Consider the following 57,671-nt stretch of genomic DNA (forward strand, 5'->3'; position numbering starts at 1 on the left):
TACACAAAAAAACAAACGGCATAGGTTTTTTTCCATGCCGTTTTGCATTCCATTTTTATTCCCAGTCCTTCTTTGAGCCTAACTTAATGACATTGTCCCAAGGGAGCCTCTTTGCTTTTACTTTCTTAGAATAACAATGTTCACGCGGCGGTTCGCTTGTCTGTGCTCAGCCGTATCGTTGGGGTATACCGGGTGATATTCCCCATAGCCGGTAAACTGCAGTCGTTCAGGAGAAATTCCTTTTTTCTCGAAGTGGTGAAGAACCGCAAGAGCTCTTGCCGAAGACAATTCCCAGTTGGAAGGAAATTGGCCGGAACGAATGGGCCGATTGTCTGTATGTCCTTCAATATTAATAGGATTGTCCACGACACTTAACAAGCCAATAATATCATCCAGAGTGTGTAGAAAGTCTGGTTTAAGATTGGCTTGACCGAGATCGAATAAAATCACGTCTTTAAGCGTTAGCTGCACGCCTTTTGGATTTTCTGTTAAATCGATCACGAGATTCAGATCATGTTCATTCACATATTCTTGCAGTTTTTGCTTTAATCCCTGTAAGGCAGCCTCGCTAGGAGAGGGCTTGGTAGGCATGGTAGAGGGGACAGGAGCCTCCATCGACATTTTCTCCGTTGTCGGCTCCTTGCCACCGCTTGTCGTATCGAAAACAGAAACATGATTAAACGCATTATACATAGATTCAATTAGCGAATCTGCTTTCTCCTTTTCGATATTACTCATCGAATACAGCACGATGAAAAACACCATTAGTAAGGTGATCATATCTGCATAGGTGATCAACCAACGCTCGCTGCCCTCATCATGCTGTTCCTCACGACGCCTTCTTCTCATTTGATCCACCTTGTCCCCCGTTTTGTTCTTCCAGCAAAAATTCTTGGCGCGCTTGATTTGGTAGGAAGGCCATTAGCTTTTCCTTAACAATATTCGGATTTTCACCAGATTGAATGGAAAGCAGACCTTCGGTTTCCATTTCCCTGATAATGATTTCATCCCGACTGCGCAGCTTTAACTTGTTGGCAATCGGTAAATAGACCACGTTGGCACTCATGACACCATAGAGCGTAGCGATAAAGGCAAGCGCAATCGAGTGACCCAGTGTGTCGGGTTGGCTTAGGTTACTAAGCACATGTACCAACCCCATCACGGTTCCAATGATTCCCATGGTTGGCGCAAAACCGCCAGCTGCTTCGAAAACTTTGGCCCCTAATTTATGACGTTCTTCAATATTGGCAATCTCCAACTGCAAGATATCACGGATCATTTCCGGTTCAGCACTGTCAATGACCAACTGTAGTCCTTTTTGTAAAAAAAGGTTGTCTTTCAACTGGTCGATATACTCTTCTAAGGCTAATAATCCTTCACGACGTGAAACCGTAGCCATCTTTGTCATGACTCTGATTGTCTCAATATGGTTCTGCTTTTTCTGTACAAAGGCAATTTTGACTAGGGGAATGACAGATTTTATTTGCTCGATTCCAAAACTTGCAATGACAGCACCAAAGGTACCTCCAAATACAATGATCGCTGCGCCAATTTGTAGGAGGGCACTGACTTCCCCGCCTTCTAGGAGGAATCCACCTATTAATGAAAGTAATCCTAGCGCAATTCCTATGGTAGTAGCTAAATCCACGGCGACACCTTCCTTTTTAATTCCGTAACCAAGGGAATGATTCTTTTAATTTTGTAGTCTAATATGTTAGAATACACCAGAGAATCCATCTTTAGGCCTATAGTTGTATATATCGGTAGAGATCGAGGTTCTGTTTAGTGTTTTTCGAGGAGAATGATGAAAATGGATAGCGATTGAAAGTCAAACCATAAACAGTCGATTAGAAATTCATGAAAAGGGGTGTGGAGAATGAAATTATATCTGAAATCATTTATCATTTTAATTGGCATTTCTGTCCTTATTATCGGAGCATTTGCCTTATGGGAATCGTGGACTGCAGAGCCTGCCGCAAAAGGGGAAAATCAGTCGGAAGTTTCCGCCGCAGAGCTGGTGGAGCGGACTGTAGAGACGGCCGTGATTACGACCAATCTGTATGATGAAGGCTGGATTAAGACGAAATTTGCGATTCAGACAGACTCTCCAGAAACCAAGGAACATGTAGAGAAAACGATGTTTCAGACGGAAAGTTTGATCATTAAGACCCTGTCACAACTTTCCAAGGATAAGTTGGCAGGCGCAGAGGGCTTGGCATTGGTGGAGAATTCCATTCAAAAGAAATTAAATCAAATGCTCGGAGGCGACGGTGATCAGATCGTCAAAGTCTATACCACAGATCGTGTGATCCAATAGGATCTGATACTGATTGAAGTAGGTGAATTCCATTCATGCAAGATGATCTCTTTTTTTACCTTATCGTATTAGGTCTCATTCTCGTTGGGGTGTCGTTCCTTCGATCCGGAAGAAATAAACCAGATTTGAACGCCACCCCCCGGCAGCAGATTAATGACCCGCAGTATCGTGAGTATCTGCATTTCATGTCTGAACTCAAAAAGGAAATGGAGCGGAGGAATGCAGAAATCTCCTATTCGGTACAAGAGCTGCGAAAAGAACTGACAGAAATCCAATCTCGCCTGGATACAAAGAATGGATCAACGGTCGATGGTCAGGGGGCCATGCGGCTTGATCACCGCTATGCTGAAATATTCGCCCTCAAGCAACAAGGGAAATCCATGGAGACGATTGCCAAACAATTGGATATGGGGGTTGGAGAGGTTGAACTCATACTCCAGTTGCATGCTGTATCTTCAGTATCCCCAGGGCAACGATGAAGGGGGAGGAAACCAATGATGGATAAACAATCGCTCTTACTTGGTGCTGGTTTAGGGATGATCCTGTCCGCCGTAGTGCTACACTATATTCCACCTTTGTTTGGACCCGCGACTGATCCCTCTGTTTCTCCGCCGCCTAAGTCAGCTCCATTGACGGTCGAGCAAGGGGAGAAGTGGATGAGCGAGCATGGGTACGTGGTCATGAAGCAAAAGCAATGGAACGAATATGAAAAAAAACGAAAAGAATTGGAAGCGAACCCTCCGAAGTCAACGATTACAATATACATCCAGCCCGGGTCGAATGTGGAAGGAATCGAGAGGATGTTAGTAGGGGCCGGCTTGCTCCCGCAGCAGAACCAATTTATTCGGCTGATGAAAGAAAAAGATCTTACTCGGCGGGTTCGAACAGGGGCCTACACCTTTGAAGGAAAGGTCAACGAAGAATTGATCATTGAAGAAATTACGCGCCAACGTTAAAATAAAAAGAAAAAAGGTGATACATATGCTCCGTGGAATTCAATCAGCTGTATCGGGTATGGTCGCGCAACAACGAAAACAGGATGCCCTTACGCAAAATTTGGCAAATCTGAATACACCAGGTTACAAGAATGACCAAGCCGTCATGCGGGCTTTCCCGGATATGCTGTTAGCACGCATTCGGGATCACCAGGATCTGCCACAGGTAATGAATGCCCCATCGATTCCGGGTCAACAGCAATACCTCGGCGTTCTTCAAAATGGTGTTTATACGCAGGAGTTAATTCCTGACTTTTCGTTAGGGACACTCATAGAAACTGGGAATGAATATGATGTGGCGATTGCGGACCAAGATCTCCCCCCTATCACTGTAGATGGACAAGCTGTTAAACCAGCCATCTTTTTTGCCGTGCAAAATGAGCAGGGAGAAGTCCGCTACACACGCAACGGCAAGTTTACCGTGGATGCATCTGGACAGTTGACAACCTCAGATGGTCTGCTGGTGCTCGACTCGCTGGGCTTACCGATTGAGATGGATGAAACAGGAAAGCTCCCGCTGACTGACCTTGGCTTGGTCCAGGTGGACAACCCGCATCAGTTGGTACGTGAAGGAAACAACACCTATCGCTATACAGGAGCGAATCAACCCCAGCTGTCAGCACCTGCTGATCTAACCGGGTTTTCCTTACAGCAAGGTTTTATTGAAGGGTCTAACGTGGATCCTGCGAAAACGATGACGGAAATGATGATGACGATGCGTTCCTTTGAAGCGGGTCAAAAGGTGATCCAGGCTTATGACCGTACACTGGAGCAATTGAATACGATCGGTAAACTCGGATAGGAGGTGAATAGAAGTGAATCTATCCATGTACATATCTCGTAGTGCATTGCATAGTTACCAACAAAAATTAGATACCGGGGCGCAGAATGTAGCGAATGCCAATACGGTCGGCTATAAGAAACGAGATGCTGTTTTCTCCGAAAATCTGGCCACTGAGATAAAGAATCAATTCGAAGATGAGAAGGAGATCGGTCGCTTAACCCCTAATGGCATCCGCACCGGATTTGGTGTCCATCTCGGCCAAACGGCGATCAATATGCAGCAAGGCAATGTCCAGGAAACGGATAATCCTTTTGATTTTATGATTGAAGGAAGAGGATTCTTTCAAGTGAGCCATCCGTCTGGACCGGATAAGGACGGACCAAGCGAAATTCGTTATACCCGTGACGGATCATTCAAGCTGACCCCATCTTTCTGGGGGGACACCAACTACCTGGTCAACAGTCAAGGAGACTATTTGTTGGATGATTTCGGGGATCGTATTGAAGTTCCAACGGGTTATGATGTGAAAATTAGCGGGAACGGTGAAATTTATTTTTACAATCAAAACAATCCTGACGATTTCTATACAAACTATACACAAATCGGGGTCGTTGATATTGCCAACCCGCAACTGTTGCAAAACGTTGGCGGCAATCAATATGTGCTGCGGGAAGATCTTTTGGGTCAAGGCGTCACCGTGAATGATCTGGTGCAAACTATGGATCTTAGCGCAGAAGGCAGTCCGAAAATCCGCCAGGGTGCTCTAGAAACCTCGAACGTCGACTTAGCGAAAGAAATGACCGAAATGATGATTGCCCAGAAAGGCTTTCAATTGAACTCTCGAGCGATCTCCTATGCAGATCAGATGATGGGAATTGCCAATGGGATTTTCAGAGGGTAATCAAATAACGGAAATCAAGGGATGAAGGGATCAACGAAGATGAAAATATCCACATTACTGTTCGGAGAGATCGAAATAAACAAAGAGCAAATCATAGATTTTCCTTCGGGCATCCCCGGATTCCCAAAAGAAAATCAATTTGTCTTTTTACCCATACCAGACACCCCATTCACCAGCATGCAATCTGTTTCCAGCGAAGTCCACTTTTTTGTGATCAACCCCTTTGAGTATTTCAAGGACTATGAGTTTGACATCCCTGATCCAGTGATTGAAATGCTAGGGATTGATGGGCCTGAGACCGTGGCCACTTGGTCGATCCTATCGTTAAAAGAGAACCTAGCCGATTCCACCGTCAACATGCAAGCACCTGTGATCGTGAATACAGGGTCCCGTAAGGGAAAACAATTGGTATTAAACCAATACCAGATCCGCCAACCTATTTTCATGCCAACGCCAGTGGCGTTACAGGGATAGGGGGGACCGAACGATGCTTGTATTAACACGCAGAAAACATCAATCGATTATGATTGGCGATGATATTGAGATCACGATTGCCGCGGTCGAAGGGGATCAAGTGAAACTAGGAATTAATGCACCCAAACACGTGGAGATTCATCGCAAGGAAGTGTATTTGGCGATTGAAGAGGCGAATCGGGAAGCGGTGAGCGATGTGGCGAGGGTGGATTTGAAGAGGATTATGGGGCAGTTGGGCGGAAGTGAATAAGTAGGATGAGGGATAGGGCCTTTCCGGTGGGGAGGGCTTATTTTTTGTACTTCTAAAATAAAATAAAAAAATAATAGAGAAGCTATAAACAAATTGCATATATCTTCCGATATATGAAGTGTAAGGAAAATCAATAGGAATTCGGTCGCGCGACGATGTTCTTATTGTTTTTACCTAAAACTAACCACATGGATGTGGGGAATATTTCAAGGAGGAATTTAAAATGAGAATTAATCACAACATTGCTGCGTTAAACACGTATCGTCAGTTGACTACCAACAACGCTGCACAAGGAAAGTCTATCGAAAAGTTATCTTCTGGACTTCGTATTAACCGTGCTGGAGATGATGCGGCTGGTCTAGCAATCTCTGAAAAGATGAGAGGGCAGATTCGAGGATTGGATCAAGCAACTAGAAACTCTCAAGATGCGATTTCAATGATTCAAACTGCTGAAGGTGCATTGAATGAAACTCACTCTATTTTACAACGTATGCGTGAATTAGCAGTTCAATCATCGACTGATACGAATACACTTTCTGACCGAGAGGAAATCCAAAAGGAAATTAACCAATTAACTTCTGAAATTAACCGAATTGGTAACACTACAGATTTTAATACAAAGAAATTATTAAATGGTGATCTTGAAAATACTTTTACATCAGAAGTAACAGGTATGAACTTTGTTGGTGGTACCGCTACAAGCACAAATGTTTCTTCAACCGGGCTTGATGTAACATTATTAAGTGGTACAAATGCATTAGAAGCTGGGGAACATACACTGGAAATAACTTCTACTCGTAATACAAGAGATCCTCAAGTGTTAACAGCTACTTTCAATGATTTTGATGCATCAAGTACTGGTAATGGAAAAGGTGTAACATTTGATGGAAACCAAATTACAGCAGATAATACTACTGCAGCAGAAAATTGGACGTTAACATACGTTGCAGCAGATGATGCATTTACTGTTACAAATGCTGCTGGTACTTTTTCTGATACAGTAAAAGTAGGGGAACAATACGATGCACATGGTGTCTCCTTTAAGATTACTGATGCTGGAACGATTGGTGATGGAGAAACCTTAGTATTCGCAACAACTGCTGGTGCTGACACGATTGGAACTGAGCAAACTGGTTGGACAACGGTTAATTCACAGGATGCAGTAATTGGTGATATTACTCTTACTGATGATGGCACTAATGAAATCTCTCAATATGCTGGTGGTAAACTAACTATTACTGTTAATGGTTCAGCAGGTAATTATAATGTTCTTTTAGAAGATAAAGATGGAAACACTGTAATTAATGATACTGTTACTGGAACAGGAACTTTTAATGATCATGGTATCAATTTTAATCTTTCGAATCTTGGTACTACGGATGGAAATGTAATAGAATTAGATTTGACTGAAGATACGTATACTGTTCAAGCATCGTTAGATGGTGGGGCTGCTCAAACACTGACTTCTACTTATGATGGCGTATCAACTTCAGAAGTTACTGATTTTACTGGATTAGCTGGTATTGAATTAGATAGTAGTGCTGTTCTAGCTGCGGGTACTCACACTTTTGATGTTGAACAAACTGTTGTTGAAAATGGTACAGATGAATCAGCAACTTTCCAAATTGGTGCAAATCAAAACCAGTCAATGTCATTAAGTTTTTCTGATATGCGTGCTTCTGCACTTGGAATCACTGGAACCGGAACAGGGTTTTCTTCATCAAACAATGTAACTGATGGAACTAATAATGCTAATGTTGAAAAAGCATTGGATGTCACTACAACTACAAATGCATCAAATGCAATTACGGTAATTGATGATGCAATAAAGTCTGTTTCCGCAGAGCGTTCTAAACTTGGAGCATCACAAAATCGTTTGGAGCATACAATAAATAACTTAGGAACATCATCTGAAAACTTAACTGCAGCGGAATCTCGTATCCGTGACGTAGACATGGCTAAGGAAATGATGGAGCAGACTAAGAACTCTATCCTTGCTCAAGCCGCCCAAGCAATGCTTGCACAGGCTAACCAACAACCTCAAGGGGTACTTCAGTTACTTCGTTAATCTTAACTTAATACACGGGAACTCTAGAGTCACTAGGGTTCCCTTTTTACTAACATCATGGAAATGAGGGGAAACAGCATGGAAAAGTACATAGATGTGATGAAAAGAACGATAGAGTTGTCCGTAACCTGCTTAGAAGGTTTGGAGCATATTAAAGTGAAGTTAAATGAAGGTCGATTTGAAGAAACCATCCAACTAATGAATGACGTAGTCACAGCCTTCTCCAAGATGGAAAGCTCCATTCAACCTATTTTCCATACATTGCCTTCCAATGAAATTCAACCTCTGACGCATTCCCTTATAAACGCATTTGAAAATGCCGTAACGGCTTACGAACAAGGACAAGCTGGAAAAGTGAAGGAGATCTTCCAATTCACGCTTTTACCAGCCTACAAGAAGTGGAAGGTTGAGGTGGAAAAAGTCTTTCATCCATACCTAATCTCATAGAGAAACCTTGGTAGAAGGAGGTGAAAGACGATGGACATTGCTGCTTTATCGATCTCGTTAAGTCAAGCAAAGATCATGCAAGAAGCTAGTACATCCGTCATGAAGATGGCGATGGATACGGCTAAAACGAATGCAGCCAATTTAACGGATATGTTAGGTCAGACTAAGGCTGTGGAGCAGGCTATGCAGCCACATCTAGGTTCACAGCTTGATGTTAGGCTTTAGCTGATTGCTGAAATCAAGGAAGTCCCAAGATTAATTTTAAGATAGGGTCTTCCTTGAGTAATTTGAGGAGGGTATATTGACATGAGTGACTTTGGCGTTATTTTTTGTGGTGAATGTAACAGTCTGCAAGTTGATAGTGGCTATGATACAACTTCAACTCTTAGATGCTCAGGTTGCGGCAATGAGAAAGAGTTCAAAGTTGGAAAAGTGACAATTTCTTCTGATGCTAGGGTTAACCTAGATGAAATAATTACACAAGCTAGAACAGAAGCTCGGATCTTAGCATAAAAAGTTTAGAGACCGATCTGGGGAGAATGAGTAGCCAATGGGCTGCTCCTTTTTTCTTTTTTGGGGCAATTGGGGAAAGTGGAGTGTGCCCCGAAAGCCCACTTGCTACTACCATGGTCCGAAATAGAACCATTGTAAACTGGAATGAAAGAATATTCGTACATATATTATAAATTGGAATATATACTCAAAGTAATAGAACGCATGGGGACTTCTTTTCGGAGAAGTCCTTTTTGCTGTGATTGAAAAGTGAGGAGGAAAGGTATGAAAATCATCAAAGGATTTGTTGACCATGTGCTGTTGAAAGAGGAACAATCATTCCCTTGGACATTTCTTGAGTTCCTTGAAACGGAGTGGATGAAACTGTACGAAGCCTATTCAAATGGTGAGCCACTAGAAGAATTCACCCTGGAGATGTACGGGGTGCAGATAGTGTTGGAGTCAGGTGACAGCCTACCCAAAGGCAATAGGTAAAACCATCTTTCCAGAATACGTGGAGAGGATTTCCCTAGATGATGTGGAGATCTATCGCATGTACGTGATGGAAGGGGAGGACTACGGCAAGCTGTACTATTCCATAGTCGGTATGCTAGATGAAAACGCAGAGAAATTCTTAGAAAAGTACGCTGAATTGAATGAAAGATAAATGCCCCGATCTCACAAGGAGATTGGGGTTATTTTTATTTAGAGGGAGGAAAAGAAATGTACATCGAAAATACTGATTTCAAAATAGCAGGCAACAAACAAGCCAAGCGGGTGAACATTGTGAGCCTAAAGATGGTAAGGGAGTCGAGTATCCTGTACAAAGAAAGAAGCGTTAGATCCCCAGAGGATGCTTACAAACTAGTAAAGGAATTTCTAGCCGATGCCGATCGGGAAGTCTTTGTGGTTACTTGTCTGGATACCAAAAACCAGCCAACAGCAATTAATATTTGCCATGTTGGAAGCCTGAACAGCAGTATAGTGCATCCGAGGGAGGTGATGAAGGCTGCCATCCTATCCAATAGTGCCTCCATCTTAGTGGCACACAACCATCCATCATCTGATCCTACCCCATCAAAGGAGGACATTGAAGTTACTAAGCGACTCATGAAAGCTGGAGAAATCATTGGGATTGACGTTCTTGATCATCTAATCGTAGGAAATGAACGGTTCATTTCGCTAAAAGAAAAAGGATACCTATAAAGGGGAATGAAAGATGAAGATGATTGGGGAAAGCGGTAGTAAGACGCATTTCATCAAAGCGTTAGCTGAAGCCAAGATTGGTCGATTAGAAGATTTTGTGCGAGAAAGAAAGGGGGAATTGAAGCAGATTGCAAGGCAAGATTATTCCGATCAAACAACATTGTTGCTGGATATGATCAGGGAAATCATTCCCGAATGCCAAGAGGTAAAAGTGAAGGTTGCTTCAGATCAAGTAGTACTAATGAATTGCTCGATTACGAAGAACCTCGACTATTCGTTCAAAATGTACCTAAACAGATCACCGAAAGAGATTACAGCGATGCTGATCATTCAAGTAGTCCTCCCCTATACACTCGACTTGTGGGAGCAGTTAGAGAAGGGAAGAGGAGAAAAGGAGGGACCAAAGTGCTTAGTCTAGCTCGTGAAATTGTTCGAAATTATGCAAAGGAAATTTTAAACCTTGATTGCGATCCCGAAACCCTGAGTTGGGAGAGTGTGACATTGTACAAGGAGGAGATCGATCCTGATCTAATTCCTATATACGATCTTGAAGAACTTATTCACGGAGATCCGTTAACGATCTGGATGGTGACTATTGAAGAGACCGAAGATACCGAAATCATTTTGGCTCTGATAGAGGAAGAGGACAAGACAGGATTTCAATATATCATTTGGTTGGAAAATGGCGTTAGAGTGTGGAGTAAAGTCTTGGGCTAGCTAACGACAAAACAAAGAAGGAACTGACGACAAAACTAAATCATGCTAAGCATGAAGATGTCATACCAAGTAATACCAAGGAAAGAGGATAGATTGTAAAGGAGATTAGCACCCTCAAGCGGTTTTACATTGTCAACTACAAACAATGGCTACTGGACAAAGGGTACGCCATAGCTACCATTAACAAGAAGATCAATTCCTTGCAAGCGTACAACTTCTATTTAATATCGAAGGGGATGGCAACTGAACAGGTTGTATTCCTAAGAAAAGATCAAGTGAAGATAGCATCGGGAAGACAAAATGTGAACGTACTGACTGATGAGCAAGTCAATCGTTTGTTGTTCTACATACAGGATCACCAAAACACCTCCCAACGAAATGAACTAGTCGTTTTGTTGCTCCTCTACACAGGAGTACGAGTAAGTGAGCTTTGCCAGATCAAGATTCAGGACATTGACTTCTTCACCAGTGAATTATCCATTTACGGAAAAGGAGGAAAGCACAGAGAAGTGCCGTTACGAAATGATTTGATAGCAAAAATTCGGGAGTACCTCAAGGGAGAGCGAAGTCAAAGCAAATTTGCTGAAAGTAAGTACTTGTTAGTCAGTCAGCGAAACGAAAAGATGGCAAGGGATACGATTAACACACTTCTGGAAGAAATAGGAGCAGACTTGGAATTCAAAATCTATCCCCACCAGTTACGTCACACCTTCTGTACCCGATTAATTCACAAAGGAGTAGACCTCACAACGGTGAGTCGTTTGGCAGGGCATCAATCCATCCTGACAACTAGCCATTTTTATATTTCCAGTAGTCGCAAACAAAAGCAAGAGGCTGTAAATTTGTTGTAGTTCAGGAGTTTTTGTAGTGATCGAAGACGACGAAGCGCTGACGCGCTTCACCTCCCCAAAGGGGCCTGGACCCCTTGGCTGAACTAAAGCGTTAGCCTGGCGAATTTAAATATGGATTCCCTTGGTATTATCTGAACTTTCCGAAGGTTGATTATACAAGGAGGCGTTTCATGTGTTAAAATAGAAATAGGAGGTGTTTGACATGCTATGGTCGGAAGTAAGGGAAGTATATCCGGATCAATATGTTGTTCTTCAGGCGTTGTCTTTTCATATAAAAGATAATAAGAAAGTCGTAGACGAAGTAGCGGTGATTAAGACTATTGATTCAGCTAGAGATGCTACAAGGGAATTAGTTCGGAGTTCGGGGGATAGGTTTGTATATCATACATCGAAAGAAAAGATTGAAATAGAAATTCGTCCAACTAATGGACTAAGGATAAGGGGGCTCCAATGAAAGTAGAGTTAATACAAGGGCTTTTACATACTTCTATTACTATGGAATTTAACGGGAAGAGAAAGAGTATAGATAATGTAGTTATTGACACAGGTGCAGCTTATTCTATTATCTCTTCAGATGAAGTTGACGATATAGGTGTATATTGGAGTCCAGATGACGAAATAATTGATTCTATCGGAATGGGTGGAGTTCAAAATTCCTTTGTAAAAAGGATAGATAAAGTTGAATTTGCAGGAGAAGTATTTACCTCGATACCTTTTGATTTTGGGTATTTTGCCCCTGAACTTAAAATTAATGGTTTGATTGGTCTCGATATTTTACTGGAAGGGAAGTTTTGTATTGACTTAAGGAACTTAATGATTGTTTAACTAAAAAACTAAGAGATTCTTTCATCTGAAACATCGCCACCTTAATTACATCTTGCCTCATCTCACCCTCACTAAGAGCTTTATTTCCATATAAGGATTACCCCCCTAATAAAAATGAACGCACACCGCGAAGTATTGCTGTGCTTTGCTTTACTATATTAAGGCGTTATCTTAGTGAAGTTTATCATCATTATTTTGGTTTAAATGGAATAAAGGTAATGTCTAAAAGGAAGTGTTCCCAATGAGAAAGAGAATTCAACATCGTTCACATTCCACGGAGCAACAAATTGTTTCCTATAAAATCCCACCTCGAGAAAAACAAAAAGAGATTCAACAGATTCTGTGGAATCAAAAGAGGCTCACTATGTATTCTGATTGTTCACAGATACTCCATCATGGTATTTATGGATTGGGTGCAATGTTTGTCTGTGGTGGCACGACTCGTACCTATTCAAAGAAAATCTATTCACGCTATGTGAACAAATCCACTTTGGGGGAATATTACGCAGTTGCTTTCACCATTCAACAGGTTCCCTCGTTTCTCCGGGATACCAAAGAAGTTTGTCCAGAGTACTTGAAATTATTTACAGATATTGAAATCCAATGGGATCATCTAAGGGAAGAATATCAAGAAGCGATAAATGATATTCAAAAACAACTTGCAGTACTTACGCTTCCCTTCGAGATAAGCAATATGACAAATGAAGAAAAAAGATGTAACCCTTTTTACCGTGCCGCACATAATGCATCCCGCAAAGCAATTGGAAAGTAGCTGAAGACGCTAATCACTCTTCGTTTTAACACGGTCTGACTCCATCACCAGATAAAGCATCAGTGTGGAGAAGTCTAATGAGTAACCGCCCTTTCCCCAAATAGTACAGGAAGGTTACTCATTTCGATTTTTTGACTTGGTCATTCAAGTGTACGGATCAGGTCTAGATCAGATGTGAACAAGGGATTAGTCTCTTATCACCTTAAATGTTGAAATCAATTTGACTGGATGGAAACCGTGCTTGTCGATGGATCCCAATTAACTTCGGCGCCAAGGGCTTCGCTAATAAAACGTAAGGGGACGTAGGACCTGCCGCCTTTCAAAAGTGCCGGCGCATCTAAATATAGGGTCCTTTGGTTTACCAGGGCGTTGTTATCTCCAATCCTAAGCGCAATATTTTTACCGTCTTTCTTTAAATCAACGATCTGGGTATTCTGATCCCAATTCACCTCGGCAGCCAAGGTTTCACTAACAAAGCGAAGAGGCACAAAAATTCTGCCTGCTGTTGTATCCATGTACGGCTTGGCATCAACGAATGATATAGTCGATCCGTTGACTATTAACTCAATACCATGTTCCTTGAAATCTACTCCGCTTGTTGCTATTTTTTGAATTTGCCTTTTGTCATAGTCAATTACATACAAATATTTTCCATCAAATTCATACCCTGATACATCGTTAATCCCGGTGCTCTTCACATCATCAAGCAGCCAGTGGTAATCCCATAGGGCTCGTCCTTGCTGTGATGTTTTTTGAACAGTAAATACTCCTTGATCATTCAAAAAATAAATGGATCCGTTTCGATAGATGGGACGCTCAATGAGATCGTCACTAGACAACTCCGTCGTCTTTCTTTCTCCTGATGCAAGATCTATATGGTGAATATAAACAGTTCCATCATAGACATCCAACTGGTCACCATTTAAGACAGGCAAAACAAAATGATAAAGATTTCCTAATTCATATCGGCCTTGTATTTTTACAGCTAGTGGCCCATGCCATTTGTACAGGATTTTCTCTTTTCCGTCCTTTAGAGCCACATATTGATGTAGATAACCCGCGGCTTTATAGGGGTCATTGACATCAATCCCCATTCGATTCTCATCCTGTTGGCGTACGTACACGATGGTTCCGTCTTTCGCAATAGAAAACCGGGGAAAGGTAATGTATTTGGCATAATCATAAAGTGTGTAATGTCCCCATTGATATAAATTTTCTGGACCACCTGATTTGGTTTCAAAAAACGCATCAGGTTGAAAGCCCTCGTTTGTTTCAGCTTTGCTAAGATGTAATAGGGTTGCTTTCCCCTTGTGAATTTTAAAAAGAAGGTTATAGGTTCCTCCTAGAATCGGGTCACCATCAGTGGCAGTCAGTCCCTCATCTTGCCGATTTCGGAAGATGAGACCTGATAGGTATAGTTCATCGTTGTAATAATCTATGGTGGCTAAACGAAAGGAGCGAATGACAGCATCCGATTGTAGGTAACCAGGCAATAATGTCTTTAAATGGTACAAATCATAGAAGATCCTTTGCTGGTCATCCTTAATTTCCTTTATTGAATCCCCATCTAAGACGTAAATAACGCCGTTTTCAGCAGCTAGACCTTGTGGCCAGTCCCATGGTTGATCTGGCTTCCCTAATGAAATAACTTGTTCCGTTTTCGCGTAGATGGGTGAACTCATAGATAGGAGGAACAGAAAACAGAGAATTAGTTTACGTAACAAAAAAATACCTCTTTTCACTTGAAGCTTAGCTTCGTCTTATTTTAAAAACTGCAATACAGATTGTTGGTTAGCTTGGGCCAGCATGGCCTGGGATGATTCTAGTAAAATTTTTTTATTGGTCAAATTTGAAAATTCTTTCGGCAAGTCGGCATCTCGGATAAGTGACTCAGCTTTTGTTAGGTTTATTTTATAATTCGCTACGTTGTTATTAATGTGTTCTAGGGTATTTTGATAAGCACCAAATTTAGTGCGTTCCGAAGAAACCGTTTGTATGGCTTCATCAATTTTCCCTATTGCATCTTGTGCTTCAGAAATTGTATCAACTACAACGTCATCAATCCCAAGATTTGGTGTACGTGCATCTAAAAGATGGATGGTAAAGGTGTCCCATGAATTTGCCCCAACATGAAGAATAACAGGTTCAAAGATCTTTTCCTGTCCAAAGCCGGAATCTGTAATAATTTGTTCGGCTAAGCCTGGGGAGATATTCGACGCAATTTCATCAGGCGTTGAAGGGATAAATATTTTATTTGCAAATTCATCATAGCTTTCGGAATAGGAGAAGTAATTCTTCGAACCTATAATATGAATACCAAATACATAGGAAAAAATATTATTCGTATCTAATGTAGACTTAACATCTGTTTCCGAAACAGACCCTGATTCATTATATGTATCGGTTAATAAAACAAAGATCTTTTTAGAATTTGAATCATAACCTAAAGTGGATCCCATAGAGCCGCTCGGGGCATAGTCAATCATGTGTTGGTATGGTGTAGAGGTTCCACTCGTTGCAATGTGCACAGTCGATAAATGATTCTTGATAATTGAAATATCATCTGTTAAGGGAAGGTTTCTACCGGGATGAACAGTACTAACGGTACCGACTCTAACATTTCCGTATGTAGACAGATCGTTAACAAAGCTGGAAATTCCCTTGGTTACTTCATCTATTCCTCCTTGCATGGAGCCAGAGTCGTCAATTAAGAAAATAATATCTGCTTTAGGATCGCTTATAGATCCCTCATTCCCTTGGATGACAGGTGGACGTAACAATTTAATCTCATTAAATTCACTATCATTGGCGATATCATTAATTGCTTCTTTGATATGATCCATTTCCTTTTGAATAATCTGTCGATCCTCTGGTGTTAATGTTCCATTCGAAGCTTGGACTGCTAATTCTCGCATCCTTTGTAAAAGCGGATTCTCAATAATAGATAAGCCACCTTCAGCAGTTTGGATTAAAGAGATTCCATCCTGAACATTTCTCTCTGCTTGCTCCAACCCACGAATTTGGGCTCTCATTGCTTCTGAAATACCTAAACCTGCTGATCATCAGCCGCCTGATTTATTCTTAATCCAGTTGAAAGCTTTTGCGCCGAATTCGTGATAGCATTATTAGTATTTTGCATTTTGTTATAAGTGTTAATGGCAAATAAGTTATGGTTTATTCTCAACTTCCACACCCCAAAAATACTTTTTTAATCTATTAATATAAGTATAGGCCCTTTTGCCTAATCCTTCAAATAAAACCATACTTTGGCTTATCTTTTTAGTACTGGGGAAAACTTTCAATTTACTTTTTAAAGATTTATGATTAGTTTTAAATAGGGTAGATTTCTTGGGTTACTTTCCCCCACTTGCAGGTTCATATTCTCAAAAAAAGCTGTAATCCCCCTGCAAGCCGTTTTTAGGAGGTTTTTCCATTGAGAGATTTATTAATAGGTATATGTGTGTCACTTTTTACAATGGGAGTCATGATTTATTTAGCCGTATTTCATGTCGGTTTGGAATCTTCTTCACCAAAAGTTGATGCGCAAAGTCCGATGAAAGAAAATTTTGCTAGAACCAATCAACCCATTTACTATCGAGATAAAGTGATCGTTCTTCTGTATCATGATGTAGTTACAGATCCCTCATCGGTAACTCCTTATACTATCTTAAAAAGTGATTTTGAGGAACAAATGAAAGCCTTACACGAACATTCGTACAATGTAATTAGTATAGATCAGTATGTGAATTATGTGAAAGAAGGGGCGGAAATCCCACCAAATGCCGTTGTTATAACTTTTGATGATGGATATGAGAGTTTTTACTACCAAGCATATCCTACACTAAAACAATATCATTTTCCCGCAACAAACTTTATCATTGTAAATTCTACAGATCGGTATTCTGCAGAACGATTTCCGCATCTGACTTGGGAAGAAATAAAAGAAATGAAAAATAATCAAATGAGTTTTCATAATCACACCTATAATCTTCATTCTAAAGAACTGGTAAATGCACAAGGAATTAAAAAGCCTGCTTTATCAAATCGTATCTATTTGGAAAAGTTTGACCGTCTTGAGACGGAGGAAGAGTACATAAAAAGAGTGAAGAGTGACCTTATCTTTGCTGAAGAACGTTTAGAACAAGAATTAGGTGAACGCGAGGTAAAAGTGTTAGCATTCCCATTTGGTTCCTATAATAAAGATTCGTTAATGATAGCAAAAGAATTAGGGTTTGATCTGGTTATGACTACTAAGGAAGGAATCAACACAAGGGAAAACTTAGAGGTGTATCGTATCAATGCTGGACGTTCCGGAATATCTGCTGAAGGTTTGTTAGACCTTCTTAAAAAATGGCATGACAGGTAACGATGGTACCATTGAAGATAATCATTTACTTTATGTTTAAACCATATATTGGTATAATTTTACTGTCTTTTTTAAATTAGGCTAATATAATGGGGTGTTAACAACAGAAAAGATAGTAAAGGGGCGGGATCTACATCCGCCCCTTTCATCGTCGATGGCAATTTACTTAGTCTTATATCCAATATTGAAATGTAAAGTGCCGTCAACCGGATAATAGGCAACCTTTACTTTTCTTCCATTTAAAATAAATTCATCCGGGATATCGTTCTGGTTGCAGTAGTTCCATACCGATTTCCATTTGTCTTCGAAATAAAATTTAAAGAGCTGTGCAGAGACAACGGGAATCTTAAAGGATTCAGATATGACAGGTTCTTTTTTTCCAGGAGGTGTTCCCCATCCTGTATATCTGATCGTTACCTCAACATCATCGTTAGGGCTGCTGTCAAATAGGGTGATTGCTTTATAGGCTCCGGTAATACCAAATGACTGTCCGCCATCTTTAAATCCAAGCTCATTTTTAAATGCCTGGTAATTCTTGTGTTGATCGGGTGACCAGGTCGATTTAAGCTGTGGAGCTTTCCATCCGCCGGGATAGTTGACATTCGGGTCTAATGGGTTAAAGTCAAATGTTGAAGGATATTGTCCCTTTGTTCCAAAATAATTGGTAGTTGGGTTTTCTGGGACGGTCCCGATGAATATGATCGTTGTTTTATTCTCTTTTTTCATACTAACAGGATAGTAGTCATCAATAAATGATAGGGGCAAGGCGAGTGAACCACCCTTCATAATTCCGTTAATAGATGGTCCTTGGCTATTTCCTATTTGCTTCCCGGGATATGTTGAGCCATTTCTTTTGGGAACGCCATCCCATTGAAAGTTCCAATACTCACCGTTCCCCATATCCACCACACTGGAGTTATAATCATCGCTTAAGTCCCCGGTAATACCCAAACCATACAAGGAATCAATGGGAATATAGATTTCTTCACCCCGCGAGAAAATTTGCTCTAAAAAGGTGTTAAACCCTGGGCCTCTTTTTTCTTCTCCATTGACGAAAAGGGCAAAGGGTTCCGTATTATCCGATGCGGTGGGGTGATCTTTTTTTTCTTCTCCCCATTGAATATGGTAGCCATAGTAATAGGAAGTATAGATTTTGGTATTTCCCTTTTTATAGGTTTCTCCACTTGCACCATACTGCAGTTTAAAGAGATCTTTGAGCAATGTCTGTGTTTCTGTTTCACTCATCGGCAGCCCGAGTTTCACTAAGAGCGATGCCATAAAAGGAATTTTACTTTGATCGAGTTCGACAATCGTCATATGCCAATTTTCACTGATATCTCCATAAATATGGTCTTCAAATTGGTAAACTAACCGAATGCCATTTCCAGTGATTTCTGTTTCGTATCGTTCCGGATTGTTTGTGGCGGAAACTTTCACCCCGTATTTTTTTGCAGTAGCAGCTACACGGTTGACAAGGGAGTCGGTTAACGGGATGGTGTTTTTCGTTGCCTTCAGCTTTCCGGACTTATAATCTCTCACTTTTTTTAAGAAGACAGCTGCTTGTGCACGGGTGAGCCGGTCTGTTGGACCGTAATTCTCAAAGTAATCTGCCTTATTATTATAGGTTCCGGATGTGAGGTTTTTTTGATAGAGATATCGAACAGCTTTTTTCGTTTGAAGATTCTCTATGTTGCCATTCAGTAACTTATAGATAATGCGAGCCACTTCTGCACGTGTAATTTCGGCATTCCTTCTTTCACCATATTCCCCAATCGAGTTAATCCCTTTTTGCTCTACGAAATCATAGGCCCAGTCCGCCCAGCTGATCTTTTCATAAGGGTCCTTCGGTGTTGTGTCCTTCGGTTTCCCAAAAAGCATATTCACTGCCAAAGCCAGGAATTCCTCTTCAGTCATGTAACGGTCAGGTTTAAAGGTTCCATCCTCATACCCATTAATCCATCCTGATTTCACCAAATATTGAATTTCCGATGCGGCCCAATGGTTTGAAGGAACATCAGAAAATTGCTGTTGAGCTGTAGCTTGTCCTGCTTGAAATAAGGTGGTTACTAACATCGTAGATACGATGGCAGTACTAATAAATTTTCTGTTGTTTAACATGAATCCAACTCCTCTGTTGTTACGCCTGGTTGATTTTGTTTACATATTAAAATATCTTTTTATGTGCAGAAAGAGGGTGGTCCTAAAAGCTAGGCATTAAGGACACCTAATTGTTTACCACATTGTCATTTTTTTTCTTTTATCGAACTCCATCTGTAACATTTTTTTGCTTTGCAATAATGTTTTGCATCTCATCTTTTCCCTACTAATTCTCTATAATGGTAATGTATAACATATAAGATTATATACCTTAGTTACCATAATGAGAATATAATTTGCTACTTTTTGACTAGCCTCTATTGGAAATTGCCGAGGAATTACAGATGCTGATTGGGAAATTTAAAGTTTAATGGGGAGGCCTTGGGAAGCTTCCTCCTCATACGGTTTGGACCTGGATTCTCTCGGATAGACCTCGGATTCGGACTGAAAAACTGTGTTTCACACTGGCTGAGTCTGAATCAGCTCTGAATTCGGACTCAGATTCAGTATTTCGCTCCAGCTTAGTCCGAATAAGCCTTGGATTCGGACTAAAATCAGTGATTTACTCCCACTCCGTCCGAATCATGACTGGGGTGGCTGTTTATGTGCGTTACCTCTTTACCTAAAAACGAGATTAATCTACTTCAGATCTGAATATTTAAAGAAACTCTGACATTTCTACAGGCATTGAGCAAATTTCTAATAGTGTACAAGAGGTAAGCCAATCTTCCTTATCTGCAGAAAACTCGGCAACATTAGGAAACGAGATTGTATCCCAATCCGTAGAACAAATGAATTACATTGATACATCAAGTAATGCGATGAAAGAAATAATTCAGGTATTAGGACAAAAATCTGAACAAATTGGAAATGTAATCTCAATAATCACTACTATTGCAGAGCAAACTAATTTATTAGCGTTAAATGCTGCTATTGAAGCAGCCAGAGCAGGGGAACATGGAAGGGGATTTGCAGTAGTCGCGGAAGAAGTTAGGAAGCTGGCAGAAGAGTCTAGCCAGTCAGGTGGAAAGGTTAATGAATTAATCAAGGATATTCAACAAGAAATTAGAAAAACTGTAGAAGCAATGGGGGAAAATAACCAAGCTATTGAAAAAGGCATTACCTTAGCCAACCAAGCAGGAAAGGCGTTTGAAGAAATAACGATTGAAGTGGACGATGTAAGCAATCAAATCCAAAGGATCTCTATAGCCATCCAACAAATAAATACTAAAATGGCAACGTTATTCCAATCATCCAAAGATACTGAGGAAATTGTTAAAGAAACAGAAGCTCATGCACAAAATGTTGCCGCCTCTGCAGAGGAACAACATGCAGCCATGGAGGAAATTTCATCCGCTTCCATTACATTATCTAAAATGGCCGAAGACCTTCAAAGTATTGTAACAAAATTTAAATTGTAGTAACGTTCCGCAATTTAGGGGGATGATTGTGCGAAGACTAATTCGGCAATCACCCCTTTTTCTATATGATTGGTTTTAATTTATTCTTCATCTAAAAGATACAGTTTTCCTTTGCAAATATTGTTGAAGTTTGTAAATTGATGCGTCATTATATCTATAAGAGGATTTTATCCAGGGCCAGGGTTTTATTTACCTGGAAAAACTATTCATGGTAGGGATGAAGATGAGGAAAATAATTTTAGGTTTTAGTATTCTTTTCATTTTAACTAGTTGTAATAATAGTTTAGACACATTTCAATATGAGATGGAACAAGGCCAATTAGAATATTCGAAGGAAAACTTTGAATTAGCCAAATATCATTACCAAAAGGCATTAGAGCAGGACCCAGATAGTAAGGAGGCTAAGGAAAATTTAGCTGTTGCTGCAGAATCTTTGAAGCCTAATATGGATGATTCCAGTGTGGACAGAAAAACTTTAACACAGAAAGAATTGAAGGATACCATTCTAGATTATTCCTTCGAGAGCGGAGGTGGCTCGGGGGACTATGGAGAGATAGTTATTCAATTTACAAAAGATGGGGAGAAAAAGGAAGCGACTTTTGACGGGAAATCCACGACGTTTGAGGATTTAGATGGGGATGGCACCGCGGAAATTTTAGATCAAGTTCCGATTATATCAGATTTTGATTTTCCGGAAGCGTTTAAACCCTATTGGATCGACATTTTTCAATTTGACCTGAAACAAGAAAAGTTGATCAATGTTGGTGGTCCAAGATATTCCGGCTTTTATAGATCCAATTACATCCCTTCATTAGAAAATACAATTGCCGAATTTCAAGACCCCGATATCACTCTAGCATACTCGGCAATGAAGGAAATCGCGCAAGAAGTGATTGATGGTAAGTTTGCTTCTGAAATAAATGGAGAATTCGTAAATAATCGTTTCCTAGAAATTACAAAAGAGGCAATGGTAAAGGCTAAGCCAGAACCTTCCCTGGAAATAAGAATAGATGATTTCATTCTTCAGTTTAACCAAAACTTGAAAAGTAATTATCCGTACAGACATATACCCAAGGATGATTCCGTCCCTCTTGACATGTTCAGGATAGACTTAACCCAAAATATCAATATGGCTTGTGTCGTCAACAGTGATGGTAACATAAAAGGACTAATACTAAACGGAACGACTTACACAAAGGACGATTTTAAGGAATACATGAAGGGGATCATAGGAATTCTGACTGTACTAGAAAGAGATAATCAAGCAAAGGACGAGATTATTACAGCTCTGCAACATACCCAAAACGGAGAGAAATCTATAGTTAAAAATGGTAAAAAGTATGTTTTTAAAGCCATTGGAACAACGTACGGATTTTCAGTTGTACCCGAAGAGCAGTAAAATAGTCTTCTCATCTCAAAAAAACACCATCTAACCTTTGGAAAAACCAAAGATTTGGATGGTGTCTTTTTTTTCTACCTCAGTTTAAATTGTCGGATTCGTTCTTGTAGCTCTTCAGCCAATTTTGACAAAGCACTGGAAGAAGAAGTGATTTCTTCCATGGATGCTAGTGTTTGTTCGGTTGCGGCAGAAACACTTTGAGTTCCAGATGCTGTGTTTTCTGTCACAGCTGCAATTTCGTCCATAGAAAGGCTCATTTGTTTCGTCCCAGTTGACATTTGTTGTGCAGATGCCGATACTTCTTGGATTTGTTCAGCTACTTGATTGACTGATTGGAGAATGGTATCAAATAACTGTCCGGTTTTCTGAATCCCCTCCATCCCATTTTCTACATCACGTGTTGTATCATTCATGGAATAGATGGCTTGGCCCATGTCGTTTTGAATGGCATCAATTAATGATTCAATTTGCTTTGTCGAATGGGAAGATTCTTCAGCTAATTTCCGCACCTCATCGGCAACAACGGAAAATCCTCTTCCGTGTTCACCGGCTCTAGCTGCTTCGATTGCTGCATTGAGAGCTAATAGGTTCGTTTGGTTGGCAATCCCTTGAATGACCTCAATAATTTTTCCAATTTCGTTCGAACGCTCATTTAATTGCTGGATGACCACACCCAGCCCGCTGACTGACTCTCGAATAGAGTTCATCTGCTCAATTGAAGTTTGAACGGATCGACTTCCTTCTTCGGATCGGGTCGTGGTATCTTGAGCAGATACGGAAACATCATGAGCACTGGTGGCAATTTGTTGAATCCCTGCTGACATTTGTTGAACGGTTTCAGAACTACTATCTACGCTTTGAACTTGTTTATCTGCACCTTCTGCCATTTCCTGCACTAAGCTGGCTATTTGTTGGGTTGCGCTTGTCGTTTGTTCGGAACTAGCCAAGAGTTCTTCTGAGGAAGCTGCCAATTGATTGGAGCTTTCATCAACATGAAGCAAGACAGTGCGCAAGGAATCGACCATGTCATTAAACCGTTCGGCTAATTTTCCTAATTCATCATTTCGATTAACGGTTACTTTTTCTGTTAAATCCCCTTGGCCAATACGATCTGTAGCCGATACGATTTGTCCAATCGGACGAGTGACAGACCTTACGATATATAGAGCAACAAGAGCCCCGATAATAATAGCAATCGCGATGACCCAAAACATCGTGTTTAAAATAGTAGAGGCCTCACGGTCCACTTCATTGGTGTACATCGTCCCTGCCAATTTCCAACCTGTTAATTCGTTGGTTGTGAAGCTCAGTCTTTTTGCTTCCGTACCATTCTGTAAGTATTCGAAGGATCCGGAGGTACTTTTATAGAGCTTTTCATTTTGCTCATTTTTAGGTGCTTCACTTCCTGCCTCTTGTTCTGGATGGTAAACATATTTGCGATCCGAATCCAGAACGTAAACATATCCTTCTTTACCAATTGATACTTCCTTCGTAATTTTTTGAAGTTCTTTTAATTGTACATTAACGGCAACCACACCCTGGCCGTCTTTCATCACCTTGGCGACAGTCAAAACTAAATTGCCTGTCGAGGCAGAGGGGTACGGGCTTGTGATGATGACTTCCCCTTTATGTTCCATCGCAAGCTGGTACCAAACCCTTTTTCGTGGATCATAGTCCGGAGGATTTTTGAGATCAGGCACATTAATATAGACCCCTTTTTCTGTCCCCACAAATGCAAGTTCAGCCTCGGGATGGATGTTTTTATAAGTTTCTAATTCCTTTCTAATTGAAGGACTTACCCCGCGATTGGCCCCTGCCGCCTCAATTTGAACCTCAGCACCTTTTAGATCTTGTGAGAGCAGATCGACCTCCTGCATTTTTCCTTGAATAAATTTGCTAATAATTTCATTTAGAAGGTTAATATTCGTTTCCGATGCTTTTATCATTTGCTCTTCCACTTTACTCTTAGCTGCATCATAAGACATCGCACCTATAGCAATACTCGGAATGATTAAAATCAAAGCAAAGGACATGAGAAGGCGATCTCGTAGGGAAAACTGAAACCTCTTCCTTCGATTTTTTAGTAGACTCAAGCTGTTCATCTCCTCTATATATTCCACATAGGACAAAAGTTACATGACCTTCAAAATGATAGATAAAAACACCGGATTTGTAAATATTTAGAATGAAAGAAGTAAGATTCATTTGTGTTCAAATATTTGCAAAGGTAGGAAAAGATTGGACTAGTATCCAACTCTTTCTTGTCTAGCTACCTAAAATTTCCTATACTGTAATAGGACAAAGGAATTAGGGGTAGACAACTAGATTTATCAGAGGAGGATGTACCAGTGATTAATAGTAAGATGAGTGCTGAGCTAAAATCAGGAGAATACTCCGTCTATGATCGGTCGGGAGGTTTTGATTTCGGGGATAAGTCAATGGTTGGAACACATACGTTGTGTATAACCAACTATGGTCGGGTGATTGCCCATGACACAGGGGGAATATTCGGATCGGAACAGGTAATTGATTATAGTTTATCAATCAATGTAACCTTTCTTAATCATTTAATTCAGCTTAGCAGTGTCAGTTATGGGAAATTAACCTTTGATTTCATGATGGGTGTGGAGGAATTTATCAACTTGTTCTCTTCCATTCCGAAGAACAAGTTTACTTTTGTTAACACCACCTCCAGTTATATCCAATGGCAGGGAACAACTTATACTCTTGCGGATTTAATCTTCCTTGAGAATGAATTCCAGTTCAATGGCCAATCTGTTCCTTTTCGTCGGGTAGATTCCTTATCCTTTGATGAACACGGGAAAATGACGATCAAGGGTCATTTTAAAGGAGATGAATATGCTACGCTTTATATTTTCAATCCAAAAATAGATGAATTGAAAAAGATCCAGGATCAATGGAAGAGAACGCCGAAACTCTATGATCTAGTTGGAAAAGATACTACCCTGTGTCCGGTACGATTGCAATATAAGGCTGGAGGCAAAATTCGCTCTTCGGAGATCACCATGGTTTTTCGAGGGGATCAGGTCTTTCTTGTTGATGAAGCTTCACATAAGGTTTTACAATCCTTTTCGATTAAACATGATGAGTGGTATTTTCATTCGAATCACACGATGGCGGTAGTAATGAAGAATGAAATCCCCTATGTGCTGGAATTTGAAACTTCGAGTGCAAAGAAACGATATGATGATCAATTGGTGAAAAAGGATCTAAAGTTTTATGGCACGTACCAAATCGGCGGCCGCCTGAAGGGGGCGGACTTTCCTAGGGAGCCCATCTATCTTCTATTACATCATAGCGATTTATTATTTTTATTTGCCAATACTTTAACCCTAATGAAGATTTCTCTTCAGGAATTAACGACTGTCCAAAATGAGAATAAGATCTTTCTTCTTCATTTATTAGATCGAGAAATTGGTCTACTGCTTGTATCCCCGCAGGATCCGATTCAGCAGGGCATCCAAGAGAAAGTACGAAGAGAAAAGAACCTTTCCATCGGATATACATCAGATCATCAACCTTTTTATTTAGAACAGGATATGAACCGTTTAGTATTTAAACAGGCCAAGAATAAGGAACTCTTTTCGATTGCCAACCAAGAGGTTAAGGATTTTTCAGTCACTGGTACTCAAGGGGATTTTAGTACAGTTCGTATGGTCTATGGAAATCAAACCCAGGATATTCATCTTCCCACAGCGCTAGTTCCACTTCTGATTCACCAAACTTATTTTTATACAAAAGCACCCATTGTTGGGAAGGTTTCTGAAGATCAACTCTATCTTAGTTGGACAAGGCTAGCCAATGATCACCTGCTTTATTATTTCTTTGGCCAGTTGTTTCTTTTGCAGAAAGGGATAGAAGAAATCCGCAATCAGGTGAAAAACCAAAATGATCGAAATGCGGATCTCATCAATTATATGTACTACGCCATCCAGGAACAAAAGAAACGCTTGGATGCGGTCGCCATTTATTTTCCGGCATCATTACATCGGGATGGTCAGGAATTGCTAGGATCTGAGCTCCAAGAGGATTCATATCGGGGGCTTCAACGAAACCTAATGGGGATTACTTCACAAATTAAGGGATCTTTACATGAAATAGAAAGTGCGCTTTCAGCTGTTTCTTCTATTATTATTCCAAAGGCGGATATGCAAAAGTTTATCGAGGAAAAAGAGAAAAGAGGGTATGATACTTCGATAGCAGTAACAGGAACTGGGATTCTACTAGGTGCTTTAACAGGTGGAATCGGATACGCCTTCCTCTTGCCAGGGGCCTTCATGGGGCTGAATAATTATTTTTCGAGCAGGGACGCTGAAAGATTAGAGCGGATGCGAATAGAAAATGAGTATAATCGGTTGGATTTTTATATGACCAAGGCACTAGATGTTTTTGATCATATGATGCAAACCCTTGTGCCTTATCATGTAGCGGAAGTGAATAGAGCTGCCTTTCAGACCTTCCATTCATTAGCTCCCATCTACCAAAAGGCACTTTCGAATCCGGAGATTAAAGAAGGTTTGTTTAAGAGAATTTCTCAGTACTATACGTTTAAGCAATTACCTGTTGATCAATCGGAAATGATGAAAAAGGAAAACTTAATCGATCAAATCGAGGGTTCTCTGCAGGTCGGTGCTGAATTTGCTAGTTTAATCAATAAGGAGGTAAAATATGTTCCAAAATCCATTGAAATCCCAAGAATTGGGTCAATCTGACCCATTTTCATCGCTTGACGGAGGCGGTAGCAATCAGGGTTTATCCCAGACAAGCCCCTTCACATCTTCAACAGAAACCTTTGTGTCTGAGTCCAGTATCAACCCACATCAACATTTTGTTGATCCACACTATGTGCACGGGTATGACCGGGCAGATGGTGTTCATGTTGATGGCTACTGGAGGGATGGAGACGGCAACACAGACCATGACCTCACTGTTGAACAAGGAGGAGGTTATTTCCAAACAAACCCCGATGGAAATCTGTTTAATAATTTAGGGTAATTAAGCTGATCAAACAAAAGGCCCATGAAGACCAAAGTGTCCATTTGAAAATGAGAAAATGGTCATCATCGGGCCCATGAAGACCAAAATACCCATTTGGAATTGGGAAAACGGTCATCATCGGGCCTATGAAGACCAAAATGCTCATTTAGAATTGGGAAAATGGTCATCATCAGGCTCATGAAGACCAAAATGCTCATTTGGAATTGGGAAAATGGTCATCATCGGGCCTATGAAGACCAAATTGCTCATTTGGAAGTGAGAAAACGGTCATCATCGGGCCTATGAAGACCAAAATACCCATTTTAAAATGCTAAAGTGGTCATCATGATTGCAAAGTAGATCAAATTCTATCTTTTATCCTATGTTTGCAGCCTCCCCCCACCTCTCCCCTTAACAAACTCTTCTTTTTTGCCGATAAAAACAATAGAGTGAATTCGGATACGTTTGAAAGGATTGGATTGGATGATCCAAAAATGGTTTAACCAAATAAGAAAAAAAGAAGTAAACGGGCCAGCGGCTGCTGTCATTCGATTCGATCAAGAAAAGGACAATGTTCCAACTGTTGTCGCATCGGGTAAGGGCGCTATAGCTCTACAAATTATTGAGAAGGCAAAGGAGCATGGGATTCCCATACAGGAGGATCCTGTTGTCGTAAGTCAATTAATAGATATGGATTTGGGTGAAAATATCCCTCCACAACTTTATTCGGTTATTGCCGAGATCCTTATAATGATTGAGGAATTGGAGAAAAAATTATAGGAAGCGGAGGGAAACAAAATGAAAGTTGGACAGGTATCCACTCAACCTACGCAGGGGATTCGTACGGACAGTTCTGTGGAAATGAAAGAGGGAGAGATCGTTACTTCAACGATTAAAGAAAGGCTTCCTAATAATGAAGCCATTCTCCAGATTCGGGGCAAAGATGTTCAAGTGAAATTCGAAGGTAGTGTTCCTTCCGGAGATAAAGTAACAGTACAAGTTGTAAAGTCTGATGGGGATCTCCCGAAGGTAAAAGCTGTGACTGATGGGGGGAAAGGGCAAAGCGTTGATGCAGATCTCGCAAAAATTTTAAGAAGTCTTGGAGTTTCTCCCACACCTGAATTAAGAGTGGCACTTAAATACGCACTAGACCAAGGATTTCCTTTGGATAAAGCCGCTGTCACAAATTTAACAGCCTTTTTGGAAAAGTATCCGGGAGAAATCAAGCAAAAACTGGAGACAGTGAAGATGATCATCAATAAGGGGGTGGAGATCACGCCGCTGCATCTTAATTCCGTTCATGAGGCTTTGAATGGAAAACCAATCGGTCAGCAATTGATGGACATAGTTACAAGCTTAGGCCTGGATCCAACGTCTTCTCCATTCGAAGCAAAGTCGACTGTTCCAGAAATACTCAAACAAATCAAGGAGATAGTACAGCAGGAACCCAACCTAGAAAAAGCTCTCAAACTAGTTCGTGAACATTTAGCCAACGTTCCACATCTTGATCGGGAACTAACAATCAAGTTGGAAAGAGCTCTTAGCGAAGCCCAACAGCTACTCCAACTGGGAAGGGAAGGTTCGGCCCAGGTACGAGTGAATCAAGCCATTCAATTAGTGGAGATGAAGAGCAGCGAAGTACCTGCTAGTACAACACAGATCGATTCCCAAACAGCATCTTTACAACAAGGCGATACAGACAAACGGATCGGGACCGATTCAATGGATGAGCGTCTTACCTCTTTCCAACTAGGAGAAGAGCTGGTTGCTGGAATTCCAACGGGCGCTCGGGATATTGCCATCACACATATAACCAAGCGGATGGCACAAGCTACGGTTGAATTTAAAGAGCTTAAAAGGGAAGCGGCACGAAATTTAGATATCCTGCTCAGATTTACAGACGGAATGAAACACAATGTCTATCCGCAAGTAAAGGAAATGATCCAATCAACCATTGATATCATTGACAAAGCTATTTTGAAAAGTGATTTTATCATGTTTGCGGATATGGAAACGGAAAAAAAGATGTTGGGTATGAGCATGGATTTAGCTACCGCTAAAAAGTTAGTAGCGAATGGAGAGAATGCACAAGCGGCAACAATCCTCCAAGAGATTAAAACAAAGTTAGAAAAGCTGAATTGGCGTCCTGCTGATGTGAAGATTAGACATATGGTTGATCAGTTTCCCAATGAAACGAATCCTGTCAAAGAGGTCGTAAAACACCATGTTGATCCCTTTCTTGGCTCGGAAAAATTGGACGGTTCCGCAAGAAATACTTTTGAACTTTTTCGCTCCCTTGGTCTGAACTATGACAGCGAAGCAGCACAATCCCTCGTATCCCCACAAAGTGGGGGGAATGAGGAGCACCTACAAAAAAATATGAAGGCTGTCATGATGAAACTTCTTCATACAGATGGAAATGTGCCATTAGATTCTAAGGTGGATCAGCAGGCTAAGGAATTCGTGCAACATATAACGGGGCAGCAGCTATTAAGTAAAAGTGATACAGGCTCTTTACAAACGATGTTTTTCTCCTTACCGTTCATGATGGGAGCAAAAACAGAAACGGTTAAGCTTTATGTGAACGGAAAAAAAGAGGGGCAGAAAATAGATTGGGAGAATTGTAATTTATATTTTCTAATGGATACGAAGAAAATTGGAGAATTGGGGATCTTATTGAATGCCAATAATCGGAATTTATCTATTACCTTGAAAAACGACCATCCGGGTTTTAAAGAAAAAATGGAGACGATCGCTAATCGGTGCAAAGGAAAGCTTGAGGAGATCGGATACAATATTGCTTCACTTCAATTTACTAAGTTGACAACGGAACCAATCGAGAAAAAAATAAGTGAACCCACGAAACCCCTTGCTCCAGCAACACCGAAAGGGTTTGATTTCACAATATGATCCATAAAACATTTCATTTCGATAGAAAAAGGGCAATACAGGATCAATCAGCCGCTATTATTCGTTACAATGAAGGATTTGATCAAGCCCCAATGATTGTTGCGCAGGCAAAGGGAAACTTAGCCAATAAAATCATTCAACTTGCAAAAGAGCAAAACATCCCTTTACAAGAAGACTCCCAATTCATCGGAAATCTTCTAGACATGGATCTGGGGGATTCGGTTCCACCACAACTTTATTCAGTGATGGCTGAAATTTTTTTAATGATCGAGGAAATCACGAAGAATGCTTAATAAATGATTCTAACGTGTCGATATAATATATAACTCAACTCGAAATGGTGGGGGTAATATGGAAGAGAAACTATCACAGCTAACAGAAGAAATAGTCTATAAAAAAACACCCCAGGAAATTACCAACCTTCTCTACCAGGCCTGTAAAGAAAAAATAGAAAAGGCCATTGTGTTAATGAAAAAGAAGGATTACATAGAGGCGAACCGTCTACTCCAGAAAGGTAATGATTTATTGTATCGGTTAGGGGCGGGCATAAACTATGAAGCTGGAATTGTTGCTGATCAACTTGAAGCATTATATGATTACATGGCTAATGCGTTGATTGAGGCAAACATTAAAAAGGATATTTCCAAACTTGAAGAAGTCCTTCAAATCCTTCACATTGTTCAAGAAGCTTGGAGCCAAGCAATGATGAAAGGGGTAGACAACACCAATCGCTTGATGCGAAAAAAGGTATTAGCCTACGATCAAGATTTTCATGACAATTATGGAGCTATCGATAGAAAAGAATAAGGGGAAGATAACAAATGCGTATCAATCATAATATTCAGGCATTAAATACATATCGTCAATTATCACAAAACCAGGGAACCATATCCAAGCATTTGGAAAGACTATCTTCTGGCTTGAGAATTAACCGGGCAGCAGATGATGCTGCTGGACTAGCTATTTCCGAAAAAATGCGTTCTCAGATTAAGGGGCTTGCCATGGCTGAAAGAAATGCATTGGATGGAATTTCCCTTATTCAAACGGCAGAGGGTGCACTTAATGAAACCAACGCAATCTTACAGCGTATGCGAGAACTAGCCGTACAAGCCGCGAATGACACGATGACGGATGAGGATCGGGTCAATATTCAAAAGGAAGTCAATGCATTAACCGATGAAATCAACCGGATTGGAAATACAACGAACTTTAATACGAGGAAACTTTTGAATGGGGATGTATCAGCCAATGTTGCCACACCTGCTAGAATTGTAGGTGAAGACTTGGGCGCTAGTGTGGAAATTATCCCAGCTTCAACCAAAGGAACCGCGACAGGGACTGCTGTTAACAATCCCGTTGAAATTCATGGGGATACAAATGGGTTTGCAACAGGAAATATCAAAGTTAATGATACTGATTTAACCGGTACCCCCATAACTATTAATAGTTCAAATAATGAATTAACGCTAACAGTTGGTGGAGTACAAAAAACAATTGTACTGACTGATGGTGTAACTTATAATGGAACAGCTCCAACAGATTTAGCTGCACTAATTAATGATATTAAAGCCGAACTAGATGCAGCTTTCGGCTCGGGGCAGGCGACAGCAGCAGTTGACTCAAATGGCTTTTTGCAAATCACAGACAATACCACCACAGGTGCAAATAGTATAGTTACCATTGACGGGGGAAATGCTGCAGCAACTTTATTTGGATCCCCCATCACCTCTACTAGTGGGGCGAAAAATGACGAATTAACTTTTGAACTGGACGGGGTCCCACAAACCATTACGCTTTCACAAGGAACCTACAGTACACCAACTGACCTAATTAATGAGTTAAATACGCTAGCAACTACTCCTGCTCCAGGCATTGCAGTTACCTTCTCACTGAATGGGAACGCAATTGTAGCTGCAAGCAACTCCTCTGGAGCAACTAGTTCTGTTACGAACATTGGAGGGGATGCCGCAACGGATCTTGGTCTGGTTGGAGCAACAATTGTAAATGGGAAAGATCAAAATAATGAATTAAAAATCAATGTAGAAGGTACCGAAGTCACAGCTATTATTCCAGATGCAACCTATACTGATCTAGATGTCTTAGCAACCGCTGTTCAAGATGCAGTGAATACGGCTTTGGCGGCAGCTGGGTCGTCTGCAACTGTGAATGTTACGCACTCCAATGGAAACCTAACGATCGAAGATACAAAAGACGGGAAATTAAGTACAATTGAAATTACCAATGGAACAGCAGCCACAATAGAAAACAAGGCAGCAGCTAACGCATTAGGTTTCATTGGGGATGGGATCACAAATTCTTCTGATATGGGAGAGGACGGCTCAGATAACGCCCTTCAGATGCAAATAGGATCTAACAAAGGAGACCAATTGGCGATATCCATCGATGATGCTCGTGCATTTGCGCTTGGACTGACTCATACGGTTTCGTCAACGATGGCTTTTACCGGCCATGACGGAAGCACAATTGATGTGGAATATTCTTCAACCAATACCATAACCAATAATGGGGTTACTGAGTATGTCCTTGATATTTCCACCCACGATGCAGCAGAAAAAGCGATCTCAGTAATTGATAACTCAATTACGGTTATTACGACGCAACGTGCCAATCTGGGGGCTGTGCAAAATCGCTTAGAACATACCATTAGTAACCTTGGTACAACAAACGAAAACTTAACAGCTTCGGAGTCACGTATTCGTGATGCAGATATGGCAATGGAAATGGCGGAGTTCACGAAAAACAATATCATTAATCAAGCTGCCACAGCTATGTTAGCTCAGGCAAATCAATTGCCACAGGGGATTCTTCAACTGCTTAAATAAGGGATCGTCTATTAGGGTCAATTGATAGAGGGCTAAGTCACATGGCTTAACCCTCTTTTTTGTTCACCCTTGGATGAATTCGTTTTGTACATAGTGGTTGTAGATGTAGAATCCCTACCAATGTGATAAATTAAGATGTAGAAATGATCCGAAAGGTTGTGCAGCCATGGAAGTCAGCAAAATTGGACGAGCGGGGCTTGAAAAAATAAAAGGGAAACAAGATGTCCCGGGGGAAAGTATTTCCTTCTCCGAATTGATGCAAAAGAAGCGCAATGAAGCCACGATGGAGAAGTTCCATAAATTAATTCAAGATATTGATGATCAAGGGAAGGTTTTGGCTGAAACCTGCACAGTTGAGGAACTTCGGAAATATAAAGGCCTGGTTAAAGAACTTTTGGATGATACCGTGAAAAATGGGGTGGCTCTAGAAGAACGGCAGGGTTTCAATCGTCGGGGACGGACGAAAATTTATAAAATCATTACGGAAGTTGATAAAAAATTGCTGGAGCTAACAGACGCCGTATTAAAAAAGGAAGAAAAGGGTCTTCGCATTCTCGATCTAGTGGGAGAAATCAAAGGGATGTTGGTGAACATCTATGCTTAGAAGACGGCTGAAGTGGAAATAGCGGAAAATTTTTCCGTTATCCTTGAGAATCGGAAGAAAATCAGCAAAATAACAGAAAAACTTTCCGCTATTGGACCAAATGACCGATTTTAAGTGTCTTCAGACATAGTTAACGGAAAATATTTCCGTTATTTGTTTAAAATCTGACTTGAAATCATGATTAGCGGAAAAATTTTCCGCTAAATCTGTCGGCCAAAGGTGCTAGGTTAAGGAAGGGATCAACCCCTTCCTGTTTTTCATTTAATCCTTGGTTCCTATCAATCTAGTAATAAATGAATTTCCATTTTCCCTGCAGATTCGAAGCTGGCAGATAGATGAACGGCACTTTTGAATCCTGAAATCGTAGTATCGCCCTGCATAATGGTTGGAGAGGTAATATCTGTTTTGATTCCATCTTCATAAATACTCGTTGACAGTCTTCCCGCAATCATGTTTCCTAACTCCCCGCTAAAAGAAGGCAACATGTCTCCATCAAGTGGCATGCCAAACATGGCTTCCCCAATTATGCTGAATACACCAGGCTCCCCAGATAATACAAGCTTCCCTTTAAAATCACCTGTAATTCCAACCAACACGCCAAAAATCATTTTTAATGGTGTTTCTAATAAACGCGGTTTTTCTATGTCTAGATTTAATGGGATTGTTTTTTGTAGAGAAGAAACGGTTCCATTCAGTAAATGGGTAACGGTATTCACTTTGTGCTGTGCAATTGATAACAAACATATCATCCTTTCGCGATCGCTCTATCAATCTAGGTCCTAAGTCTTATATATGTATAATGAGGGATTTTTTTACCAATTTCAATACTTTTCATCAAAATTCGTCATTTTTTAACACGAGTGAAAAGCTCTCTCGTTTTTTATGAAGCGAAATAAAGGGAAAAACACCGCCTCCCTGGGTCAAAAAGTCAACAAGGATTAGGTGTTTTTAAAATTTTAATATGAACAAGGAACAATAAGCTAATCTGTGATAGTCCGTTCACTTATTTCATCTTAAGGTAATTATATTTATCCACCATAACAAAATCGCAGTTTGGAACGAGTGGGCTTTTTCGAAGTTGCAAGGAAAAATCATTTAGTAGACGAGTTAAACTTGTCCGCTCATTTTCGGGGATTATAAGTTCTAATCCATATTGGTAGATATCATCTTGGGCTTGTCTCTGCCAAACAATAGCACCTTGCACCTGAATCCATGTATCAAGAATTCTGGTTTTAAATTCAAGAATGATGTCTTTAAGAACAGCCAACTTGATTTGGGAGAGAAAACGCAACCCACCTATTCCGATATCTTCGATTAAGACCTCTGTGCTGCCAAGCTCAACTTCTTTTCCTTTCACCTGGGTAATGGTCATAGAAGCACTCAATGGAAAATCAAGCTGAATTCTGAAAAATTTCCGCTGATTTTCGAAGATCTTTTCGCTTGTTTCGCCCGTGGGATCAATGGGATCTAATCGTTTCATTTTTAAGAGCTTAGTAAAACGGTCGGCTGGTACCGCTTCAGAAAAGATAAATCCCTGGATGATATCACATTTGAATCTTCTTGTTAAGTTCAATTGTTCTTGTTTTTCCACCCCCTCTGCCACAACTGTCATGTTTAAATGATGGGCTAATTCAACAATCGAGCTAAGAATAAATTGGGTATCCTTATCCTCTAAATCCTTAATAAAGGAACGATCAATTTTAATGGTGTCTATTTTATCCTTAAATTGTTTTAGATAGGCAAGCGAGGAATAACCTGTACCAAAGTCATCCAAAGCAATCTTTATACCCATTTTTTTCAATTCGCTTAACGTATTTAAAACAGTCTCTCGGTTTTCCATAAGAATGGTTTCTGTAATTTCAATTTCTAAGTATTGCGGGTCTAGATTCGATTCATTGAGGAAATCACTCACGTTTTTTAAGAGATCTTTATGTAGGAATCGATGGGCAGAAAGATTAATAGAAATGGGAATGGTTGGTAGACCTGTGTTTTGCCATGCTTTGTTTTGAGAACAAGCTGCTTGTTTAACCCATTTGCTCAGTTTAAGAATTAATCCAGTTTCTTCCGCTAACGGAATAAATTCGTTTGGGGATACAAGTCCCCATTCAGGATGGTTCCAACGGATTAAAGCCTCAACACCTACTATTTCACTTGAGACGGCGTGGACCATGGGTTGATAGTATAATTCCAATTGATCATTTTCAATGGCTTTACGCAGGTCTCTTTCCAAGGTGAAGATCTTGTACGTTTGTACATTCAAAGACGGAGTATAGATATGGTAGGTATTCTTCCCTTGTTCTTTCGCTCGGTGAAGGGCTGAATCGGCATTTTTCATTAATGTTTGTGAATCTTCTCCATCATTAGGATACAGGCTTATTCCGATACTTGTTGTAATATACAACTCATAATTATCGATCAAAAATGGCTTTTCTAACAAATTAATCATGAATTTTGCAATCGTAACCACTTGGTTGGTATCTGTAATGTTTGATAGGATCACCATAAATTCATCCCCACCCATTCGGGCAAGTACACTATGATCTTTAACACTTTCCTGCAATCGTTTAGAAATCTCTGTTAATAACTTGTCTCCAACAGAGTGGCCTAAGGTATCATTAATATATTTAAAGCGATCCATATCTAAATACATGATTGCTATTTTTTGTTGTAAGGTGTTGCTGATGAGGATGGCTTGTTCTAGTTTTTCTTCGAACAAACGTCTATTTGGCAGATTGGTTAAAGCGTCATGATAGGCAAGATATTTATTCAATTCCTCTGCTTTTTTACGGGTAATGTCTTCATGCTTTTTATTTGTGATGTCTTTTGCAATTCCAAATACCCCCACGATTTTCCTGTCAACAACAATGGGCAGATTGGTTACGTCCACAAAAACTTCATGACCTTGCTTGTGAACACAAATGATTTCATATCTCTGCGGCTCGCCTTTCATAGCTTTAAAAAACCCATTCCATGTATCCTTTAAAAAATCCTTATGTATTAAAAAATCAAAGTGGGACTTAATCAATTCACTTTTCGCGAAGCCCAATAGCTTTTCCAAGGACGGATTACAATCAATAAAATTCCCATCAATATCAAAATAAGAAATTCCATCCGGATGGTGCTCAAAAAGAGATTTGTAGAGTTGTTTTCTTTCTTGGAGCAAATTTTTTAATTTTTTCTCTTCGCCGACCTCCTTCGCAATTCCGTAAATACCGGTGATTTGATCGTTTACAGCCAAAGGGATCACAGTGATATTAAATTCAATGGTATCCCCATCTTTGTGAATTAATAACGTATCGTAATTTTGCGCCACTCCTCGAGTAGCTTGATTATATATATCCTGAACACGAGGGGTTTCTTCCGTTGTGATAAAACGCTGAAATGAACCATAAATTTCATCCTCTGCATACCCAAGGATATCCGTAAAGGCTTGGTTTGCTTCAAGAAGGTTTCCTTGTAAATCCAGAGAAAATACGATATCTGGATGGTAATCAAACAATGATCGATAAAATAGATCAGAAGTAACCATTTTTCCTTGACTCGACTCAAAAATCATAGACTTTTTATTACTTAAAATCTTCTCCAAAAAACCCATCCATTTTTCACCTTCCATCATAATAACCGAAACATTTTACTAAGATTATACAATAAAAAGAGGGGATAAATCATTCGAAAATATTACCACACTTTAAAAAGTAAAGGTGGATTGAATTTTTATTAGCTATCTAAATAAACAGGGATGTGTGCAAAATGGTGAAGGAGGGTAGAGTGGGGAGGGGAGTTTGTTTAAAAAGTTAAAACAACTCCCATATCTTATATAAACCATAACCGCTCAAACAACCAAGCCCAATACTTGCGCCAATCACAGAGGCAATCCATGCAGCAGAAACGGGTTGTTTTTCTTGAGTTTGAGCGGGAATAAAAACACTTACGTTTGTTCGAAGATTGCGGATGTAAACTCCGTCTTTTTGCTCAACAGGAGCTGTGAAGATGAGTCGATTCGTTGTTGGTTGATTTTTTTCGGGCTGCTTCCTTGAATGCAATAGAAAAGAAAGGAGAGAAAAAAGTAAAATGCTGCCAATCGCAAACCAAAAGAATCCCATATGTATCACTCCTTTATAATAATCTGCGGATGAGTTGGATGGCATGATCGGCTTCCCGTTTAAAATGCTCATCCCGAAGGGATTGATAGAGAGCCATGTATTGATTGTAGGTGTCTAGCAATTGATCTATCATTTTCAAACGAGTTGTACTAGGCAAGAGGATCTTGGACATTTTCAACGCTCCTTTTTAAAACTATTTTGAACATGATCGGAGATTTTTAAACAGATTACTTAAAAGGTATGTGGGGAAATGTTTTGTAAGTACTTCAAAGATTAAAAACGGTATAAATAAAGTCTTCATGAACAAATTGTTCTTATTAAAGAACAATTCTATACTCAATAAGATATTCCTGCGGAGATTTTAAAAAAATTTCATTATTTAAGGGTCCAAACAAATAAAAACAGCTGATCGTTTTGATCAGCTGTCCTCTTCTACAGGCAAGAATCTTCCTTTTAATATCGATGTTGTCAATTCATTAATTTTCAGGTTCAAGGTTATTTCGTCCACTGTTAGAACAAATCGTTTATTCTCAACATGGTATTCCATGTTATGATTCCCTTGAACTTTATAGGCTATTAGATTACGATTTCTAGTTTCTGCGCTTCTTTTAATTTTATAAAGAACATGAAATATTTCACCCCAAACAGGTAGAGATGAATTTATTTGTGATAGTTTAACAAAACGTAAAATTTGCTGTCCTGTAGTCAATCCCTTATGATTGTTCATTTCTCACACCCACTATTGCTTAGAATGGGCAAGTGATGTTATGACAGTCTAGTGATGTTTTGCAACCCAGCCGTCATAGCACCCTCTGCCTTAGACCCGATGGCTTTGCGTCCTTATCTTTCGATAAGTTTGCCCTTGAGAAATCATTAAATCCAAGTATAATCCGTAAATTAGATTCAGTCACTAGCAAAAACGAGGAATATCGACAAATTCATTAACTAAACACCCAGAAAAAAGGAAAAAAGTCCTATTTTATGTTATATTATAAGGTAGAATGCTAGGTCGATTGTATTGTGTTGTATTAAATTCCATAGTGTAAAAACACGCCCAAGACGTACTTAATAGTAATAGGACAATTTTGGAGAGGGGCATTGAAAAAAATGAACAATAATATGGGTATGAAAATTATAGAAAACCATCTGAAAGTTGGTTTGTTGTTATCTATTCAGATGATAAACGATCAAGATAATCTAACAAAGCACCATAAATCAAGAATAGCAGATTTCAAAGGAGATTTAATAGCCATTGAAGTTCCGATCTCTGAAGAAGATGGGAAAATGAAAAGCTTTGCACAGGATTCGGAAGTTGCAGTTTCTTTTATAGTAGAAGGAGGATCAAGGTATGGTTTCGAAAGTAAAGTGGTTGAGAGAATGAACGAGAATATTCCTTTACTCTTAATTACCATGCCGCAACCAGATAAAATAATAAAGATTCAACAGAGGGACTACCTAAGGGTGCCCGCTAATTTAGTTTTGAAACTAAAAACGGTAGAAAGTAATCAATCCGTTCAAGTAACCACGGTTGATGTAAGTGGTGGGGGAATCGCCTTCACTGCTGATAAAAGTCTTAGCTTTGCAAAAGGAAATGAATTAGATTGCGTTATAGAAGTACCTCGTGATCGAGGGGAAAATGAGTTGTTAGAATTCAATGCAACGGTTATTCGCGTTATTCCTCCCACCGAAGAGCGATTGGTTCAAGTGATTGCCATCAAGATCACTGAAATTCAAGAACGTAATCGAGATAAAATTATTCGTTACTGTTTTAAGCGACAGGTAGAGTTGCGGAAAAAATTATATCTATAAAAATATAAAGTGAGGAAGAACCTTGAAGGGGCGCTTTCTCGCCTTTTTCTTTTGTACCTATTTTCCAATTGAAAGGAACACAGCTGCATCATGAAAATCGGAGAGCTTGTACAAGCATTTAATGGTGGAGATATCCAGCACATCAATCAAAATCCTCATTTGCATCCGATCAACCTATCCAAGGTTTTAATCGCCCTCGGATATTCATATGAAAATAAGAAATTTGTCTGGAAACATAGACGTAAAGAACCATTGGATGGGAATGTGGAGGACTATATTATAAGGGTGCTGGGAATGCCCATTGGTGAGTTGGTCCAAAAGCTGAATCGGGGAGAGTCTTTAGAGAAAATCAGTACAGAGTTGGACCTGCAAAGTAAAACCATTCTGAAACTCTTAAAGGTGATTGGCTATGTCCAAGAAAATAATCAATGGATCTGGAAAGGGGAGGGGAGTCCTCCGCTCGCATATAATGTTTTGGATTTTGTCATTCGCGGGAAGACACTATGGCAGCGAATCAGGATATGGATTATTCCGATCCTTCTTGGCGGAATGCTTCTTTATGGTGGGATACAAACCTGGAAAGGGGACATCATTGGGGATTTCTATGTATATCGAGCAGAAGCCATGGTGCTAAAAAGTATCGGTCCCGATCACTTACTTGTTAAACATAATGGAAGATACTTTGTCTTATTCGGTCAAGGGGATCTTTTCCCGCAAATGAAAGGTGAATATATGAAAGTTTTAGTTAGTCGCAACCGCTATGGGTGGGTAGGGTATGTGATTCAAGTTCCCGGAAAGGAATCTTAAAGGAAATAATAGTTCTATCCTCCTAATTTTAGTATAATGGTAAAAAGTTTCCGGGTTCTTGTCGATATAATGATTAGAATGTCGAATCTCGAGGGATCGGTCTACCAAACTTCCATTAGATAGAAAAAGGGGGATAGATCGATAGAACTAATTGTTTATGGAGGGGAAAAGATGAAAAGATATTTGTCCATTCTTGTGGTACTAGCACTCATGGTGAGTCTGTTGCCCCTGTATCCACCAGAAGTTGGTGCTGCTACATTTAACAACGGAGCTAATAATAGCAAGCAAACCAACTTTATTTTCCCGGATATTGTGCCGAAAGTAAATTACAAGTACGTTAATTTTACCGGAACACTAAATCAAGTTTCACCAAACGAAATCTCATACTCTGTCAAGAATGTTTCTTCTGGGAAAGAAACAGCAAGAATGAATCGCGGAGTCACTGTTGCAGATGATGGTGTTCACATTACAGTGGCTAATGTGGAATTATTTGATGGGAATAATGTGATCACTTTTTACGGGAAACAAGGATCTACCGAAATTACAAATATATACGAAATCACCTATATTAGCACCCCTTTATTGTATAACCTGCAATTTACAGGGGGCGGTAAGAAACTTCCTCTAGATGCTTCTGACCGGACAATTGTTACGAACAGTTTCACCACCAGTGGAGAGTATTTCACGATTGAAGGAAACGCACCGAATGTTGATCAAGTTATTGTGCGGAACGGAGATTATTCGGTGTCTGCAACTGTCAACCAAGATATTGAAGCTTACTTCATTGTTGGACGCGTGAAATTGACGAAAGGTCTTAACACTTTAACCTTTTATTTGAAGAATGCGAACCAGACGGTTGAGGTGAAAAGAGATGTTGTATATTTTGATGGAACAGGGACCTACTATGATGTGAAGATGAGCTACAGTGAAGCAACGCCATACGTTAGTGATTTTCAGGATTTATCTGCAAATCCCCTAATTAAAAAGGTGGATAGCACAAAAACAAATTCTGAACTTCGATCCGCTTCTAAATTTGAAGGATATGTCATTATCCCAAAAGGCACATCCAATAATCCCTTACCTAACCGAATTGTAAGGATATCACATGAAAAATCAGATGGGACAATTCTTGGTTCACCAGCCAATGTGATCTTCACTAATCTAAAAACAACGAATGAATATTATGTATTTAAGTTTACATATGATGGGAACGAACTTTCTGACAGTGCCTTCCCAATGGGGACGGAGGTTTTCCCCCGATTTGAAAGTTTTAACCCGAATATTAATGATTATGATGACCAATCACCTAAAACTCTAAGTTATAAATTCTTAGATTTAAATACACCTGTGATGACTTATCTTAAGTATTACGTTGATTTAAATAATGTTCGGGATTTGATTGATAACAGTATCATAAACGAGAGACCGTTCACCATTCGCGTAGGAGTAACCCATTCTCCAACTCTTGCACCTTCCATCGAAGTTACTAATGATTTTGGAAGTAAAGGGGTGGCCGACATTACCGCAGAACCAACGGTTGGTAGTGACAATGAATTTGATATCGTTGTCAATTCCTTACCGTTTGATGGCACACAAACCTTGCGTATCTACATTAATAAAAGTTTATACCCAGATATCTATCAAGAAGTTCGAATTAATGCGGCAGCGGGTCCTGTTTTATCATTTGAGGGACTATCTGATGAGATGATCTTCAAGTATGATCCGAATCTTTCTAACGGAGCTGATGGATATACGGCTCGCGAAGCAGATGAGAATGGTAACCTAAAGAAAGTCACTCTGATCGAAGATGTTCTAAAGGATTTTGCTGGGAAGATTGAAAATGTTATCGTGACGGCAGGGGATTATGCTAATGGGGCGGCCACATTTAAAATCAATAACTATCCTGTTGATTTGGTTGTAAGTGGAAGTAGTGCTAATCAATTTAAGGCCGATCTTAGCCAGATTGATCGTCGAAAATTGTCCTCGTATTTTCATGATGGACAGAATACCCTTTTATTTCGCTATGAAAAAGGGAATATCACCTATGAAAAGAAATTTATTTTGAATCTCTATTCCATCAGTTTTCCAGAAATTCCGGCAGCAAATACTAATGGGGTATTCCCGTACGCAGGTACGGAAAGAAAACCTGATGCTCGATTCAATGGCAGCGATGGGATCTACACTACGAAAGAAACGGAAATGGATATTACCGGGACATTCGATTTTATTGACCTTGGGAAAAAGAGAAGCGATGTAGTGGATGCTGTTAGAGACCTTCCTACAGGTGAAAAATATTTATTCGTTGTTGAAGGCTCAGATGGTTTTAAGGCGAAATGGAATTTAAAAGAAGATGAATTATTGGATATTGCTGATAACAGGGCTTTATCGAATGATGGGGATGACGTGAAAGATTTAAGTGTCTATTATGACCTTGATCATCAATATTTCATTTTTGATATAAAAAATAGAAATGTTCCTACAGATGGTTCTAAATTAGTCTATACATTTACCGTTTATAATAACGGGGAAAATGGTGGTTCAAAGGCAAGTTACCGATTAGAGGTTAGTGCACCTGGAATGAACTACCGAATTTTACGGCCAATTGTCACAGGAGATGCCTTACAACAGACAATTAATCAAAACTATTTAGAAGTTGTCATTGAATCTAGAAACGCCGATAGTGTTGTGATTAATAAGATTCCTGCCGAAAAAGTCAGTTTTGACAATGACATGGATGGAGATACCAATGACGCTACAGATTCGCATGATGCTTGGCGAGCGATTATTACCGATTTAAAACCAAACAAAGCGAATGAAATCCAATTTACAATTACAAAAGGAACTGATGTTGTCTCTGATTCGTTCGAAGTCTTTTATGCGCCAGCAACGATTCCAGGAGCCCAGTACTTAAGCCCAATGAACAAGGGAGTCAAAATCTTTGACAAAAAGTTGAGTTTGAAATTCCCTTCGCAGACCTATTTGGTCAGATCGGACTATAATGTACCACAGAACCTAAGAGGACAAGTGTTTGAGGAACATCAAATTTTATATTCGATAGCGAATAGTGAGGACGGGGTTGTAGATCGCTTTGATTATCTACCCAATAAGCAAAGACCTGCGAATTTTGATGATACGGTTGCCTCGTTAGCTAGCCAATTTCGCAATACATTTGACTCGCATTTTGTGAAAATCAGTCCGGTGTATTGGATTGATGGCGGGTTGGCTGATGACCCAAATACTTCAGAGTATGATTCGTATCCGTTTGGTAACTTGCCGATCATGCCAAATCCAAGGGAGATGGATCCCAAACGTTACAATTATAATGATGTTCCTTCCAATCGGCAATTAGTCCCTACAAAACGGGGGACATTGGAAATCGCCTATGATGAAAATGCTGTGTTAAGTGCGAATCATTCCATTTCTGTGATGCGTTATAACCCGGAAGGATTCTGGGAAAATGTAGGTGGAAAGGTGAACACTTCAAGAAATACAATTGAAGTTCCTTTCGATAAATTTGGTTATTATGTTGTTGCCAAGTTAAATGATTCATTCAGTGACGTGATTCGTCATCCGTATGCCCGAAACAATATGGAAACAGCCTATGCAAAAGGGGTTATTCTGCCAAGGAACTTTACTTCCTTTGGACCAGATTATCCAACGACCCGCGGTGAATTTGCCGCCATGGTGGTACGCGCTTTGCAAATTCCTTTAGTTGAAAATGTTCCTTCTAGCTTTGATGATGTGTTGACAGATTTGTCACCGACCTCCTTGTATGATTACCGGCACATCGAAACGGCAGCGCGTTTAGGGATTGTGAAGGGAACCGAACCGCGTATCTTTAATCCGAGCGGTAAAATTACACGCGAAGAAGCGGCTATTATTTTAGCACGTGCCTTGGAATTTAAGTTAGTTACATCCAATGTTGCAGCAAAAAAGAGCTTAACTAAATTGTTTAAGGATTATAACTTAATTAGTAATTATGCTATGCCTGCTGTATTGGCTGTCGCGAAGGCGAAATTAATCGAAGGATCCCCTGTGGATCCGAATAACCCGAAATCTGGTTCAGTCTTTGAACCGAAGGCAACCATGCTTAGGGGGGATGCAGCCATTCTGATGACCCGAGTTATGACACACTTGAAGCTCATTCCACCCGTATATGAAGGGAAATAAAGTATGAAGGGAACAGCCTTCTTCCCCATGGAAGAAGGCTGTTTTTTCAAAGGGAGGATAACATGAGAAGGTATAGATTACTAGGGATCGCGATGATGATCACTATATTAGGAGTTGGAACAGCAGGTGCGCAGCCATCTGCGCCAGAAAAAAAGGTCACTTCGATCACACCGATTGACCTTTCTATTGATCGTGAGTTGGTAAAGGAAAAAGCTGTATTGATCGACGGAGAAATTTATGTTCCCGTCAACCCTTTATTTAATCAAAATAAACTAGCATACTACCTTGATGGAACACAGAATAGTCTTTACTTATTTTTCGGTGGAGAAACGAATTTGAACTGGTATGAGAATATGCCAGATTCTATGAAATTGATGAGCAGAGAGGAAGTTGCTAGCAAGCTCATGGATGGAATTGCTTATGAGGCTAATCGTTACCATTCAGGGATGATGAAGCAAGATATCGTGAATATTTATTCCCTCCTAAAAGGATTATTGGAAACCAATGAAAGAATGGAAAATGCCATCTATATGAAGTTAAACTTAAACCAGGAACCTAACATTACCATGCTGAAGCAAAACTACTATTATAGAAGTGAACCGATCAGGATTCTAAGTTCTAGAATGTATGCTTTATCTAGAGAATTGGGAGATCAACTGGGCTCACGCGAACGAAGAATGATGAAAGAAGTTGTTGAACGCATTGACGATGCATTGGGGGACAAGGATGATGCACTTGAGGCCATGGAGGATTGGATTCGATCTTCTGATGAGGATGATCTAGATGATGTCCGCGATAATGAGATGGATGCCAAAGAAAATTTGTATGAGGCGATTGAATTGTTAACAGGTGAAGACTTGACCAAGCCCGGCAAAGTGGACGAGAATAGTCTAAAGCATAGAGTAGATAAATGGATTAAAAAGCAGTCGAAATAGTTGATGTTTTAACAATCCTTTTATTGATATAATAGTATTTAGAAATCTATGAAAAAGGTGGTGAACATAATGAGACCCAGTGATCTAATGGCATCACAGCTCACAGAGATAAAACAGACTCTCTCTCTTAACCTATTCAAATCGGCACAGGCTACAGCAACAGCACAGGCGATAACCATGTTGGATGATTTCGGGCAAACACAGCGCGTTGTGGAACAGCAGTCGATTAAACCCGCTCCCCATCCTTATGCAGGTCAGAACATTGACCTGAAAGGGTGAAGCGTGTAGGTACATAGAACCAATTCTTAAATTTGCCTTTCTTTTCATAAACCCTCTCTATTGAAAAGGGGGTTTTTGTTTTAAAATAGTTTTGGGAATGTTTTCAGAAGACTAGCTCTAGTACCGCTATTATTGAAGGGTGGAAAAACATGCAGCGAAATGTGGTGTCAGAAGGCAAAACCGTAAATGAAGCAATCGAAATAGGCCTGAGCTTATTGAATGCTGCAAGAGAGGAGGTAAGTATAGTAGTCCTTGAGGAAGGAAAGAAAAGTATACTTGGATGGGGAGCGAAACCCGCAGTTGTTCGATTAACCATACTAAATGAAAATCCAGATCAGAACCACATAGATCCAACTACATTCGTGGAGACCCCTCCTACCCAATTAAATCCCTCCCATATTGAATCTTCTGATTCGATGGCGCCAGCAAATAGCGAACAAGATGGGCTGGTTTGGATCACAAACGGGCAGATAGAATTCTCCTGTTCGCTAGGTCACTATCCAACCATATGCCCAAGTCCAGGTATGATCCTTTTCAAAAACGGTCAGCAAATCCACGATGCCAGTCCAATCAGGGACAATGATGTGTTAGAGACCATAGTAGAAGAGAAAGAGGAAGAAACAGTATGGGACGTTACATTGGATCAACAGAAAACAGAGGCCTATCTGAACATTCAGCCCGGTTTTAAGAATGTGCCCGTTGTTGAGGATCAACCACCTGCTAAATTTCTAAGAGTGAAGCTAAAAGACAATAAAACCCCATCGAATGATTTGGAGTTACCGGAAATCATGAATAAACTTCAAGAACTAGGGATTAAGACGGGACTTCGCCAACATGAAATGGTGCAAGCATGTAATGCTAAAGAAAAAGGATCTTTTCTCATTGCCAAGGGAGAGCCAGCGGTCGAAGGGAAACATGGATGGCTGGAGATCCTCGTTGATGTTGATAAGAAGAAGGGCGGTCCAAAAGAACGGGAAAATGGGAAAATTGATTACCGGGAATTACAATATATTCCATCCGTCCATCATGGAGAAGTAATCGCTAAGGTTCATCTACCTGAACCGGGACGAACAGGCCTGTCCATCACGGGAGAAATGATTATTCCAGCCCCTGCCCATCCGCTCACTGTTCACGCAGGGAAAGGGGCGCAATGGTTGGAGGAAGAAGGACAAGTGATCGCTACAGAATATGGCAGACCACAAATTGAAGGGAAAGGATTAACTGTGAAAGTTTCGGTCATCCCAAAATTGACCCATGCACAGGACGTAGACCTTTCTTCTGGAAATATTCGCTTTATTGGTGATGTTGAAGTCACAGGAAATGTGGTCGAGGAAATGATGGTCGAGGCGGAAGGAGCCATTCTAATCCGTGGTACGGTGAGTAGGGCGGAAATTGTTGCTGGACAATCGATTGAAATATTTCAAAATGTAATTAGCAGTACACTGAATGCAGGAAAAGGGAATATTTTAATTACCGAATTAGGGGAACAGCTTGAGAAGATTATGGAACATCTTAACCGACTGACCCAATCTTTGGAGCAGTTGATCCATTCCCCTGGTTTTCAAGAGTCTGGTTTTGCCTCAAAGAAATTCAGTGAAGTGATAAGAATTATTTTAGACAAGAAGTTTTCAACTCTCATTCCCTCCATTAAAGCTATGGCTGACAAGGTGAATAAAGAGAAAGAAAAACTAGAGACAGACTGGACGGATGTAGCAACTTGTCTTGTTCGTGATATTGTCTATGCACATGTTGGCCATCTGGAAAATGTGCAAGATCTTAAGAGGCTGGGACATCGCGTTCAAGAGCTTATCACCTTAAACCAGATCTCGGTCGAACATACCTCTGAGGTTCTCATTCCTTATGCACTAAACAGCAAAATTTATTGCAGTGGGGATGTTAAAATTACGGATCAGGGGTGTTACCAAACAGTGATTCGTGCAGGGGGCAGAGTTGAGGTGAAGGGTTCTGTACGCGGTGGGGAGATCTATGCTTCAATGGGAGCTGACATCGAGGAAACAGGAACGAAAAGCGGGTCGCCGACTTTGATTTGTGTCCCATCAGATCAATCCGTTAAAATCCAAAAGGTGTTGGAAGATACGATAATTCAAGTGGGAAATCGAAAACATACCTTCTATAAACCCACGAACCAGATTCATGCACGCCTTGATGAAAATGGAAATTTACGATTTTATTAAGGAGCTAGAATATGAGATTCCCACAAATTCGATTGACACAGACCTGGGCACAGATTGGCTTAAATCAAATCAAACCTTCTCAGGAAATCGAACAACCTAAAGCAGTGATGAATCTTCATCAAGAACCTGCAAGATTAACAATTGAACGCACGCCTGGGATGATGGAAATTGATCAAAGACAGGCTTGGCATGACCAAAATCTGAAGGACCCATTTACATTAAATGAAGAAAATTCCGCCCAGGCTCGAGGACAAGCCCTGGAAGGCATTGCACGCAGGGTGCAGGAAGGAAAACGCCTTGCTGCCATTGAACAAGGCGGGAATCCGGTAGCTCAGATTGCGAAAGAAAATACAACGCCAGGTCCGATCCCGTATAACTTTGGGGTTATGCCTGGATACGGAAGCGTCTCGTTTAATTTTATACCTGCTGAAATAAGCATTAATTGGGAGCAAGGTGGAGCGTTCATGGAGCCCCAAACACATAAACCGATCCATGAATATTCACCGGGGAAGGTAGAAATGTATTTGAAACAAAAAGAAAGCCTTGCTATTGATTTTGTCGGGGGCAACCTTGATCAGATTGGATAATAATGAGCTGACAATAGGGGAGGAAAGAAACCATGTCTTTAAACGAACTATGCAATTGTTCACGTTGTGGGGAACTGTTTGTGTACCGATACAAGGATGTTTGTCCGCGATGTTTAAAGAAGGTTGAGGAGGATTTTGAGGTTTGTGTGCGCTACTTGCGCAACAAGGAAAATCGTCAAGCTACCATTAATGAAATGAGTGAGAAAACGGGAGTTTCCGTTGATCAGATTACCGAATTTATTCGTGAGAAAAGGCTTCTTATTGACCAGATCCCCAATCTCAGTTTCCCCTGCGAAGGTTGTGGAACGATGATTCGCAGCGGGCGTCTTTGTGAAAGTTGTACTTCCGATTGGAAAAAAGAATTAGAGGAAATGGAAACAAGCGAACATGACCAAGAATCGGAAAAAGAAAAAAGGGCTGGTGGATTTTATATTAACCAAACAAAATACAAAGTTTAATCCCTTGGATCGAAGTTCCTATCCATCTACCTGAACAAAAATTTGGAATTAAACGCTTCACGTCTTTCTACCGATAATAAATGTAAAGCAGAAGCACGGCGTTATCGAATGGAGGACCGATATGAGAATACAGGATGCGAATCGTTTAGGCATGCTCCAATCTTATCAAAAATCGGTGCAGAAGCTGCCCGACAAAAAGAGCGCTGCACGCTTAGAGGGAGATCAGTTAGAGATTTCGGCTGACGCTCAGGAAAGGTTAAAGCTCGGTGAAATGAATCAAACCGATACTAGAACGCACATACAAGACCTTAAAGATCAACTTGCAGCGGGGACTTATAATATTCCTAGTGAAAAAATTGCGGAGAAATTACTCTCCATATGGAAAAATCATACGAAGGGATAGAGGGTACGTATGCAAGAGATCATTCATGTATTAGAGGAATTGGTAGCTGCCCATGATGCTCTTTTTATTCTTGAGAAAGAGAAGCAAAAGGCAATTATGGAAGATTCGACAGAGCAATTAATGAAGAGTCTTTATGAACAATCTAAACACTTAAAGAGAATTCAAGAATTAGAACAGCAAAGACAATACTGCATCAAGAACTTTCTGCAGAGGAACGGGTTTCAAAGCGACCAGTGCCGGCTTTCTGATTTAATAAAATTGGCAACTAATATGCGGGAAAAGGAAGATTTAAGGAAAGTTAGCCAGCTTCTTTCTTCTCGAATTGAACAACTGCGGCAGGAAAATCATTTAAGCCAACAATTGATTGAACAGTCTTTATCTTGGATTGATTTTACTCTGCAATTGTTTACAGAGACACCTGATCATTTTACAACGTATTTTCAGGGTGATGAACCTGCCGTGCAGCCCAATGGACGCCAGCAGGGCTTTTTCGATACGAAAGCATAAAGGAGAGAAACAATATGGCGTCCACATTTCATGGGCTTGAGGTCGGAAAGAGATCTTTGTATGCTCAACAATCTGCTTTAAGTACAACGGGACATAATATTGCCAATGCCAATACCAAAGGATATACCCGGCAGAGGGTAGAACTTGTCGCTTCGAGGGCGCTTTCCTATCCAGGGATGAATAATGATCGATCCCCTCGTCAACTTGGCACGGGGGTAGACACAACGGAGATTACTCGGATCCGCGAAGGTTTTCTTGATGATCAAATTCGTGGGGAGAATCAATCTTTAGGTTATTGGCAGACAACGAGTGATATTTATAGCAAGATTGAAGAGGTTTTGAATGAGCCGTCCGATACGGGATTGCAAAAATTGATGGATCAGTTTTGGCAAGGATGGCAGGATCTTGCGAAGAATCCAGAAAGCTCAGCGGCTAGGGCTGTTGTCCGCGAAAGAGGAGTTGCTGTGGCAGATGCATATGGGCAAATGGCGACCTCTCTTAATCAATTGGAAACAGATTTGTCTACCATTATGGAAGCGAAGATTAACCAGGTCAATTCGATTGCCAATCAAATCAGAGATTTAAACGGACAAATCGAAAGGCTTGTTCCACACGGCTATACTCCTAATGATCTTTATGACCAGAGGGATGTGCTAATTGATGAATTGTCCAAATTAGTGGATGTAAAGGTTCAGCCAGGGGATAACGGGATCGTTAATATAACAGCAGGTGGCCAGACACTAGTTGCCGGAACCACTGCCCAGCAAGTTGCCTATGACCCGAACGGGGGAAAGCTAAATCTTGGTGCGGGCGAATTGAAGCTAGTTTCTGGTGAGCTGCTTGCTCTAAAGGAAGGGATGGAAGACATTCTTCCCTCTATTCGGGGGCAATTAAACGTCCATGCGACCACACTAGCGAATGAAATGAACGCGATTCATCAAGGGGGATTGAATTTAGAAGATATTCAGGCGAATCCCCCTCGTAACACACCTGCAAATATCCTGTTTTTTGTGGATAAGGATGATCCAACGATGCCGCCGCAGGATGCGAGCCGGATGATCGTGAATCCGCTAATTTCCGAATCATTGGACCGGATTGCTGCAGCAAAGCCATCTGACGACGGTGTACCCTCTGTTGGTGATGGAAGCAATGCCCAGGCAATAGCTTCCCTGAAAACAAAAACGATTGCAGATATAGGAGGGCAATCCTCCACCATTGATGATTTTTATCGATCAACGATTGCCGGGTTAGGGATCAGGTCCCAAGAAGCGGGAAGAATGGCAGACAATAGTGAGGTCTTGGTAAATCAGATTGAAAGTCGAAGACAATCCGTGTCAGGGGTTTCGCTGGATGAAGAGATGACTAACATGATTAAATTCCAACAAGCTTATAATGCAGCTGCCAGATTCGTAACCGCAATTGATGAAACTATCGACAAAGTAGTGAATGGCATGGGACGTGTTGGGTTATAGCCTGATAAAAGTGGGTGAGAGAGAATGAGTGTTCGGATCACGCAGAGTATGTTGAGCAATAATATGCTTCACAATTTAAACCGAAGTTATAGATCAATGGATAAATATCAGGATCAGTTGTCTAGCGGGAAGAAAATTAACAGACCTTCTGATGACCCTGTTGTTGCCTCTAGAGGGATGCTGTATCGTTCAAGTTTAAACGAAATCGAACAGTATAAACGGAATGCTGAAGATGGGTTGGGGTGGATTGATGTTACGGATGAAGCGCTCAATCAAGTGACCAACGCATTACATCGGGTCCGCGAACTGATCGTCCAGGGTAGTAACGAAACCTATGTGCAGACGTCATATGATGCAATTGCTCAAGAAGTAAAACAATTAAAAGAACATATTGGGGAAATTGCCAATACGATGATTGGAGATCGTTTCATATTTGCAGGAACAGATACCAAAACCCAAAGTAAACCTTTTGACGGTACTAATTTTGTCAATCAAAATACCGATGAGATTAAATGGGAAGTGGGTCAAGGTAACTTAATGAAAGTCAATGTGAACGGTGTAGATATTTTTCCTGATATTTTCACGAAAATCGATCAGATTGTCACCGATTTGCAAAGCGGGGTAAATCCAAACCAACGCTTGGATGGGTTGGACCAACAAATGGACAATTTATTAAAAGAACGAGCGGTGGTTGGGGCAAATATGAGTCGCATGGAAATGATGATTTCCCGTTTAGATAAAACAGAAGTCACAACCACGAAGCTCTTATCGGACACAGAGGATGTTGATGTAGCCCAAGTGATTACAGAACTTACGGCACAGGAGAATGTTCATCGTGCAGCTTTATCTGCTGGTTCAAGGATTATTCAGCCTACATTGGTTGATTTTTTACGATGATTTTCTTTCAACAATTTGGATGGATAAGATTTAAGGTTTCGATAGATTGCTAGATCTGTCTGATATATAATATTGTCAAAGACCGTCGAATGAAGGGGAGGTGGAACTGTTGGCAGCCATTGAAATGCGAGTTTCGCCAATGGGAATAGATGCTCAAATGGGAAAAGGGAATAGTAATCAAGCAGATGGCAATCTATCCTTTTCTGCTTTGCTTACCCAAATGCAACAATCGTCCATGCTAATGAACAGTAATGAAGCATTGGACTTACCGCTTCCCGAAGGTATACAGGAAGGCTCTATTGAATTATTAAACTTGCCAGAAATGGATGAAGAGGATATAGAGAACTTAATGGATTCAATGCTTCAGGTTTTAACGGGATTAGTTCCAGTGATTCCAGATCCAACCATTAAAGCAAATGCAGCTTTAATGGAGGATAATCTTTCTTCATTGCTCGGCGTCCAAGAAGGAATGGAGGATAGTGGTTGGATGAAGAAGGAGTTCCAAACCTTCTTTACACAATTTACAAACTTGCTCCGTGATCTTCAGCAGAAGGGGATAAGTTTACCGCAAAATGTCATGCAAAATATCCAGCAATGGGAAGAGATGGTTCAGTCATACCCGCAAATGGCACAGCTATCGAATGGACAGACGGAGATGATTGGGAGTCAGTTGGGTAAGGAAATGGTTACACCCGATCAACAAAAGGTACAATCTAATGGGAAGCCCACGGATGATCCGTTCAATACGAATCTCTTGACAAAACCAGGAGAAGGTTCGCTCCATGGGCGAAGAGATGGAGTGATCGAACCTAAGACTGCGGCCGTATTAAATCCCTTTCGAACTTCTATTGCAAATGCATCCGAACAGGTGATATCTACTACTGCTGCCGAGACATCACTAGAAGAGATGAATCCGGATCGTTCAAAAATGAATCATCCAATACCCACTGTTCCATTAAGTACTGCTGGATTTTTACGGATGGCCCAGATTCAACCTACAGCAGGCCAAGAAATGATACATAGAGAAAATTTTGTACAGGATACAATGGATTTTTTGATTTCCAAGATGAAAATCACCCATTTAACCGGAGGTTCTGAAGCAAGAGTGACCCTCTATCCTGAACACCTTGGACAATTAGATATCAAGATATCTATACAGCAAGGACAAATGATCGCCCAATTTATTACGGATACTGCAACAGGAAGAGATTTGGTAGAATCCCAATTAGCTTCCTTAAGAGCATCTCTGCAACAACAAGGCATCCAAGTCGATAAGCTTGAGGTGTATCAATCAAACGATTCGAGTTTCTTGAATCAGCAGGGACAACCTCAGCAAAAATCGGGGGAAAACAAGCAATACCAACAATCCGGGTCTAACTCAGAGATCCGAATCGATGAGGAAATCGCGGATGCTGGCTTGGACCTTTCAGCTTATGGAGCAGATTCAACGCGAGATCAAGTAGACAATAACATAGATTTTACCGCCTAAAAGGAAGTGATTAGGGTGCCAACGGTAAACGGTGCAACCCAAACTGGGTATTATCAAGGCGTTCGAACCCAAGAAGAAAAGAATCAAATGGGGAAGGAAGACTTCCTTAAAATTTTGGTAGCACAAATACAACACCAAGATCCCATGCAACCTATGCAGGATCGTGAATTTATCGCACAAATGACACAGTTCAGTTCTCTTGAACAGATGATAAATTTAAATAAAACTTTAACTGATTTTACTAAAACACAAAATTTAAATACATATGCCGCCGCCATTGGCAAGGAGATTTCTTGGATGGACGAGGAGACGCAAACATCCGAAAAAGGGATAGTTAGTGGGGTAACGGCAAAAGACGGTGCGTTTTATTATATCGTTGATAATCAAAAGGTACCAGTAGAAAAAGCTTATCAGATCCGCACACCAGAAGCATAGGGAGGACTATTATACATGATTACATCATTATATTCGGGAATATCCGGGATGAGAGGGTTCCAGACCAAACTGGATGTTATTGGGAATAACATTGCAAATGTAAATACTGTAGGGTTCAAAAAAAGCCGAGTCATGTTTCAAGATATTTTAAGCCAAACAGTAGCAGGTGCTACTGCACCTGGAGATGAAACAGGCGGAATCAATCCACGGCAAATCGGCCTGGGAGTTCGGACAGCAGCAATCGATGTCGTGCATAGCGCAGGTAGCCCCTTAACAACGAATTTAACCACGGACTTAAGTATTGATGGTGATGGCTATTTTGTTGTTGCGCCAACAGAGGATGGTCCGCAATACTTAACACGTGCAGGTAATTTTACTCGGGATGCCAATGGAAATTTGGTAACATCCCAAGGATATTTTGTTTTATCCGCTGATGGGGGAATTATTAATATTCCTCGCGAAGAATATACTTCCTTTTCCGTTGATGTGAATGGGAATGTGGTTGTAACGGATGCAGAAGGTGTAACAGAACCCGAGTATGCAGTGATTGGGACAACCACGATTAATAATCCGGGCGGATTGAAGAAGGTGGGGGGCTCCCTCTATGAGGTGACGCCAAATGCCAATCCGGACGGAGAATTCGAGATCTTGCCAGTGACCGAAAATAACGCTGGTGCGATTATTTCAGGACAACTGGAAATGTCAAATGTTGAATTGACTGAGGAATTCTCTGAAATGATTGTTGCGCAGAGAGGTTTCCAGGCTAATGCCAGGACGATCACAACATCGGATTCAATTCTAGAAGAAATCGTCAATTTGAAGCGATAGGTGGTGGGGAAGGAGAGGGATTTCCCTCTTTCTTCCTTGTTTTTGGATTTCTGACACATTAAGGTGGTTTATTCAAACAATGCGGAAACATGTATTACTCCTATTATCAGCAATACTGCTGCTGGCCACTGTAACTTTTATCATCTGGTATTGGTTTGTCAAGCCTGAAGAAGAACCTAAACAGAAGCCGTTAAGTGCGGAAAAACTGCTGGAAAGTGTCATTGAAACGCAGGATATGACCACCAATTTGAAATCTGGCGGGTTTATCCAGGTTAAATTTCAATTACAGGCAGATTCTGTCCCTGCAAAAGAGGAACTTAGTCAACGTATGTTCCAGATCCGGCATATTATGCTACAAACATTAGCTTCGAAAAATGCCGAGGATTTAAGGGGGGAAGAAGGCATTAACCATTTAGAAAAAAATATTCAGGATAAATTGAATCAGCTGATGAGTGAGGGCCAGGTCATAAAAGTTTATACAACGAAGAAGCTTCTTCAATAGATGTGCAGCGGGAGGTGAACGAAATTGGCCGAAGTATTATCTCAAAACGAAATTGATGCCCTATTGGCAGCCATGTCTTCCGGTGGAATACAAGCAAAACCTGTAGAGGAAGAGCAGAAGAGAGTCAAGGTTTATGACTTTAAAAGAGCATTACGCTTTTCAAAAGATCAGATCCGTAGTTTATTTCGAATCCATGAAAGCTTTTCCCGCCTGTTAACTACCTTTCTATCTGCCCAATTACGGACCTCGGTTCATGTTCACGTGGCCTCCGTTGACCAACTTCCGTATGAGGAATTTATGCGTTCAATTCCAGAAATGACAATTCTAGCAAGTTTTGAGGGGTCTACCTTGAATGGTCGAATGTTGCTGGAAATGAACCCACAAATTACTTTTGCGATGCTCAATCGTTATTTTGGAGGAACCGTTGCACTGAATTATGTTGAACGAAAAACAGGACTTACAGAGATCGAAACCGTTGTTTTGGAAAGAATCTTTACACGGTTTTTACACGTCTTCCACGATGCGTGGAAAGATCTTATTGAAATAGATCCAATGCTTTTGGAATTGGAAACCAATCCTCAATTTATGCAGATTGTTCCGCCTAATGAAACGGTTATCGTTGTCTCGTTTAGTGTGAGAATTGGGGAATCAACTGGAATTATGAATTTATGTTTACCTTATATCGCATTAGAACCAATTATTCCAAAATTAACCGCACATCAGTGGATGTCACAACAAAGAAAAACGGATTCCAGTGAAGATGTGGCACTGTTAAAAGGATCTGTTAAACGGATCGACCTTCCTCTAATTGTTGAGTTGGGAAGGGCTTCGATTACCATCGAGGAATTTTTATGTCTAGAAGCCGGAGATATTATTCAGCTTAATCAACCCATTGATGCCAGCCTAAATGTTCGGATCGGTCCAAATGTCAAATTTCTCGGACGTCCCGGAACGAAAAAAGGACATATTGCTGTACGGATTGAAAAGGTTCTAGACGAAGGAGTCGAAGACAATGAGTGATAACAAGATACTTTCCCAAGAAGAAATTAATGCTTTGCTTAGTGGCAATTTCGGGGAAGAATTGGAAGAGATAAAGGAAGAAGAGAAGAAAGTTGAAGTAAATGATTATTTAACATCGTTGGAACAAGACGCGTTAGGTGAGATAGGCAATATATCCCTAGGAAATGCGGCAACAAGTCTTTCAATACTGCTTGGACAAGATGTTGATATTACGACTCCAACGATTGAAGTGCTTCTGCAACGGGATTTAGCTGATAAATTTCCAAGACCCCATGTTAGCATTAATGTGAATTATACGGACGGATTCCAGGGCATGAATCTATTGGTGTTAAAAGAGGAAGATGCGAAAATTATTGCTGATCTAATGATGGGAGGAGGTGGAACAGCTGAACAAGGGGAGCTGTCTGAACTGCATATAAGTGCGGTGCAAGAGGCGATGAATCAAATGATGGGTTCAGCTGCCACTTCCATGTCAACCTTGTTCAATCGCATGGTGAATATTTCCCCACCAGGAATCCAGGTATTAGATTTTTCCGCTGGGGATGATCTTTATATTGAGGAACAGATTATAGTCAATGTGTCCTTTCAACTTAAAATTGGGACACTGATCGATTCTAACATCATGCAGTTGATCCCTTTGTCGTTTGCTAAAGGGATGGTGGGGATTTTGTTAGGAGAACCGCAGGAACCGGTCTTGGAAGTGCCACCCGCACAAGCCTCGCAGCCCCCTGTTTCTGAACAGATTCCAACACCGAAACAAGAAAAGGTTCAAGCACCTGTTGCTGAATCGGCTGTTTCATCAAATAGCCATGCCCAGGCCTATTCATTTCCGTCTATTCCAGAGAGCCCTCTTGCGGCAAAATTTAATGAGCTTAATTTAAATATATTAATGGATATACCTTTGCAAGTATCTGTCGAGTTGGGTCGGGCGACAAAGAAAATCAAAGACATTCTTGAACTAACGGACGGTTCAGTTGTAGAGTTAGACAAATTGGCAGGGGAGCCAGTGAATATTTTAGTTAATGATAAAATCATAGC

Annotated in this window: 61 protein-coding genes, 1 pseudogene and 1 riboswitch (1 of these 63 running past the window's edge); of the genes and pseudogenes, 50 read left to right on the top strand and 12 right to left on the bottom strand. The window is 40.5% G+C overall.

Annotation, left to right across the window (positions count from 1 at the left end; genetic code table 11):
• Window positions 1-117: 117 nt before the first annotated feature.
• Both J2Z37_RS07065 and J2Z37_RS07070 read right to left on the bottom strand, forming a co-directional pair.
• Window positions 118-849 (bottom strand): flagellar motor protein MotB, encoded by a 732-nt coding sequence (locus J2Z37_RS07065; RefSeq protein ID WP_209809550.1) that lies wholly within the window; start codon window positions 847-849, stop codon window positions 118-120.
• Window positions 830-1,648 carry a flagellar motor protein gene (locus tag J2Z37_RS07070; RefSeq protein ID WP_209809551.1) on the bottom strand — a complete coding sequence of 273 codons (819 nt, stop codon included), beginning with the start codon at window positions 1,646-1,648 and terminating at the stop codon, window positions 830-832. The genes J2Z37_RS07065 and J2Z37_RS07070 overlap by 20 nt, the downstream gene beginning before the upstream one ends.
• Before the next feature lie 228 nt (window positions 1,649-1,876).
• On the opposite strand from J2Z37_RS07070, the gene J2Z37_RS07075 reads away from it, so the two are divergent.
• From J2Z37_RS07075 to J2Z37_RS07170, 20 genes are all read left to right on the top strand, one after another.
• Entirely contained in the window at window positions 1,877-2,317 is a 441-nt protein-coding gene (locus tag J2Z37_RS07075) for a flagellar basal body-associated FliL family protein (protein ID WP_209809552.1), read from the top strand.
• 35 nt (window positions 2,318-2,352) lie between these two features.
• Entirely contained in the window at window positions 2,353-2,796 is a 444-nt protein-coding gene (locus tag J2Z37_RS07080) for a DUF6115 domain-containing protein (RefSeq protein WP_209809553.1), read from the top strand.
• A 15-nt stretch (window positions 2,797-2,811) separates the two neighbouring features.
• On the top strand, window positions 2,812-3,273 hold the full coding sequence (locus J2Z37_RS07085; RefSeq protein WP_209809554.1) for a hypothetical protein: 462 nt from the start codon (window positions 2,812-2,814) through the stop codon (window positions 3,271-3,273).
• Between the two features lie 25 nt (window positions 3,274-3,298).
• On the top strand, window positions 3,299-4,114 hold the full coding sequence (locus J2Z37_RS07090) for a flagellar hook-basal body protein (RefSeq protein WP_209809555.1): 816 nt from the start codon (window positions 3,299-3,301) through the stop codon (window positions 4,112-4,114).
• 13 nt (window positions 4,115-4,127) lie between these two features.
• Window positions 4,128-4,997 (top strand): flagellar hook-basal body protein, encoded by an 870-nt coding sequence (locus tag J2Z37_RS07095; protein ID WP_209809556.1) that lies wholly within the window; start codon window positions 4,128-4,130, stop codon window positions 4,995-4,997.
• Window positions 4,998-5,036: 39 nt separating this feature from the next.
• Window positions 5,037-5,471: a flagellar assembly protein FliW gene (gene fliW, locus J2Z37_RS07100; protein ID WP_209809557.1), complete on the top strand. Its 435-nt coding sequence runs from the start codon at window positions 5,037-5,039 to the stop codon at window positions 5,469-5,471.
• A 13-nt stretch (window positions 5,472-5,484) separates the two neighbouring features.
• Window positions 5,485-5,721, top strand: coding sequence for a carbon storage regulator CsrA (gene csrA, locus J2Z37_RS07105; protein ID WP_209809558.1), 237 nt, complete (start codon window positions 5,485-5,487; stop codon window positions 5,719-5,721).
• A gap of 223 nt (window positions 5,722-5,944) precedes the next feature.
• Window positions 5,945-7,789: a flagellin N-terminal helical domain-containing protein gene (locus tag J2Z37_RS25760; RefSeq protein WP_209809559.1), complete on the top strand. Its 1,845-nt coding sequence runs from the start codon at window positions 5,945-5,947 to the stop codon at window positions 7,787-7,789.
• A 78-nt stretch (window positions 7,790-7,867) separates the two neighbouring features.
• Window positions 7,868-8,236, top strand: coding sequence for a DUF8042 domain-containing protein (locus tag J2Z37_RS07115; RefSeq protein ID WP_209809560.1), 369 nt, complete (start codon window positions 7,868-7,870; stop codon window positions 8,234-8,236).
• Window positions 8,237-8,266: 30 nt separating this feature from the next.
• Window positions 8,267-8,461, top strand: a complete 195-nt coding sequence (locus tag J2Z37_RS07120) for a YjfB family protein (RefSeq protein WP_209809561.1) — start codon at window positions 8,267-8,269, stop codon at window positions 8,459-8,461.
• An 81-nt stretch (window positions 8,462-8,542) separates the two neighbouring features.
• A complete protein-coding gene (locus J2Z37_RS07125; protein WP_209809562.1) occupies window positions 8,543-8,749 on the top strand; it encodes a hypothetical protein in 207 nt (68 codons plus the stop codon).
• A 264-nt stretch (window positions 8,750-9,013) separates the two neighbouring features.
• A complete protein-coding gene (locus tag J2Z37_RS07130; protein WP_209809563.1) occupies window positions 9,014-9,223 on the top strand; it encodes a hypothetical protein in 210 nt (69 codons plus the stop codon).
• 19 nt (window positions 9,224-9,242) lie between these two features.
• Window positions 9,243-9,395 carry a hypothetical protein gene (locus tag J2Z37_RS07135; RefSeq protein ID WP_209809564.1) on the top strand — a complete coding sequence of 51 codons (153 nt, stop codon included), beginning with the start codon at window positions 9,243-9,245 and terminating at the stop codon, window positions 9,393-9,395.
• A 56-nt stretch (window positions 9,396-9,451) separates the two neighbouring features.
• Complete coding sequence (gene radC, locus J2Z37_RS07140) at window positions 9,452-9,934, top strand: RadC family protein (RefSeq protein WP_209809565.1); 483 nt, start codon at window positions 9,452-9,454, stop codon at window positions 9,932-9,934.
• A 13-nt stretch (window positions 9,935-9,947) separates the two neighbouring features.
• Window positions 9,948-10,352, top strand: coding sequence for a hypothetical protein (locus J2Z37_RS07145; protein WP_209809566.1), 405 nt, complete (start codon window positions 9,948-9,950; stop codon window positions 10,350-10,352).
• Window positions 10,340-10,651 (top strand): hypothetical protein, encoded by a 312-nt coding sequence (locus J2Z37_RS07150; protein WP_209809567.1) that lies wholly within the window; start codon window positions 10,340-10,342, stop codon window positions 10,649-10,651. Before J2Z37_RS07145 ends, J2Z37_RS07150 begins: the two co-directional genes overlap by 13 nt.
• A gap of 200 nt (window positions 10,652-10,851) precedes the next feature.
• Window positions 10,852-11,502: a tyrosine-type recombinase/integrase gene (locus tag J2Z37_RS07155; RefSeq protein WP_209809568.1), complete on the top strand. Its 651-nt coding sequence runs from the start codon at window positions 10,852-10,854 to the stop codon at window positions 11,500-11,502.
• Window positions 11,503-11,704: 202 nt separating this feature from the next.
• A complete protein-coding gene (locus J2Z37_RS07160) occupies window positions 11,705-11,956 on the top strand; it encodes a hypothetical protein (RefSeq protein WP_209809569.1) in 252 nt (83 codons plus the stop codon).
• A complete protein-coding gene (locus J2Z37_RS07165) occupies window positions 11,953-12,327 on the top strand; it encodes an aspartyl protease family protein (protein WP_209809570.1) in 375 nt (124 codons plus the stop codon). The genes J2Z37_RS07160 and J2Z37_RS07165 overlap by 4 nt, the downstream gene beginning before the upstream one ends.
• A 241-nt stretch (window positions 12,328-12,568) precedes the next feature.
• The gene (locus J2Z37_RS07170; RefSeq protein ID WP_209809571.1) at window positions 12,569-13,099 is read left to right on the top strand and encodes a hypothetical protein; all 531 of its coding nucleotides are present in this window, start codon (window positions 12,569-12,571) and stop codon (window positions 13,097-13,099) included.
• A 215-nt stretch (window positions 13,100-13,314) separates the two neighbouring features.
• On the opposite strand, the gene J2Z37_RS07175 is transcribed toward J2Z37_RS07170, so the two are convergent.
• From J2Z37_RS07175 to J2Z37_RS25765, 3 genes are all read right to left on the bottom strand, one after another.
• Window positions 13,315-14,781 carry a copper amine oxidase N-terminal domain-containing protein gene (locus tag J2Z37_RS07175; protein ID WP_209809572.1) on the bottom strand — a complete coding sequence of 489 codons (1,467 nt, stop codon included), beginning with the start codon at window positions 14,779-14,781 and terminating at the stop codon, window positions 13,315-13,317.
• Window positions 14,782-14,859: 78 nt separating this feature from the next.
• Window positions 14,860-16,131, bottom strand: a complete 1,272-nt coding sequence (locus J2Z37_RS25455) for a flagellin (RefSeq protein ID WP_280922175.1) — start codon at window positions 16,129-16,131, stop codon at window positions 14,860-14,862.
• Between the two features lie 14 nt (window positions 16,132-16,145).
• Window positions 16,146-16,238, bottom strand: a complete 93-nt coding sequence (locus tag J2Z37_RS25765) for a hypothetical protein (RefSeq protein ID WP_280922176.1) — start codon at window positions 16,236-16,238, stop codon at window positions 16,146-16,148.
• Between the two features lie 294 nt (window positions 16,239-16,532).
• On the opposite strand from J2Z37_RS25765, the gene J2Z37_RS07190 reads away from it, so the two are divergent.
• Entirely contained in the window at window positions 16,533-17,465 is a 933-nt protein-coding gene (locus tag J2Z37_RS07190) for a polysaccharide deacetylase family protein (protein ID WP_209809573.1), read from the top strand.
• Window positions 17,466-17,627: 162 nt separating this feature from the next.
• On the opposite strand, the gene J2Z37_RS07195 is transcribed toward J2Z37_RS07190, so the two are convergent.
• Complete coding sequence (locus tag J2Z37_RS07195) at window positions 17,628-19,583, bottom strand: S-layer homology domain-containing protein (protein WP_209809574.1); 1,956 nt, start codon at window positions 19,581-19,583, stop codon at window positions 17,628-17,630.
• Between the two features lie 674 nt (window positions 19,584-20,257).
• Between J2Z37_RS07195 and J2Z37_RS07200 the strand changes: the two genes are divergently transcribed.
• From J2Z37_RS07200 to J2Z37_RS07205, 3 genes and pseudogenes are all read left to right on the top strand, one after another.
• On the top strand, window positions 20,258-20,983 hold the full coding sequence (locus J2Z37_RS07200) for a methyl-accepting chemotaxis protein (protein WP_342453800.1): 726 nt from the start codon (window positions 20,258-20,260) through the stop codon (window positions 20,981-20,983).
• Between the two features lie 223 nt (window positions 20,984-21,206).
• A pseudogene (locus J2Z37_RS26100) lies at window positions 21,207-21,260 on the top strand (lipoprotein); the annotation flags it as partial.
• Window positions 21,261-21,287: 27 nt separating this feature from the next.
• Entirely contained in the window at window positions 21,288-22,382 is a 1,095-nt protein-coding gene (locus J2Z37_RS07205) for a tetratricopeptide repeat protein (protein ID WP_245203645.1), read from the top strand.
• Between the two features lie 74 nt (window positions 22,383-22,456).
• Here J2Z37_RS07205 and J2Z37_RS07210 read toward each other — a convergent pair whose 3' ends face one another.
• Window positions 22,457-24,475, bottom strand: coding sequence for a methyl-accepting chemotaxis protein (locus J2Z37_RS07210; protein ID WP_245203646.1), 2,019 nt, complete (start codon window positions 24,473-24,475; stop codon window positions 22,457-22,459).
• 255 nt (window positions 24,476-24,730) lie between these two features.
• Here J2Z37_RS07210 and J2Z37_RS07215 point away from each other — a divergent pair, with 255 nt between their 5' ends.
• The 8 genes from J2Z37_RS07215 to J2Z37_RS07255 all read left to right on the top strand — a co-directional run bounded on the left by J2Z37_RS07215 (window position 24,731) and on the right by J2Z37_RS07255 (window position 33,737).
• Complete coding sequence (locus J2Z37_RS07215) at window positions 24,731-27,115, top strand: hypothetical protein (protein ID WP_209809577.1); 2,385 nt, start codon at window positions 24,731-24,733, stop codon at window positions 27,113-27,115.
• Window positions 27,072-27,398, top strand: coding sequence for a hypothetical protein (locus J2Z37_RS07220; protein WP_245203647.1), 327 nt, complete (start codon window positions 27,072-27,074; stop codon window positions 27,396-27,398). Before J2Z37_RS07215 ends, J2Z37_RS07220 begins: the two co-directional genes overlap by 44 nt.
• Window positions 27,399-27,863: 465 nt before the next feature.
• The gene (locus J2Z37_RS07225; RefSeq protein ID WP_209809578.1) at window positions 27,864-28,160 is read left to right on the top strand and encodes an EscU/YscU/HrcU family type III secretion system export apparatus switch protein; all 297 of its coding nucleotides are present in this window, start codon (window positions 27,864-27,866) and stop codon (window positions 28,158-28,160) included.
• An 18-nt stretch (window positions 28,161-28,178) separates the two neighbouring features.
• Entirely contained in the window at window positions 28,179-30,290 is a 2,112-nt protein-coding gene (locus J2Z37_RS07230; RefSeq protein WP_209809579.1) for a hypothetical protein, read from the top strand.
• The gene (locus J2Z37_RS07235; RefSeq protein WP_209809580.1) at window positions 30,287-30,583 is read left to right on the top strand and encodes an EscU/YscU/HrcU family type III secretion system export apparatus switch protein; all 297 of its coding nucleotides are present in this window, start codon (window positions 30,287-30,289) and stop codon (window positions 30,581-30,583) included. Before J2Z37_RS07230 ends, J2Z37_RS07235 begins: the two co-directional genes overlap by 4 nt.
• A 58-nt stretch (window positions 30,584-30,641) precedes the next feature.
• Window positions 30,642-31,097 (top strand): flagellar export chaperone FliS, encoded by a 456-nt coding sequence (fliS, locus tag J2Z37_RS07240; RefSeq protein ID WP_209809581.1) that lies wholly within the window; start codon window positions 30,642-30,644, stop codon window positions 31,095-31,097.
• Window positions 31,098-31,111: 14 nt separating this feature from the next.
• Complete coding sequence (locus J2Z37_RS25770) at window positions 31,112-33,133, top strand: flagellin N-terminal helical domain-containing protein (RefSeq protein WP_280922177.1); 2,022 nt, start codon at window positions 31,112-31,114, stop codon at window positions 33,131-33,133.
• Between the two features lie 166 nt (window positions 33,134-33,299).
• Entirely contained in the window at window positions 33,300-33,737 is a 438-nt protein-coding gene (locus J2Z37_RS07255; protein ID WP_209809582.1) for a YaaR family protein, read from the top strand.
• A 278-nt stretch (window positions 33,738-34,015) separates the two neighbouring features.
• Here the strand turns inward: J2Z37_RS07255 and J2Z37_RS07260 are convergent, their stop codons facing one another.
• The 5 genes from J2Z37_RS07260 to J2Z37_RS07280 all read right to left on the bottom strand — a co-directional run bounded on the left by J2Z37_RS07260 (window position 34,016) and on the right by J2Z37_RS07280 (window position 38,567).
• Window positions 34,016-34,477, bottom strand: a complete 462-nt coding sequence (locus J2Z37_RS07260) for a chemotaxis protein CheX (protein WP_245203648.1) — start codon at window positions 34,475-34,477, stop codon at window positions 34,016-34,018.
• Window positions 34,478-34,740: 263 nt separating this feature from the next.
• Window positions 34,741-37,332 (bottom strand): EAL domain-containing protein, encoded by a 2,592-nt coding sequence (locus J2Z37_RS07265; protein ID WP_209809584.1) that lies wholly within the window; start codon window positions 37,330-37,332, stop codon window positions 34,741-34,743.
• Window positions 37,333-37,531: 199 nt separating this feature from the next.
• The gene (locus tag J2Z37_RS07270; RefSeq protein WP_209809585.1) at window positions 37,532-37,840 is read right to left on the bottom strand and encodes a hypothetical protein; all 309 of its coding nucleotides are present in this window, start codon (window positions 37,838-37,840) and stop codon (window positions 37,532-37,534) included.
• Window positions 37,841-37,853: 13 nt separating this feature from the next.
• A complete protein-coding gene (locus J2Z37_RS07275; RefSeq protein ID WP_209809586.1) occupies window positions 37,854-38,012 on the bottom strand; it encodes a hypothetical protein in 159 nt (52 codons plus the stop codon).
• 246 nt (window positions 38,013-38,258) lie between these two features.
• The gene (locus tag J2Z37_RS07280) at window positions 38,259-38,567 is read right to left on the bottom strand and encodes a hypothetical protein (protein ID WP_209809587.1); all 309 of its coding nucleotides are present in this window, start codon (window positions 38,565-38,567) and stop codon (window positions 38,259-38,261) included.
• Between the two features lie 57 nt (window positions 38,568-38,624).
• Window positions 38,625-38,711, bottom strand: a riboswitch (cyclic di-GMP riboswitch).
• Window positions 38,712-38,947: 236 nt separating this feature from the next.
• Between J2Z37_RS07280 and J2Z37_RS07285 the strand changes: the two genes are divergently transcribed.
• The 18 genes from J2Z37_RS07285 to fliY form a co-directional block, all read left to right on the top strand.
• Window positions 38,948-39,649, top strand: a complete 702-nt coding sequence (locus tag J2Z37_RS07285; RefSeq protein WP_245203667.1) for a flagellar brake protein — start codon at window positions 38,948-38,950, stop codon at window positions 39,647-39,649.
• A 90-nt stretch (window positions 39,650-39,739) separates the two neighbouring features.
• Window positions 39,740-40,456: a hypothetical protein gene (locus tag J2Z37_RS07290; RefSeq protein WP_209809589.1), complete on the top strand. Its 717-nt coding sequence runs from the start codon at window positions 39,740-39,742 to the stop codon at window positions 40,454-40,456.
• Between the two features lie 171 nt (window positions 40,457-40,627).
• On the top strand, window positions 40,628-44,626 hold the full coding sequence (locus J2Z37_RS07295) for an S-layer homology domain-containing protein (protein WP_209809590.1): 3,999 nt from the start codon (window positions 40,628-40,630) through the stop codon (window positions 44,624-44,626).
• Window positions 44,627-44,688: 62 nt separating this feature from the next.
• Entirely contained in the window at window positions 44,689-45,561 is an 873-nt protein-coding gene (locus J2Z37_RS07300) for a hypothetical protein (protein WP_209809591.1), read from the top strand.
• Between the two features lie 69 nt (window positions 45,562-45,630).
• Window positions 45,631-45,840: a polyribonucleotide nucleotidyltransferase gene (locus J2Z37_RS07305; RefSeq protein WP_209809592.1), complete on the top strand. Its 210-nt coding sequence runs from the start codon at window positions 45,631-45,633 to the stop codon at window positions 45,838-45,840.
• Between the two features lie 149 nt (window positions 45,841-45,989).
• On the top strand, window positions 45,990-48,035 hold the full coding sequence (locus J2Z37_RS07310; protein ID WP_209809593.1) for a flagellar assembly protein A: 2,046 nt from the start codon (window positions 45,990-45,992) through the stop codon (window positions 48,033-48,035).
• A gap of 11 nt (window positions 48,036-48,046) precedes the next feature.
• Window positions 48,047-48,622, top strand: a complete 576-nt coding sequence (locus J2Z37_RS07315; RefSeq protein WP_209809594.1) for a DUF6470 family protein — start codon at window positions 48,047-48,049, stop codon at window positions 48,620-48,622.
• A gap of 32 nt (window positions 48,623-48,654) precedes the next feature.
• Window positions 48,655-49,080 (top strand): TIGR03826 family flagellar region protein, encoded by a 426-nt coding sequence (locus tag J2Z37_RS07320; protein WP_209809595.1) that lies wholly within the window; start codon window positions 48,655-48,657, stop codon window positions 49,078-49,080.
• Between the two features lie 121 nt (window positions 49,081-49,201).
• Window positions 49,202-49,483, top strand: a complete 282-nt coding sequence (locus J2Z37_RS07325) for a flagellar biosynthesis anti-sigma factor FlgM (protein WP_209809596.1) — start codon at window positions 49,202-49,204, stop codon at window positions 49,481-49,483.
• A 9-nt stretch (window positions 49,484-49,492) separates the two neighbouring features.
• Window positions 49,493-49,990, top strand: coding sequence for a flagellar protein FlgN (locus tag J2Z37_RS07330; protein ID WP_209809597.1), 498 nt, complete (start codon window positions 49,493-49,495; stop codon window positions 49,988-49,990).
• 14 nt (window positions 49,991-50,004) lie between these two features.
• Window positions 50,005-51,462 (top strand): flagellar hook-associated protein FlgK, encoded by a 1,458-nt coding sequence (gene flgK, locus J2Z37_RS07335; protein ID WP_209809598.1) that lies wholly within the window; start codon window positions 50,005-50,007, stop codon window positions 51,460-51,462.
• A gap of 24 nt (window positions 51,463-51,486) precedes the next feature.
• On the top strand, window positions 51,487-52,359 hold the full coding sequence (gene flgL, locus J2Z37_RS07340) for a flagellar hook-associated protein FlgL (protein WP_209809599.1): 873 nt from the start codon (window positions 51,487-51,489) through the stop codon (window positions 52,357-52,359).
• Window positions 52,360-52,468: 109 nt separating this feature from the next.
• Window positions 52,469-53,848, top strand: coding sequence for a flagellar hook-length control protein FliK (locus tag J2Z37_RS07345; RefSeq protein WP_209809600.1), 1,380 nt, complete (start codon window positions 52,469-52,471; stop codon window positions 53,846-53,848).
• A 15-nt stretch (window positions 53,849-53,863) separates the two neighbouring features.
• Window positions 53,864-54,283 carry a flagellar hook assembly protein FlgD gene (gene flgD / locus J2Z37_RS07350; protein WP_209809601.1) on the top strand — a complete coding sequence of 140 codons (420 nt, stop codon included), beginning with the start codon at window positions 53,864-53,866 and terminating at the stop codon, window positions 54,281-54,283.
• A gap of 15 nt (window positions 54,284-54,298) precedes the next feature.
• Window positions 54,299-55,111, top strand: a complete 813-nt coding sequence (flgG, locus tag J2Z37_RS07355; RefSeq protein ID WP_209809602.1) for a flagellar basal body rod protein FlgG — start codon at window positions 54,299-54,301, stop codon at window positions 55,109-55,111.
• Window positions 55,112-55,190: 79 nt separating this feature from the next.
• A complete protein-coding gene (locus J2Z37_RS07360) occupies window positions 55,191-55,613 on the top strand; it encodes a flagellar basal body-associated FliL family protein (protein WP_209809603.1) in 423 nt (140 codons plus the stop codon).
• 24 nt (window positions 55,614-55,637) lie between these two features.
• Window positions 55,638-56,633 (top strand): flagellar motor switch protein FliM, encoded by a 996-nt coding sequence (gene fliM / locus J2Z37_RS07365; protein ID WP_209809604.1) that lies wholly within the window; start codon window positions 55,638-55,640, stop codon window positions 56,631-56,633.
• Window positions 56,626-57,671, top strand: partial view of a flagellar motor switch phosphatase FliY gene (gene fliY, locus J2Z37_RS07370; protein WP_209809605.1) — the 5' portion only. It continues 91 nt past the right edge of the window; 1,046 of the gene's 1,137 nt are visible here — the first part of the coding sequence; it begins with the start codon at window positions 56,626-56,628; the stop codon falls past the right edge of the window. The genes fliM and fliY overlap by 8 nt, the downstream gene beginning before the upstream one ends.

The sequence above is a fragment of the Ammoniphilus resinae genome (assembly GCF_017873965.1).
In the GTDB taxonomy this organism is placed as follows: Bacteria; Bacillota; Bacilli; order Aneurinibacillales; family RAOX-1; genus Ammoniphilus_A; species Ammoniphilus_A resinae.

Bases quoted from the DNA above. Each gene is read 5' to 3' on its own strand.
- J2Z37_RS07065 (WP_209809550.1), bottom strand. From the start codon at position 849: ATGAGAAGAAGGCGTCGTGAGGAACAGCATGATGAGGGCAGCGAGCGT.
- J2Z37_RS07075 (WP_209809552.1), top strand. From the start codon at position 1,877: ATGAAATTATATCTGAAATCATTTATCATTTTAATTGGCATTTCTGTC.
- J2Z37_RS07080 (WP_209809553.1), top strand. From the start codon at position 2,353: ATGCAAGATGATCTCTTTTTTTACCTTATCGTATTAGGTCTCATTCTC.
- J2Z37_RS07085 (WP_209809554.1), top strand. From the start codon at position 2,812: ATGATGGATAAACAATCGCTCTTACTTGGTGCTGGTTTAGGGATGATC.
- J2Z37_RS07090 (WP_209809555.1), top strand. From the start codon at position 3,299: ATGCTCCGTGGAATTCAATCAGCTGTATCGGGTATGGTCGCGCAACAA.
- fliW (WP_209809557.1), top strand. From the start codon at position 5,037: ATGAAAATATCCACATTACTGTTCGGAGAGATCGAAATAAACAAAGAG.
- csrA (WP_209809558.1), top strand. From the start codon at position 5,485: ATGCTTGTATTAACACGCAGAAAACATCAATCGATTATGATTGGCGAT.
- J2Z37_RS25760 (WP_209809559.1), top strand. From the start codon at position 5,945: ATGAGAATTAATCACAACATTGCTGCGTTAAACACGTATCGTCAGTTG.
- J2Z37_RS07115 (WP_209809560.1), top strand. From the start codon at position 7,868: ATGGAAAAGTACATAGATGTGATGAAAAGAACGATAGAGTTGTCCGTA.
- J2Z37_RS07120 (WP_209809561.1), top strand. From the start codon at position 8,267: ATGGACATTGCTGCTTTATCGATCTCGTTAAGTCAAGCAAAGATCATG.
- J2Z37_RS07125 (WP_209809562.1), top strand. From the start codon at position 8,543: ATGAGTGACTTTGGCGTTATTTTTTGTGGTGAATGTAACAGTCTGCAA.
- J2Z37_RS07130 (WP_209809563.1), top strand. From the start codon at position 9,014: ATGAAAATCATCAAAGGATTTGTTGACCATGTGCTGTTGAAAGAGGAA.
- radC (WP_209809565.1), top strand. From the start codon at position 9,452: ATGTACATCGAAAATACTGATTTCAAAATAGCAGGCAACAAACAAGCC.
- J2Z37_RS07145 (WP_209809566.1), top strand. From the start codon at position 9,948: ATGAAGATGATTGGGGAAAGCGGTAGTAAGACGCATTTCATCAAAGCG.
- J2Z37_RS07160 (WP_209809569.1), top strand. From the start codon at position 11,705: ATGCTATGGTCGGAAGTAAGGGAAGTATATCCGGATCAATATGTTGTT.
- J2Z37_RS07165 (WP_209809570.1), top strand. From the start codon at position 11,953: ATGAAAGTAGAGTTAATACAAGGGCTTTTACATACTTCTATTACTATG.
- J2Z37_RS07170 (WP_209809571.1), top strand. From the start codon at position 12,569: ATGAGAAAGAGAATTCAACATCGTTCACATTCCACGGAGCAACAAATT.
- J2Z37_RS07175 (WP_209809572.1), bottom strand. From the start codon at position 14,781: ATGAGTTCACCCATCTACGCGAAAACGGAACAAGTTATTTCATTAGGG.
- J2Z37_RS25455 (WP_280922175.1), bottom strand. From the start codon at position 16,131: ATGAGAGCCCAAATTCGTGGGTTGGAGCAAGCAGAGAGAAATGTTCAG.
- J2Z37_RS25765 (WP_280922176.1), bottom strand. From the start codon at position 16,238: ATGCAAAATACTAATAATGCTATCACGAATTCGGCGCAAAAGCTTTCA.
- J2Z37_RS07195 (WP_209809574.1), bottom strand. From the start codon at position 19,583: ATGTTAAACAACAGAAAATTTATTAGTACTGCCATCGTATCTACGATG.
- J2Z37_RS07205 (WP_245203645.1), top strand. From the start codon at position 21,288: ATGGAACAAGGCCAATTAGAATATTCGAAGGAAAACTTTGAATTAGCC.
- J2Z37_RS07220 (WP_245203647.1), top strand. From the start codon at position 27,072: ATGTTCCAAAATCCATTGAAATCCCAAGAATTGGGTCAATCTGACCCA.
- J2Z37_RS07225 (WP_209809578.1), top strand. From the start codon at position 27,864: ATGATCCAAAAATGGTTTAACCAAATAAGAAAAAAAGAAGTAAACGGG.
- J2Z37_RS07230 (WP_209809579.1), top strand. From the start codon at position 28,179: ATGAAAGTTGGACAGGTATCCACTCAACCTACGCAGGGGATTCGTACG.
- J2Z37_RS07235 (WP_209809580.1), top strand. From the start codon at position 30,287: ATGATCCATAAAACATTTCATTTCGATAGAAAAAGGGCAATACAGGAT.
- fliS (WP_209809581.1), top strand. From the start codon at position 30,642: ATGGAAGAGAAACTATCACAGCTAACAGAAGAAATAGTCTATAAAAAA.
- J2Z37_RS25770 (WP_280922177.1), top strand. From the start codon at position 31,112: ATGCGTATCAATCATAATATTCAGGCATTAAATACATATCGTCAATTA.
- J2Z37_RS07255 (WP_209809582.1), top strand. From the start codon at position 33,300: ATGGAAGTCAGCAAAATTGGACGAGCGGGGCTTGAAAAAATAAAAGGG.
- J2Z37_RS07265 (WP_209809584.1), bottom strand. From the start codon at position 37,332: ATGGGTTTTTTGGAGAAGATTTTAAGTAATAAAAAGTCTATGATTTTT.
- J2Z37_RS07270 (WP_209809585.1), bottom strand. From the start codon at position 37,840: ATGGGATTCTTTTGGTTTGCGATTGGCAGCATTTTACTTTTTTCTCTC.
- J2Z37_RS07275 (WP_209809586.1), bottom strand. From the start codon at position 38,012: ATGTCCAAGATCCTCTTGCCTAGTACAACTCGTTTGAAAATGATAGAT.
- J2Z37_RS07280 (WP_209809587.1), bottom strand. From the start codon at position 38,567: ATGAACAATCATAAGGGATTGACTACAGGACAGCAAATTTTACGTTTT.
- J2Z37_RS07285 (WP_245203667.1), top strand. From the start codon at position 38,948: ATGAACAATAATATGGGTATGAAAATTATAGAAAACCATCTGAAAGTT.
- J2Z37_RS07290 (WP_209809589.1), top strand. From the start codon at position 39,740: ATGAAAATCGGAGAGCTTGTACAAGCATTTAATGGTGGAGATATCCAG.
- J2Z37_RS07295 (WP_209809590.1), top strand. From the start codon at position 40,628: ATGAAAAGATATTTGTCCATTCTTGTGGTACTAGCACTCATGGTGAGT.
- J2Z37_RS07300 (WP_209809591.1), top strand. From the start codon at position 44,689: ATGAGAAGGTATAGATTACTAGGGATCGCGATGATGATCACTATATTA.
- J2Z37_RS07305 (WP_209809592.1), top strand. From the start codon at position 45,631: ATGAGACCCAGTGATCTAATGGCATCACAGCTCACAGAGATAAAACAG.
- J2Z37_RS07310 (WP_209809593.1), top strand. From the start codon at position 45,990: ATGCAGCGAAATGTGGTGTCAGAAGGCAAAACCGTAAATGAAGCAATC.
- J2Z37_RS07315 (WP_209809594.1), top strand. From the start codon at position 48,047: ATGAGATTCCCACAAATTCGATTGACACAGACCTGGGCACAGATTGGC.
- J2Z37_RS07320 (WP_209809595.1), top strand. From the start codon at position 48,655: ATGTCTTTAAACGAACTATGCAATTGTTCACGTTGTGGGGAACTGTTT.
- J2Z37_RS07325 (WP_209809596.1), top strand. From the start codon at position 49,202: ATGAGAATACAGGATGCGAATCGTTTAGGCATGCTCCAATCTTATCAA.
- J2Z37_RS07330 (WP_209809597.1), top strand. From the start codon at position 49,493: ATGCAAGAGATCATTCATGTATTAGAGGAATTGGTAGCTGCCCATGAT.
- flgK (WP_209809598.1), top strand. From the start codon at position 50,005: ATGGCGTCCACATTTCATGGGCTTGAGGTCGGAAAGAGATCTTTGTAT.
- flgL (WP_209809599.1), top strand. From the start codon at position 51,487: ATGAGTGTTCGGATCACGCAGAGTATGTTGAGCAATAATATGCTTCAC.
- flgG (WP_209809602.1), top strand. From the start codon at position 54,299: ATGATTACATCATTATATTCGGGAATATCCGGGATGAGAGGGTTCCAG.
- J2Z37_RS07360 (WP_209809603.1), top strand. From the start codon at position 55,191: ATGCGGAAACATGTATTACTCCTATTATCAGCAATACTGCTGCTGGCC.